Origin of the sequence: Paenibacillus alginolyticus DSM 5050 = NBRC 15375, assembly GCF_000422905.1 — a bacterium.
Lineage (GTDB): Bacteria > Bacillota > Bacilli > Paenibacillales > NBRC-103111 > Paenibacillus_E > Paenibacillus_E alginolyticus.
In genome coordinates this window covers 1-56,812 of sequence record NZ_AUGY01000046.1, presented here as the reverse complement: position 1 = coordinate 56,812, position 56,812 = coordinate 1, and the positions used below count along the sequence as shown (strand labels likewise).

The 56,812-nt window shown below is 48.5% G+C and carries 50 protein-coding genes and 1 pseudogene; 35 read left to right on the top strand and 16 right to left on the bottom strand.

What is annotated here, in order from left to right; translation table 11 throughout:
• Positions 1–182: hypothetical protein (locus tag G519_RS53910; protein WP_208860897.1), on the top strand; the 182-nt coding region annotated here is incomplete at its 5' end.
• 97 nt (positions 183–279) lie between these two features.
• Here the strand turns inward: G519_RS53910 and G519_RS0120685 are convergent.
• The 7 genes from G519_RS0120685 to G519_RS0120655 all read right to left on the bottom strand — a co-directional run bounded on the left by G519_RS0120685 (position 280) and on the right by G519_RS0120655 (position 10,273).
• Positions 280–1,194 carry a pseudouridine-5'-phosphate glycosidase gene (locus G519_RS0120685; RefSeq protein ID WP_036633519.1) on the bottom strand — a complete coding sequence of 305 codons (915 nt, stop codon included), beginning with the start codon at positions 1,192–1,194 and terminating at the stop codon, positions 280–282.
• Between the two features lie 8 nt (positions 1,195–1,202).
• Positions 1,203–2,303 (bottom strand): carbohydrate kinase, encoded by a 1,101-nt coding sequence (locus tag G519_RS0120680; RefSeq protein WP_029196328.1) that lies wholly within the window; start codon positions 2,301–2,303, stop codon positions 1,203–1,205.
• 159 nt (positions 2,304–2,462) lie between these two features.
• The gene (locus G519_RS0120675; protein ID WP_029196327.1) at positions 2,463–2,852 is read right to left on the bottom strand and encodes a hypothetical protein; all 390 of its coding nucleotides are present in this window, start codon (positions 2,850–2,852) and stop codon (positions 2,463–2,465) included.
• Positions 2,853–2,996: 144 nt separating this feature from the next.
• Positions 2,997–5,594, bottom strand: a complete 2,598-nt coding sequence (locus tag G519_RS0120670; protein ID WP_029196326.1) for an Ig-like domain-containing protein — start codon at positions 5,592–5,594, stop codon at positions 2,997–2,999.
• Positions 5,595–6,287: 693 nt separating this feature from the next.
• Positions 6,288–7,577 (bottom strand): glycoside hydrolase family 18 protein, encoded by a 1,290-nt coding sequence (locus G519_RS0120665; RefSeq protein ID WP_029196325.1) that lies wholly within the window; start codon positions 7,575–7,577, stop codon positions 6,288–6,290.
• A gap of 178 nt (positions 7,578–7,755) precedes the next feature.
• Complete coding sequence (locus tag G519_RS0120660) at positions 7,756–9,630, bottom strand: alpha/beta fold hydrolase (protein WP_029196324.1); 1,875 nt, start codon at positions 9,628–9,630, stop codon at positions 7,756–7,758.
• Positions 9,631–9,691: 61 nt separating this feature from the next.
• Positions 9,692–10,273, bottom strand: coding sequence for a TetR/AcrR family transcriptional regulator (locus tag G519_RS0120655; RefSeq protein WP_029196323.1), 582 nt, complete (start codon positions 10,271–10,273; stop codon positions 9,692–9,694).
• Between the two features lie 109 nt (positions 10,274–10,382).
• Between G519_RS0120655 and G519_RS51645 the strand changes: the two genes are divergently transcribed.
• Both G519_RS51645 and G519_RS51640 read left to right on the top strand, forming a co-directional pair.
• Positions 10,383–11,156 carry a hypothetical protein gene (locus G519_RS51645; protein ID WP_051253543.1) on the top strand — a complete coding sequence of 258 codons (774 nt, stop codon included), beginning with the start codon at positions 10,383–10,385 and terminating at the stop codon, positions 11,154–11,156.
• 10 nt (positions 11,157–11,166) lie between these two features.
• Positions 11,167–11,628, top strand: a complete 462-nt coding sequence (locus tag G519_RS51640; RefSeq protein WP_029196321.1) for a hypothetical protein — start codon at positions 11,167–11,169, stop codon at positions 11,626–11,628.
• 451 nt (positions 11,629–12,079) lie between these two features.
• Here the strand turns inward: G519_RS51640 and G519_RS43840 are convergent, their stop codons facing one another.
• Genes G519_RS43840 through G519_RS0120630 form a run of 3 tightly spaced genes read right to left on the bottom strand, consistent with a single transcriptional unit; the run spans position 12,080 to position 13,835 of the window.
• On the bottom strand, positions 12,080–12,514 hold the full coding sequence (locus G519_RS43840) for a PfkB family carbohydrate kinase (RefSeq protein ID WP_051253542.1): 435 nt from the start codon (positions 12,512–12,514) through the stop codon (positions 12,080–12,082).
• Positions 12,515–12,546: 32 nt separating this feature from the next.
• On the bottom strand, positions 12,547–13,494 hold the full coding sequence (locus G519_RS0120635; protein ID WP_029196320.1) for an LLM class flavin-dependent oxidoreductase: 948 nt from the start codon (positions 13,492–13,494) through the stop codon (positions 12,547–12,549).
• Positions 13,491–13,835: a hypothetical protein gene (locus tag G519_RS0120630; RefSeq protein WP_029196319.1), complete on the bottom strand. Its 345-nt coding sequence runs from the start codon at positions 13,833–13,835 to the stop codon at positions 13,491–13,493. Before G519_RS0120630 ends, G519_RS0120635 begins: the two co-directional genes overlap by 4 nt.
• A 363-nt stretch (positions 13,836–14,198) precedes the next feature.
• Here G519_RS0120630 and G519_RS0120625 point away from each other — a divergent pair, with 363 nt between their 5' ends.
• The 22 genes and pseudogenes from G519_RS0120625 (at position 14,199) to G519_RS0120515 (ending at position 40,215) form a co-directional block, all read left to right on the top strand.
• Positions 14,199–14,552, top strand: a complete 354-nt coding sequence (locus G519_RS0120625) for a hypothetical protein (RefSeq protein WP_029196318.1) — start codon at positions 14,199–14,201, stop codon at positions 14,550–14,552.
• Positions 14,553–14,791: 239 nt separating this feature from the next.
• Positions 14,792–14,992 (top strand): annotated as a pseudogene (locus G519_RS53050) (YiaA/YiaB family inner membrane protein); the annotation flags it as partial.
• Entirely contained in the window at positions 14,984–15,250 is a 267-nt protein-coding gene (locus G519_RS43835) for a YiaA/YiaB family inner membrane protein (protein ID WP_268618036.1), read from the top strand. The pseudogene G519_RS53050 and the gene G519_RS43835, both read left to right, overlap by 9 nt.
• Before the next feature lie 154 nt (positions 15,251–15,404).
• Positions 15,405–17,207, top strand: a complete 1,803-nt coding sequence (locus G519_RS0120610) for a sensor histidine kinase (RefSeq protein WP_051253541.1) — start codon at positions 15,405–15,407, stop codon at positions 17,205–17,207.
• Complete coding sequence (locus tag G519_RS0120605; RefSeq protein WP_029196316.1) at positions 17,204–18,760, top strand: response regulator transcription factor; 1,557 nt, start codon at positions 17,204–17,206, stop codon at positions 18,758–18,760. Before G519_RS0120610 ends, G519_RS0120605 begins: the two co-directional genes overlap by 4 nt.
• 184 nt (positions 18,761–18,944) lie before the next feature.
• Positions 18,945–20,810, top strand: a complete 1,866-nt coding sequence (gene iolD, locus G519_RS0120600) for a 3D-(3,5/4)-trihydroxycyclohexane-1,2-dione acylhydrolase (decyclizing) (RefSeq protein WP_029196315.1) — start codon at positions 18,945–18,947, stop codon at positions 20,808–20,810.
• A gap of 24 nt (positions 20,811–20,834) precedes the next feature.
• Positions 20,835–21,743 carry a myo-inosose-2 dehydratase gene (gene iolE, locus G519_RS0120595; protein WP_029196314.1) on the top strand — a complete coding sequence of 303 codons (909 nt, stop codon included), beginning with the start codon at positions 20,835–20,837 and terminating at the stop codon, positions 21,741–21,743.
• An 8-nt stretch (positions 21,744–21,751) separates the two neighbouring features.
• The gene (iolC, locus tag G519_RS0120590; RefSeq protein WP_029196313.1) at positions 21,752–22,762 is read left to right on the top strand and encodes a 5-dehydro-2-deoxygluconokinase; all 1,011 of its coding nucleotides are present in this window, start codon (positions 21,752–21,754) and stop codon (positions 22,760–22,762) included.
• Between the two features lie 26 nt (positions 22,763–22,788).
• A complete protein-coding gene (locus G519_RS0120585; RefSeq protein ID WP_029196312.1) occupies positions 22,789–24,234 on the top strand; it encodes a CoA-acylating methylmalonate-semialdehyde dehydrogenase in 1,446 nt (481 codons plus the stop codon).
• 38 nt (positions 24,235–24,272) lie between these two features.
• Positions 24,273–25,148: a class II fructose-1,6-bisphosphate aldolase gene (gene fba / locus G519_RS0120580; protein ID WP_029196311.1), complete on the top strand. Its 876-nt coding sequence runs from the start codon at positions 24,273–24,275 to the stop codon at positions 25,146–25,148.
• Positions 25,148–26,191 (top strand): inositol 2-dehydrogenase, encoded by a 1,044-nt coding sequence (gene iolG / locus G519_RS0120575; protein WP_029196310.1) that lies wholly within the window; start codon positions 25,148–25,150, stop codon positions 26,189–26,191. Before fba ends, iolG begins: the two co-directional genes overlap by 1 nt.
• A gap of 17 nt (positions 26,192–26,208) precedes the next feature.
• On the top strand, positions 26,209–27,033 hold the full coding sequence (gene iolB / locus G519_RS0120570; RefSeq protein ID WP_029196309.1) for a 5-deoxy-glucuronate isomerase: 825 nt from the start codon (positions 26,209–26,211) through the stop codon (positions 27,031–27,033).
• 76 nt (positions 27,034–27,109) lie between these two features.
• Positions 27,110–28,129, top strand: coding sequence for a LacI family DNA-binding transcriptional regulator (locus tag G519_RS0120565; RefSeq protein WP_029196308.1), 1,020 nt, complete (start codon positions 27,110–27,112; stop codon positions 28,127–28,129).
• Positions 28,130–28,668: 539 nt separating this feature from the next.
• Positions 28,669–29,523 carry an ABC transporter permease gene (locus G519_RS0120560; protein WP_084160252.1) on the top strand — a complete coding sequence of 285 codons (855 nt, stop codon included), beginning with the start codon at positions 28,669–28,671 and terminating at the stop codon, positions 29,521–29,523.
• 20 nt (positions 29,524–29,543) lie between these two features.
• Positions 29,544–30,416, top strand: a complete 873-nt coding sequence (locus tag G519_RS0120555; protein WP_029196306.1) for a carbohydrate ABC transporter permease — start codon at positions 29,544–29,546, stop codon at positions 30,414–30,416.
• Between the two features lie 57 nt (positions 30,417–30,473).
• Positions 30,474–32,153, top strand: coding sequence for a type 2 periplasmic-binding domain-containing protein (locus G519_RS0120550; protein WP_051253540.1), 1,680 nt, complete (start codon positions 30,474–30,476; stop codon positions 32,151–32,153).
• 113 nt (positions 32,154–32,266) lie between these two features.
• Positions 32,267–33,346: a Gfo/Idh/MocA family protein gene (locus tag G519_RS0120540; protein ID WP_029196304.1), complete on the top strand. Its 1,080-nt coding sequence runs from the start codon at positions 32,267–32,269 to the stop codon at positions 33,344–33,346.
• A gap of 27 nt (positions 33,347–33,373) precedes the next feature.
• The gene (locus G519_RS0120535; protein WP_029196303.1) at positions 33,374–34,396 is read left to right on the top strand and encodes a Gfo/Idh/MocA family protein; all 1,023 of its coding nucleotides are present in this window, start codon (positions 33,374–33,376) and stop codon (positions 34,394–34,396) included.
• 106 nt (positions 34,397–34,502) lie between these two features.
• A complete protein-coding gene (locus G519_RS0120530; RefSeq protein ID WP_029196302.1) occupies positions 34,503–35,450 on the top strand; it encodes a sugar phosphate isomerase/epimerase family protein in 948 nt (315 codons plus the stop codon).
• Between the two features lie 12 nt (positions 35,451–35,462).
• Positions 35,463–37,199 carry a hypothetical protein gene (locus G519_RS0120525; protein ID WP_029196301.1) on the top strand — a complete coding sequence of 579 codons (1,737 nt, stop codon included), beginning with the start codon at positions 35,463–35,465 and terminating at the stop codon, positions 37,197–37,199.
• A 14-nt stretch (positions 37,200–37,213) separates the two neighbouring features.
• Positions 37,214–39,466 carry a glycoside hydrolase family 88/105 protein gene (locus G519_RS0120520; RefSeq protein WP_029196300.1) on the top strand — a complete coding sequence of 751 codons (2,253 nt, stop codon included), beginning with the start codon at positions 37,214–37,216 and terminating at the stop codon, positions 39,464–39,466.
• The gene (locus G519_RS0120515; protein WP_029196299.1) at positions 39,463–40,215 is read left to right on the top strand and encodes an MgtC/SapB family protein; all 753 of its coding nucleotides are present in this window, start codon (positions 39,463–39,465) and stop codon (positions 40,213–40,215) included. The genes G519_RS0120520 and G519_RS0120515 overlap by 4 nt, the downstream gene beginning before the upstream one ends.
• A 346-nt stretch (positions 40,216–40,561) precedes the next feature.
• On the opposite strand, the gene xylA is transcribed toward G519_RS0120515, so the two are convergent.
• Positions 40,562–41,881 carry a xylose isomerase gene (gene xylA, locus G519_RS0120505; RefSeq protein WP_029196298.1) on the bottom strand — a complete coding sequence of 440 codons (1,320 nt, stop codon included), beginning with the start codon at positions 41,879–41,881 and terminating at the stop codon, positions 40,562–40,564.
• A 160-nt stretch (positions 41,882–42,041) separates the two neighbouring features.
• Between xylA and G519_RS0120500 the strand changes: the two genes are divergently transcribed.
• From G519_RS0120500 to G519_RS0120490, 3 genes are all read left to right on the top strand, one after another.
• A complete protein-coding gene (locus G519_RS0120500; RefSeq protein ID WP_029196297.1) occupies positions 42,042–43,232 on the top strand; it encodes an ROK family transcriptional regulator in 1,191 nt (396 codons plus the stop codon).
• A gap of 100 nt (positions 43,233–43,332) precedes the next feature.
• Complete coding sequence (locus G519_RS43830) at positions 43,333–43,827, top strand: hypothetical protein (RefSeq protein ID WP_127528066.1); 495 nt, start codon at positions 43,333–43,335, stop codon at positions 43,825–43,827.
• An 81-nt stretch (positions 43,828–43,908) separates the two neighbouring features.
• Positions 43,909–44,412, top strand: a complete 504-nt coding sequence (locus G519_RS0120490; RefSeq protein ID WP_029196296.1) for a Crp/Fnr family transcriptional regulator — start codon at positions 43,909–43,911, stop codon at positions 44,410–44,412.
• Positions 44,413–44,433: 21 nt separating this feature from the next.
• Here G519_RS0120490 and hmpA read toward each other — a convergent pair whose 3' ends face one another.
• The gene (gene hmpA / locus G519_RS0120485; RefSeq protein WP_029196295.1) at positions 44,434–45,648 is read right to left on the bottom strand and encodes an NO-inducible flavohemoprotein; all 1,215 of its coding nucleotides are present in this window, start codon (positions 45,646–45,648) and stop codon (positions 44,434–44,436) included.
• Between the two features lie 623 nt (positions 45,649–46,271).
• Between hmpA and G519_RS0120480 the strand changes: the two genes are divergently transcribed.
• Positions 46,272–47,780 (top strand): dihydroorotate dehydrogenase, encoded by a 1,509-nt coding sequence (locus G519_RS0120480; protein WP_244280165.1) that lies wholly within the window; start codon positions 46,272–46,274, stop codon positions 47,778–47,780.
• A gap of 20 nt (positions 47,781–47,800) precedes the next feature.
• Positions 47,801–48,538 carry a metallophosphoesterase family protein gene (locus tag G519_RS0120475; protein ID WP_029196293.1) on the top strand — a complete coding sequence of 246 codons (738 nt, stop codon included), beginning with the start codon at positions 47,801–47,803 and terminating at the stop codon, positions 48,536–48,538.
• A 306-nt stretch (positions 48,539–48,844) separates the two neighbouring features.
• Here G519_RS0120475 and G519_RS0120470 read toward each other — a convergent pair whose 3' ends face one another.
• Positions 48,845–49,480 carry an FMN-dependent NADH-azoreductase gene (locus tag G519_RS0120470; protein ID WP_029196292.1) on the bottom strand — a complete coding sequence of 212 codons (636 nt, stop codon included), beginning with the start codon at positions 49,478–49,480 and terminating at the stop codon, positions 48,845–48,847.
• Positions 49,481–49,711: 231 nt separating this feature from the next.
• Between G519_RS0120470 and G519_RS0120465 the strand changes: the two genes are divergently transcribed.
• The 3 genes from G519_RS0120465 (at position 49,712) to G519_RS0120450 (ending at position 52,444) form a co-directional block, all read left to right on the top strand.
• The gene (locus tag G519_RS0120465; RefSeq protein WP_029196291.1) at positions 49,712–50,746 is read left to right on the top strand and encodes an agmatine deiminase family protein; all 1,035 of its coding nucleotides are present in this window, start codon (positions 49,712–49,714) and stop codon (positions 50,744–50,746) included.
• 5 nt (positions 50,747–50,751) lie between these two features.
• Positions 50,752–51,627, top strand: a complete 876-nt coding sequence (aguB, locus tag G519_RS0120460; protein WP_029196290.1) for an N-carbamoylputrescine amidase — start codon at positions 50,752–50,754, stop codon at positions 51,625–51,627.
• 400 nt (positions 51,628–52,027) lie between these two features.
• Positions 52,028–52,444 carry a YkvA family protein gene (locus G519_RS0120450; protein WP_029196288.1) on the top strand — a complete coding sequence of 139 codons (417 nt, stop codon included), beginning with the start codon at positions 52,028–52,030 and terminating at the stop codon, positions 52,442–52,444.
• A gap of 212 nt (positions 52,445–52,656) precedes the next feature.
• Here G519_RS0120450 and G519_RS0120445 read toward each other — a convergent pair whose 3' ends face one another.
• Positions 52,657–53,727, bottom strand: a complete 1,071-nt coding sequence (locus G519_RS0120445) for a branched-chain amino acid aminotransferase (RefSeq protein ID WP_029196287.1) — start codon at positions 53,725–53,727, stop codon at positions 52,657–52,659.
• A gap of 127 nt (positions 53,728–53,854) precedes the next feature.
• Between G519_RS0120445 and G519_RS0120440 the strand changes: the two genes are divergently transcribed.
• Together G519_RS0120440 and G519_RS0120435 are read left to right on the top strand one after the other, a co-directional pair.
• Entirely contained in the window at positions 53,855–54,730 is an 876-nt protein-coding gene (locus tag G519_RS0120440) for a LysR family transcriptional regulator (RefSeq protein ID WP_029196286.1), read from the top strand.
• Positions 54,731–54,776: 46 nt separating this feature from the next.
• A complete protein-coding gene (locus G519_RS0120435) occupies positions 54,777–55,763 on the top strand; it encodes a TRM11 family SAM-dependent methyltransferase (protein ID WP_029196285.1) in 987 nt (328 codons plus the stop codon).
• Positions 55,764–55,765: 2 nt separating this feature from the next.
• Here the strand turns inward: G519_RS0120435 and G519_RS0120430 are convergent, their stop codons facing one another.
• Both G519_RS0120430 and G519_RS43825 read right to left on the bottom strand, forming a co-directional pair.
• On the bottom strand, positions 55,766–56,374 hold the full coding sequence (locus G519_RS0120430; RefSeq protein WP_029196284.1) for a DUF3298 and DUF4163 domain-containing protein: 609 nt from the start codon (positions 56,372–56,374) through the stop codon (positions 55,766–55,768).
• Between the two features lie 165 nt (positions 56,375–56,539).
• On the bottom strand, positions 56,540–56,812 hold a 273-nt coding region (locus G519_RS43825), incomplete at its 5' end, for a transposase (protein WP_036633511.1).

The following is a 56,812-nucleotide window of genomic DNA, read 5'->3' as shown; positions in this document are numbered from 1 at the left end:
ATGATCATGGAGAAAGCGGATATGGGCGGTTGGAGCCCTATATCCAATTCCCTCCCCAAGCTCAAACATATGGATTAGCACACAAAGGACCTGAGGCAAAGCCTCAGGTCTTTCTTTACCACATAAGAAAGTATAAGTTTTCGGTTCCCGAAAACCGCTTTCTTATTGGCGATAAAACCTAATATAGGGATCTTTGGTTGGAAACCAAAGTCTCTCCTCTGTAAACGCGGTCGCTCATCCTTGAATGGCCTCGATAGAGGTTTTCTCATAAGCGGGGGCTTATTTGTTCTTAAGGGCAACCGCAACCTGCGCGGCCGTTTGCGCATTGTGGTAAACGAGCGCGATGTTCGTCTCCAAGCTGCGACCTTCAGTCAGCTGTTTGATGCGAGCTAGCAGGAAAGGCGTGACCTTCTTGCCGGTCACGTTTTGATCTTTGGCCTCAGCCAGCGCTTGCTGGATGACGCCTTCGATCTCGTTATGGGCCATCGCGGATTCCGCGGGGACCGGATTGGCGATGATGGCGCCGCCGGCTAGGCCCAGCTCCCACTTGGTGCGCAGCATAGCCGCAACCTCGGCTGCCTCATCGAGGCGGAAGTCAACGCCATAGCCGCTTTCGCGGGCGTAGAAGGACGGGAACTCGCTCGTTTTGAAACCAACCACGGGTACGCCGTGGGTTTCCAAATACTCGAGCGTACGGCCAATATCGAGGATCGACTTCACGCCTGCGCAGACGACAGCGACGTTCGTTTGAGCCAGCTCCGTCAAGTCGGCGGAGACGTCCATCGTCACTTCACCTTCGCGGTGAACGCCGCCGATACCGCCGGTAGCGAACACTTCGATGCCGGCAAGCGCCGCGCCTATCATCGTTGCTGCTACGGTCGTTGCGCCGATTTTGCCGGACGATAGGATGTAAGGGAAGTCCCGGCGGCTAACTTTTTCCACATTGGCCGTTGTCGCGAAAGCCTCAAGCTCCTGCTCGTTCAAGCCGATCTTGATTTTGCCATCCATAATGCCAATCGTTGCTGGAACGGCGCCGTTGTCGCGGATGATTTGCTCAACCTTTTTGGCCATTTCAATGTTTTGCGGATAAGGCATCCCGTGGGAAATAATCGTTGTCTCCAAAGCTACGATTGGCTTATTGTTTGCGAGGGCATCTTTCACTTCGTCGGTAAATGTCAGGTAGGATGTGTTCATCATAGGGTTTAGTCTCCTTTAGTTATCGATTGTATAGTTTGTAACAGTCGTTCTTCGGTTAGTTCACTAGCTACAGATTGATTGGTTTGAAGCGTAATATGTGCCGCAGCCAAACCATAGGAGCAGGCGTCCATATAGGTATGTTGATGCATCACACCATAAGCGATACCAGCGACGAGAGCATCGCCTGCGCCGGTTACTTCCACCACTTTGGTATGAATAGGAGGGAAAAGCTGCTCGCCTTCCTCGCCTACATACATCACACCCGCGCTGCCGAGTGTAATGAATACGTGTTTCACGCCACGTGCCTGAATAGCTCTAGCCAGCTTGCCATAGTCTTGGTCTGTTTCTACCGAGGAACCAGCAAGCAGACGGGCCTCTTCAAGGTTAGGGAAGATTGCGGTAACGCCATGAAGCTCCTGCGGGAGCTTTTTCGCTTTTTCGGAAGAGACAGGGTCAATGAATAGCGTGATGCCTTCTTCTTTACAGCGCTTAATTAATTCTTGGAGCGTATCCGCAGGCAAATTCGTATCGACAATGACGAGCTGTGAAGCGGCAATATGGGACCATTTGTCCATCAAAAGCTGGGGTGTACATTTATCGTAAATTTCCATGTTGGCAAAAGCTAAAAACATCTCGCCCGTGGCATCAAGCAGTGCCGTGTAAGTCCCCGTGTTCTCACCCTGCAGGACAATCGTTTGGCTGACGTCAACACCGCGCTTTCGTGTTTCTTCAAGCACCCACTGGCCAGCCTTATCGTCACCGACAACGGTTACGAGTGCAGTCCGGCAGGATAACCCAGCTAATGTATCCGCGATATTGCGCGCCACACCGCCGCAGGACTCGGTGACCGTTACCGGATTCGAGGAGGCCAGTCGAATGGCCTGCTTGCTTGCTGCTTTACTGTCGAGGTTCGCGCCGCCGATACACATGACGGTTTGCTCGTCAGATGTGACATAGGCTCGGCCTCGGATCGTACCTTTCTTGGTCAACGCTGCGATATAGCCGGCAACAGCAGATCGAGAAATGCCTACGGCACTGGCTATTTCAATTTGGGAAATGAATGGGTTTTGACGTATCAGTGCTAAAATTTGCTGTTCACGATCCATGAAAAGCCTCCTTTCAACGAATAACTATCTTTAGTTTAACGCAATCCAAAACAAATGTCTATAGTGTAAACAAATGTCCGCGAACGATGTGGCGAAACAGAAAAAAGCCTTCCCCTAAACCGGGAACAAGGCCTCTTTAACCAACCTTCACATTCCACACTAAGAAGTCGGGGAACGTTTGCCGAGTCCGAGCAGTCCGATTAAACCGAGCAGCCCTAGGTAATTCCACCAAGGCGATGCTTTGTCATTTGCTCCAATTGCTTCTTGGGTATGGATCTTTAAAGTCTTCATCGACGTTGGGGGTGTAAGCCCATAACCAGCTGCATGACTGTTCATGCTGCCCACTTTACGCAAATTAGCATCCGCGCCAGGCATGCCGAACGGATTCGTGTCAAAGAAAGTCGGTGAGCCTTGCTTGGCGGCTTCTCTATTATCGACTTGCGAAATCATTTGCTGGCTAGGGGAATGCATACGATAGTGATGCGCCCCAAGGAGAGCCGAGATTGACAAAAAAGATATCATACCCAGCTTCAGAAATCTGGAAACCATGATCCATACCTCCAAGACTTGTTGAATTGGTTCTGTAAGTGCAGGTATGGATATATTCCCCTAAATGCAAGAACTTATGCTTTTTTCTTTGAAATTGAGAAAAACCGCTGTCCCCCAATGCGGGAAACAACGGTTTCTTTGGTATTACTTCGTGACTGTCACCTGTACAGTTGTTCTCATGTTGGAATACGTGACTGTAATTCTAGCTGAACCTTTGCCGGTTGCTCGGATGATACCATCCTTCACATCAGCAATCATGATGTTCGACGATGTCCATAGGGCAGGCTTGGTTACATCTTCTTCGGATCCGTCTGTGTAGGTAGCCAACGCCTCGATCTGCGCCGTTTTGCCTTCTTGCAGCTCGATTTTGACGACGTCGGTTTTCAAATATTTCAGTGAATCGATTTCCACGGGAATAGCGACCATTTTGCCGCCGAAAGACCCGGTGATCGTTGTTTTACCTGAACCCGTAGCGGTGAAAAGCCCATTCGTAACGGTTCCTAGCTTATAGGCCATGACTTTCCAGGTTGCTGTTTCCGTGACATCTTTGGTAGTGCCATCCGCTAAAGTAGCGGTTAATTTCACTTGTACTTGCTCGCCGCTTTTGGTGACGATGAAAGTTTTGTCAGCAACTAGAGTCTGAATCACGCCAATTTCGACTGGAATGGAGACACTTTTACCGCCATAAGTTGCCGTTATGGTTGCTTTACCTCGGGAAACTGGTGTTACAACACCCTTGGATACTGACGCGATGGCGGCGCTGCTTGACTTCCACTCAGCCTCATTAGTTACAGTGCGGGCTGCGCCGCTAGCATCTGTAGCCGTGAGAACGATAGATCTTGTTTCATTCATGTCAAAAACTAAATTGGCGACATTCGCTGATAGATCGCTGGCCATATCGACTTGGACGGTTATGGTCACTGTTTTGCTATCCAACTGCGCGGTCAGGGTCGCTTCTCCTGAAGCTAAAGCTTTGACTTTACCCCCGTCAACAGTGGCTGTTTTGATATTGCTGCTTGTCCAGATGACATCTGCGGCTGCGTTACTGTTTTTTGTATCATCGGTATAGATGGCTTCTGCTGTTAAAGTAACGGAATCGCCTTTTTTCATCACTAGTTTTTCTTGGCTGACTGTTAGACTCTTTAATACGCCAACCGATACTTGAATGCTAGTTGTGCGTGTACCGTATTTCCCTGTAATCGTTGCTGTGCCGGTAGAGATCCCTGTGATTTCACCGCCCCGTACTTCGGCGATATCTTTAGAGCTAGTGGTCCATTCTGCTAAGGATGTAACATCTGGAGCATCTCTATTGTCTTTGAAATAAGCGGTCAACGTGACTTTCTCGGACCCGCCTTTTTGTAAATTAACGATTTTCTTACTTGGTTTGATGAGGGTAGGGATATCGACTTCGATTTTCGTTGTCGTTTTTTTGCCGCCGTATTCAGCGGTTACTGTAGCTTCACCGGATTTATACGCGGTTACTTTTCCTTTGCTTACAAAAGCAATCGTATCATTATCCACGCTCCACACAGCGCTATCTGTGACGGGTCCGCTTGTGCCATCGGCATAAGTAGCAGTCAGAATAAGGGATTGCTCTTGACCTGCTTGCAAGGAGAGAAGGTCCGCACTAACAACTAAACGACGAGGAACTTCAACGTCTACGTTAGCTGTGACCACTTTATCGCCGTACTTGGCATAAATCGTTGCCTCACCGATGGATACGGCGGACAGTTTACCTTTTGTCACTTGTACGATATCTGCATCACTCGAAGCCCATTCGGCCCGGTCTGTAAAATCAGCCGTAGTCCCGTCGGCATAAGTAGCTTCTAGTTTAAGAGTTTCTGTCGCATTTTTCTTTAATAAAATATTTGGTTTATCTAAGGAAAGTTTAACTGTGCTATCCACATCGACTTTAATCGTTGTCGACTTGGTACCATATGTTGCAGTCAGGTTAGCTGTACCGACACTGTAACCGGTAACTGTACCTTTAATCGCATCAGCTACGTTCGCTTTATCTGTTGTCCATACGGCTTTGTCGGAAACATCGTCGATGGTACCGTCTGGGTAGGTTGCCATCAGTTTAATTTTCTCTGTTCCGTTTAACAACAAAGATACATTTGATTTCTGAGCATCAATACGTCTTACAACTTCAACATCGACTGGCAATGTCAGGGATTGATTCATGTATTTAATCGTAATCGAAGCACTGCCGGGATTTTGGCCCTTCACTAAACCGTTCGTTACCGTCACGATGGAGCTCGTATCCACGGTGTAATCAGCCTTGCTCGTTACATCTTCGGACGTGCCGTCATCGTAAAAAGCTGTAATTTTAACTTGATCAGTCGCATTCAGGCGAAGAGCCAAGGACTGTTTATCTTTGGTTAACGATTTTACTTTTTTGCTGACATCAACATTAACAATTACGGTTTTACCCATATACGTGGCAGTTATCACGGCCTTGCCTTCTTTTTTGGCTGTCACCACACCCGCATAGACGGAGGCAACATCAGTCGAACCTGAGTTCCAATCGGTTTTGACGGTTGCATTCTCCGTAGAGCCGCTTACGAAAATAGCGGTTGCCGTCAGATTGGCTGTATCTCCGACTTGCATGGCAAGTTCGTTTTTGTTCAGGACGAGTTTAGAAATCTCATCAGCTGCAAAGGCGGTTCCTGTCACTAAAGATTGCGCAGCTAGAATGAAAATGAATACCAAGGATAACCACTTGCTTTGTCTGGACTTCATGCTCTGTTTCCCTCCGATTAAGTTCCTCAATGATTATGTATATGAAAATTATGGAACCTGACTATTATCGGAATAAACGCCGGGAAATTGAATAGTAGTCACCAAATATACCCGAATTCATCAGCGGCTAATAATGATCAAGCCCCTTAGATTGCAACATAAAAACAATTAAATAAACGAAAAAACAATTTCTTTACGTTCGTTTAATATTTATTTTACAAATCTATTAAATAGTTAGACCAATTGGTAGAATTTACTTTACCTAAGACGGTTGACTTTTGACAAAAGTTGCAATCAATCGACATTTTTCGCGGAAGTGGGTCAGGGTCATGAATTTGATATGGCGGAACAGCTTCAGCAAGCGCTTGTCCGTTTTCGAGTGAATTAAAAAGAACTCTTCTGCACGGGGAACGTCGATTCGTTATTTGGACGAAAAACCCCCGAAATCATGAGGAAGAGGAACGAGGATGTCTTATTTCACTGTTTTTGGCCTCAAGATCGTTCCTTTGATCAAATAGCGTCCATACGTTCCTCTCATTCGATTTTAAGCGCAGAATTCACAAAATAACGCATCTACGTTCCGCAGCCTAGAGGTTTGGTGACTTTTCCTTGCCTCGATAGCAAGCAAAAAATAAGAAGGCAAGAATAACCTGCCTTCTTATTTGAGCCTAATTGCGCTACTTCCAGCGGATGTTAAGATCTTTTCACGACTTTAAAATTTTCCTCAAGCAGCAGCCAGTTTTGCGGAAATTTAAGACCAAGCTTCCAGTAACTAATGCCTCGCAAGCCAAGCTCTTTCAACAAGCGGAATTTCGCTTGAATGGAGCGAGCATCCTCGAACCAGACCGTATGCTCTTTGCCAGCATCGTCCCAGTAGTTGAAGTGCGGGGCTTGCGCCGTGTAATCGTATAGGATCTGCGCATGATACTTGCGGGCCAGATCAATAGCCGCTTGCGGAGAGACAGCCTTTGCAAAGGGACCGCCTTTGACATAGGGCAGCGTCCAATCGTAGCCGTACAGATTTTGGCCCATCATGACTTTGGAAGCGGGCATCTCGCTTATGGCGTACTCCAACACTTTGCGCACGGGACCGATGGGGGAAACGGCCATAGGCGGTCCGCCGCTATAACCCCACTCGTACGTCATGATGACGACGAAATCGGCGATCTGGCCATGCGCTTTGTAATCGTGCGCAGAGTACCAGGCACCGGCTTGAGTGGCGCTCGTTTTTGGCGCGAGCGCCGTTGACATTAAGTAGCCTTCTTGATGGATTTGTTCCGCCGCTTTACGAAGAAAGCGATTGTAGGCATCACGATCATCGGGGAACAGATGCTCAATGTCGAAATGGATATCGCGGAATCCATATTGTTTGGCAGTGCTTTTAATGTTCTGAAGCAGATGATTCTGAACGGTTTCGTCCGTGAGGATGATATGTCCGAGCTCAGCGCTGAATTGGTCCTTTTCGAGATTGGTCACAACCATCATCATGGTGACGCCATTCTGCGAGGCAATCCCGCTAAGATCGTCCAGCTGCGGGGCTTGGAGGGTGCCGTCCCGTTTAATACGGAAGCTGAATGGAGCTAAGTAGGTCAGATGAGGGGCTGCTTCCTTGGCGGATTGAATGAGGACGGGCGAGACGTCAGTCCCGCGAGGTTCTAAATAGGCATTCACTTCTGCCTGTTTACGCGGGGTTGGCGGGATATAAAGGCGAAAGCCAACAGGTAAAGATTGATACATGGTTAGTCCATTGACGGAGGCAAGGGTATGCAGATCGATTCCTAGCTTTCGGGCAATCATATAAAGCCCTTCACCCGGCTGTACCCAGTAGTACGAGCCAGCAATCGGAATGACCAATGCCTGTCCTATGACCAGGGATTGGCTGGGGGTCATCTCATTGGCTGTTGCGATTGTATCTACCGACACGCCATACGTTTGCGCAATGCGGTATAACGTCTGTCCCTTCTGGACAACGTGGATTTGCATAAGGATTCCTCCCTTTCTTCGTAAGCAAAGGCGTTACTTTCGAGCCTACTTTTTTCTTTACCTTATTCGAAGGGAAGGAGATGGGTGTATGTCTACAGGAAAATGACTACAGGAAAAAAGCAAAGAACTCGATTGAGATCCATGCCGTGCAGCGGCAGGGAGAATCGAGTTCTTGCGATTATACACCTTGCTGCCTCAGGATCTGAGCGGTCAGCGCCGGATGCGAGATGGGGAAGTGGTGAGCAGCCGCTATCTCCACCGTGCGCGCGGAGCGAAAGCGCTCCGGTAGGTGAAGCGCCCGATCCTGGGTTCCCCACAGGATCGACGCTTCCTGCAGCAGCTGCGCATCGGGCTGCAGCTGTGTGAAGCTCTCTGCGCGCGTCAGCGCAGAGAGGGTCTCGGCAGTCGTCTTCCGCACACGCGGCGACTGCAGCTCGGCCAGGACATAAGTGACATACGCAGGCGGTATGTCACTTATGTCCGTGAAGCAGCTTTGCGCCAGCAGCTGCTTCCGCAAGCTGGCCGCGCGCAGCATACGCAGCGCGGCTTCGTTGATTCGCGCGCTGCGGTACCTCCGCAGCACGCTGCACAGTGCAGGCTGCAGCAGATGCAGCCTGTGGATCTGTTCCGGTACGCGAGCGTAGGCGTGGGCGGCGAGCAGGCCGCCCAGCGAGTGCCCCACGAGCGTAACCGGGGTCTCGAAAGACCGAATCGCTTGGACAAGCGATTCGATATGCCCTTCTATCACATCGGGACGGTGGTGATAGGGCGAACGGCCGAAGCCTGGGAGATCGACCAGGCAGACGGAAGACTCAGGGAATTGCTCGGCCAGCGGGAGCAAGCAGTCAGCTCCGCTTAGAGTGCCATGAACGAACAAGATCGGAGCCTTCCCTTTGTCGGATCCCACCCGTTCCAGTGTGGCCAAAGGCCCTCTTTTACCCCTTAAATATCCTTCTGCCTGAGGGTGGGAATGAACAAGACGAAAGTCGAGATCCGAGATGGTATGCGGCATAATCGAGGCGTTTACCGCATGTTCCAATCCGTACTTTCTCTGCATGTCTTGTGCCGCAGTTAGGGGATAGGCTTGATTGACATCCACGATGAAATCGAGGGATTCCTTTGGAATTCCGATTTTCCGTCCAAGTGGGCTCCCAAGAACCTTTGACAACAATTTTGGTGAGATGGCTCCCCATGGTTTACTAACACGAAGTTCCTTGGCTATGACCGACACGAGCTCTGTCATCGAGGGGCTATGCTTCTTTTCGTTCAGCAAGTAGTAGGTTTGACTAACAGGATTCGATTCCTTCGCCAGAGCGCTAATGAACTCAGCGGCGTGATTGATATGAAAGAGGGGCAGCCAATGGGAGTTCCCTCCCGGTGTGATACTCATCAACCTACGCGCGGTGGCCCGTACGAGAATACCGAGTCCGCCTGTTTGCTGGGTATCCCCGTGCTCTGAGCTGCCAATCAGAACGCTTGGATGGACGACAGATAGAGGGAAATTTAGCTGCTGCGCTCCTTGGCGAATACGCAAATCAGCTAGAATTTTCATGCGCTCGTAAGGAGAATCCTGTTCTAAACTAGCAATGATAGGTGCTGGATTGTGGAAATTATCAGCTGTAAATGGACTTTTGAAGCCGACAATATGGATGAAATGCTGCAAACCTTTGCTTGTTTGAATTTGCGAAGCCAAGTTTAGCATTTCCTCGGCGGCTTGCAGGAAAACCGCACGGGCCTCGGACTCCCCGATCCGAATATCCATCGGTCCACCCGCGTGAATGATTACATCTGCCTTCAGCACCAACGCCAAGTCAGACGCGCTTAATCCAAGGCAGGGCAAGCTTAAATCTCCGATAACCGGGGAGATTCGCTCATTTCCCACGTTACTTCCCTCCCGACCATTGCTACTGAGCCCATCTAATTGCTTGCGGATCTGCTCCCACCGGGCTTTGGAACGAACGAGCACCGAAACGGTATGATCCTCACGGAATAGCTGCTCTAACGTTTGTGAACCTATGAAACCTGTACCGCCAGTGATGAAAATATGTGTCATCTAAATGACCTGCCTCTCGTTGTTTTTTAGTACTAAATAGTACTAATCATGATTAAAAAAATTACTTTAGCAACAAGGCTAAAGTAGAAAGAGTTTGACTGAGCATGGCTGGATCTTGGCTTGCATGCTGTAGGAACAGTCCGCCTTCAATCGTCGAAACGATCAATTGAGCCGTAGCTTTTGTCGGCAGGGTGGCTGAAAACTCCTTGTTACGAACACCCTCGATGAGCAGGGCTTCCACCGTAAGCATTTGCTCCCGGAAAAAAACGCTCACTTTCTCCCGCAATACATCTGCATCCTGCGGCATCTGTGTGTACAGGGTGAGAAACGGGCATCCGCCTAAGGAAGTCCATTCAAGCCCTGTCAGCACTTGTAGGAGAGCGGTGAAGCGCTCCTGCACACTTAATTCCGAACGTGACACGGTCTTTTGGATCATCTCGTTATAGGTGTGAATAAGTTGTTCGAGAATTGCGGTCAGCAAGTCTTCTTTACTTTTGAAATAATAATAAATGTTCGTTTTGGACACTTTGCTCACGGCAACGATTTCGTCCATGCTGGTTGCTAAGTAGCCTTTTGTCAGGAACAAGTCCGTTGCCGCTTGCATCACGAGATCACGGTTGGTTAATTTTTTTTGTTTTTTCATAAATAGTACTATACGGTACTAAAAATCAATTGTCAAATCCGAAATGTATATCTTACATTTGAAAGAAGATAATAGCATTATTGGAAACTGATTCTTAAGGATGCTGCACATGAGAACCAAGCCACGCCGTCAAATTGCCTATGTCGGTTTATTAGGGATTACCCAATTGCATTTGCGCAATCCACTCATTATTGCATGGTGGGCCGCAGCCTTTCCGGGCTTTGGTCATTTACTGCTATCCAAGTATTTCCGCGGCTTTATCCTCATTGGCTGGGAAATGTTGATTAATTCCCAGATGCATTTGAACGAAGCAATTGTATACACCTTCACTGGTCAATTCGAGAAAGCCAATGAGGTGCTGAATATTCGGTGGATGTCGCTTTATGCGCCTGTTTATTTATTTGCGATCTACGACAGTTATCGAACGTCCGTGGATATGAATCATCAGTTTATTTTGGCCAAGAGGGAAAAGGCCCCCATGGATTGTTTCAAAATGGGCGGTATGGAAATTAACTATCTGGATAAACGCTCGCCATGGCTAGCGATGGTCTGGTCCCTGTTAATGCCGGGAGTGGGACAGCTTTACTCCCATCGGATTATCAATGCTTTTTTTATATTAGTGAACTGGATTATGCTTTGCTATTTCTCTCATTTGCTTGAAGGAATTCACTATTTACTCATGTGGGACTTAACACGGTCAGCTAGTGTGGTGGATATGCATTGGCTCTTATTTTTGCCTTCACTTTACGGTTTTTCCGCCTACGATGCTTATGTAAATACGGTTGAATATAACAAGCTGTTTGATCACGAGCAGGCTTGCATGCTGCAAGAGGGCTATCAGCATCCGCAATTTCCATTTCCTAAATCTTCGCTTCGAAAATGAGGGTGACACCATGCATGTAATAGCATCATTTGAACATTCGATCTATTTGGAGCTGGCGATTACTGCTCTTGAAGAGGCGGGCATTCCAAAGGAACACATTTATGCCGTTTCTTTGCAGGGGAAGCCTAACAAACCGAAGATGTTCGACACGATCCATCGCTCCGATGGCGTAAGTTTATTTGATGCGGGGACTGCCCTCGCGACGGCGCTCACAGTAGTTGGCTCTACCTATGGATTTATTTTAAAAGGAGGGGCCATTCTTTGGGGCCTTATTGGCGCAGCTGTGGGCTTCACGATTGGGGTCTTTATTGATATCGCTCATAAAAAAAAGAAGAAAGCGAAAACGAATCTCCCATCCCGAAACAAAATGACGGAAGTTGTTGTGCTCGTCGCTTGTGATAAAGAGGCAACCAAGCAAATTCAGGATGTCTTCTGGGAGCATCATGCCTTTGGAGTGGCCATATGTGAATGAATTTTTACTGTACAGAAACCAGATAAGCCCTGTGGTGAGTGAACGCTCGAACGGGTTGTTTTTGAGTAGATAAGAAAGTATAAGCTTTATACTTTTGCTTCGCATCTACCTTGACAAACGCGCTCGTCCCTGAAGGACGACGGAGTCGTTTATCCTTGTGTGTTGGGGTTAGAGGGGAGGCGGAAGCTTATCCCTGTTTTGCGTTGTTGCTGAGTTGAGTGAGAATGTGGGGGAATGCGTAAATTTTGGTGAGTGACTATGTTTTCTTGATGTTGTTTGTTTGAGTGAGATAGTAGACATGCATAATCATTCGTAAGCGTCAAATCCTGCACACATAGTAGTGAGACCAATTTCATGAGAGTATGAATGTAGTGATCGTGCGAGGAATAGATAGGGATAACAATGTGAGGTATGGCAAATAGCCCTCTATATATATGGGAGAGCTATCCGGTTACATTATTTCGAGAATAAACGGCAGATCAGGGGCAAGGATGCTGACCAGGGAGCCATCGCGCTGCTCATCCATAAGCTTCTCCAATCCTGCAAGATCAGGCATGTCTGAGATTGACCCGGCCAGATGGCCGTTCTCATCCAGAATGGCCATCCATAGTTCCATCCCTCGCTCCGGAACTTGCACGATATAATCCGTACCAGCACCGCATTTTAGAAGATGTTCCACCACAGCTTGTCCATTACTGTCAGCGTTGACGGTTGATGCCATAACAACATCGATCCCGATTCGGGCCAGGCTTTCCGTCACGTTACGCCCCACACCACCGTGTATAAACCGAACGGAGCCCAAATTTCTTCGTGGTAGATAAGGGGTTGACGCAAAACCTTTACAATCGATGAGGATCGTTCCTATTACGATTACTGAATTACTCATGAGAATTCTCCCTGCTTTAATAATAAAACGAATTAAGCCATTGAGCATGTATGGGCAAGCAGCTCAAAAGAACGCAACCGTTTCCGATAGTCGGGAATCATCGTAACGACAATGAATTCATCAACGCCATACAAGTGAGATAACTGTTCGAGCTTTTTCTTTAGGCTCTCAGGCGTGCCTATCAGCAGCTTACGCTCCGAAAGCGGAGCCCTTTCCCCTGCGGAAGCTTCTTGTTGAAACAAAGCTGTACCCGAGGATGCCAGCCTCTCTGCCTCCTCCTCTGTTTCCGCGCAAACGACACCAACGGCAACGATCGCTCGCGGTACAGGTGAAAGAGCTGACGGAGTAAACGCTTCGCGGTAAGCTCTTAATACTTCCTCCCCGGCTACTTCGCTCATAAACTGGCCAAAAACATAACCTGTTCCAAACTCAGCTGCATAAGCCGCGCTCTTCTTATTTGTCCCTAGCAGCCACAGTTCTGGCGATACGGATGGAGTTGGGCGGGCGGTAATCCGACGTCCTTCGTATTCATAGCTCCCCTGCAATAACTCGGAAACTCCTCGGAGCAATTCTGGCATTTTCCAGACATTTTCAAGAAAGTTGTCACTGAGAGCGAGGCTGACTTCAGCAGAACCACCGGGCGCCCTTCCTAAACCAAGATCTACTCGTCCCGGGTACAAGCTAGCGAGTAAATGAAAGGATTCTGCAACTTTAAGAGGCTTATAATGCGGCAACAGCAATGCCCCGGATCCGATACGAATGCTCTGTGTTTTTGCACCGATATGCGATAGAAGCACATCCGTTGAGGTGCATGCCAGCCCTGGCATATCATGATGTTCCGCCACCCAATAACGGAAATATCCCAGTCTTTCGGCTGCTTGAGCCAGCTCTACAGCTTGTCCCAGTGCGAAGGTTGCATCAACCTCATCAAAAACGGGGACCAAATCCAAAACACTAAGTTTAATCGGTTTCGCTGTCATAGGCGTCCTGTCCGAGGATTTCGGTAAAATTCAATCATATCGATAAACGTAACCCTGTATTCGCTCATTACCTTACCCAAATCATGCATTCGGCCATGACCGTCCTCTTTGGAAGCGAATACGACGTCGTGCCGCACCTTATCCATGATGATTTTGCCAATGAACTGGTGCTCGTACTCTGCATACTTTTGTTTGAATTCCTCATTAAACTCCAATAAATCTTCGTAAGACCGCTCTAGCATCGCATTAACCAAAGTCAGCTCATTACTTTCCTTGTGGACTGCTACGTAATAATTGCCCCGATCATCCTTAATCAAATCCTTAAACAATTCAACATTCAAAGTAATTGACTCCCTTCATAACTCCTATGTAATAACACTATATCTTGCTTTTTATTCCTGTTCAATTGGAACATATACGATTAATTTCCGTTCCTATACCTTCCTGGCTTTCGATTCGAATTGTACCGTGATATGTGTATGGGTGGACGGTGATAATTCAAAAAAAGACCTAAGCCTCGCGCTTAGGCTGATCGTTCCTGTTGTAGCATCGATTGTTATTTCATGTTCTTTACTCAATATGTTTTTAAGCAGAATGGAATCAGTATTCCCCGCTCGTCCAGACAACAAACATACATGTACGTAAACAGACCCCAATGAATAAGAATAATCGGTAAGTAATCTTATCCAGGAAGGATGCTTTCGATGCAACGTACAGTCATAGGGGTATTGACCTATCGTCGAAAACGTACCTTTGACGAGCCGGCCTATTTCCGTCAATTAAGCAAGGAAGGACAGAAGTTGGGCAGCGAGGTGTGCTTCTTCTCCGAGGACGATCTCATCTACAGCAGGAATGAAATACGTGGGTGTGTATTGGGACCGGATGGAAAATGGATGGACAAAACTGTGAAATGGCCAAGGGTAGTGATCGACCGCCGCAGACGTAAATGGGACCAACGTAAGCGTCAAATAGCCCCCACCTGTAAATCAGATGAGGGCCGATTTATAACTTGCAAAATATTGTACAACGTACAACATTACCCCTATGAAACAATTTAATACTTAAACAAATAGGCCTTAGGCGGCATAATGTGTTTAACATCAACCTTTGCAGCACTCGCTTTCTCAACGCGCGAGAATCCTGGGTGCCGTTGTAGCACCGCCGCATTATTATGCCAGGGCTTTTGGGTACTATTGGTAAATAGTACTATCTGGAATGGGAAATTTCTCCTATACTGAGAAACAAGAGCAAGACACTAAAGCGTTGCGACAGCAACCACAGGGGGCTTTTTGAGATGATGGATCAGCGGAGACGGAATACGACAGCATTTACTTTTATGGCATGGGCATCTTTCATTGGGGCATTCCTGGCGATGTTCATCGGGATTTATACGTTGGAAGAATCACTGAGTGTTAAGGGTTATTTCGCCGTATGCGCGTTATTCCTCACGATGTCGGCTTTTGTCTTGCAGAAGGTCATTCGTGATAATTTGGAGGATGGCTACGGTTCACGCAAACGCAATACAGCGGCTTTCACCTTTTTGGCCTGGAGCTCGTTTGCTCTAGCACTTCTGGGTATGTTTATCGGGATTATTAACCTGGAGCAGCTGCTTTCTGTCAAAGGTTATTACGCTGTTACGGCCTTGTTCCTGACGATGTCTTCTTTTGTTCTCCAGAAAACGGTGCGTGACAACAACGATGATGAGCTCCTGCAGCCGGTTGATACTAAATTAGAAAATAAATTCGAAGAGCTGTAGAAACAGCACTTTGCCAAGAAGTTTAGTTCATGATCGATGAACTAAGCTTTTTTCAATTTTTTCCTACAAGTCAAAAAGGATGGCAGGAACACGAATGATGTTGCTATAATGTCGTCAAGGGATTGGTCAATACGAAGATATAGGGGTAAATGAGATGAGATCATGGAGTCGACTTTTACTAAGCATTAACCGGAGCTTCAGGGTAAAACTGATTCTCAGCTTATCCGTCATCATTTTGCTGGCCTTCGGCGTAACGGGCTATTTAACGTATCGCTATAATTTGTCGCTGTTTGAGGAAGAAATCAGTAAGCAGTTTTCGAGTACGAACGAAGAGGCACTGGCGAAGATGGACCTGAAGGTGCAGGAGGTTGTACGGATCTCACAAACGGTCGTATTTAATCCTGAAATTGAAAAGGTCATCACACGGATCAATTCGAGCGAAGATTCCGATCCATTTAATTTGTATTACAACAAAAAGCAAATCGAAGAACAGATTTTCCAGATCAAATCCGATGCGCCATATATTACAGGTATGTACTTGTATGACCTCAAAGGGAATCCTTCTTATTTCAGCTATACCACCTCGGCCATTAATATTCCGAATGAGAGCGTATTCAGCACAATTCGGTCCAAAATCAATGACACCTACGGGGACCTCGTATGGATTAATATGCCATTGTCATCTTCCGTGGAACCAAGCGGGTTCAGAAACACAATTATTGTGGCCCGATGGATGAAAAATAGCGCATTGAACACGTACGGTGTGCTCGTGATGGCTTTTGATGAGTCGTTCTTCTCGGGTTCTCTCAAGGAACTGACGAAGAATGGAGAGGGCGAAGTCTATTTGTTCAACAAAAATAACGAGTTGTTATTTAGCAATACGCCGGAAAGCTCGGTAGATAAACGGGAACGGCTGAAAAATTTGAGTCAAACTCAGATCATGGATCAGCATTTGTTCGTTCAAGGACAGTCCGAGGTGACTTCCTTCAAGCTGGTCAGCGGAACATCGCTTACGGCTATTCAAAGCAAGAATCGAGATTTATTCCAGAAAATCGTAATTTCTGGCCTTATCAGCATTCTTCTCACCAGTGTGTTGATCGTACTCTCCACGGGCAATCTGCTGCGGCCGCTCAAGGATTTGCTGCAGGGTCTGCGCAAGGTAAGGTCGGGCGATTTCGATACGCGTATCGAGATTCGAACCAAGGATGAGCTAGCTTATATTGGTGAGAGCTTCAATGCCATGGCTGAACAAGTCGGAAGGCTGATTAAGGAAGTGTATTTGACGCAGTTAAGTGAGAAGGAAGCGGAGCTTAAAGCGCTGCAGGCCCAATTGAATCCACATTTTCTGCATAATATGTTTAACGAAATTTATTGGAAGCTTTATCTGCAGGACGAGATCGAAACGGCGGCCTTGATCGCGGCTATCTCGGAGATGCTCAAGTATTCGCTGATGCCTGTGCGTACTTTAACCACGGTGCGGGAAGAATTTCAGCAGATCCGTAACTATTTGAAGGTGCAGAAAGAGCTTTTTGAAACGGACCTGGAGACGATTATTCAAGCCGATGATGACGTTCTGAATGGCCAGGTTATGCGGTCTCTTCTCCAGCCATTGGTAGAAAACGTGTTTATGCATGCCTTTCGCAACAAAGTGTCGCATAAAGTGTTGTTGATTAAAGCGAGCAGTCGCGATGGCTTTCTGGAGATAGAAGTAACGGATAATGGCTGCGGTATGGACGAAGTGGCCATTTCGCAAATACTGGGCTTCGAGGGCTCATCCTTGCCACAGCGTTCAGATGGGCGAGAAAGTCTCGGGGTTCGCAGTGTTGTAAGGAGAATCGAGCTGGTGTACGGGACGCCTTATCGTATGGAGATCAATAGCGTGATTGAAAGCGGTACCACTATGCGCCTTGTTTTGCCTTTTGTAAACAATGTCGAGACAGGAGGTTCAGTAGCATGAGAATCGGGAGAGTATTGATTGTGGAAGACCAGCCGAATTTCCGAAAAGGGCTGATGAAGATGTTAGAGGGCAGAGAATTGGGTTGGGAAGTGGTTGGTGAAGCTAGCAACGGGCAGGATGCCTTAGTGCTGCTGGATGAGCTTAAGCCTGACTTGGTGCTGACCGATATCCGAATGCCCATCATGGACGGGATCGAATTCGTAGGGCATTTGAGGCAGAACTATCCCGACATGCTTGTCATCATTTTGACGGGCTACAAAAATTTTGAGTATGCACAAGCGGCCGTTCGACATGGTGCGTTGGACTTTCTGACCAAACCATGCACGGAACAGGACGTTCGTCAGGTGATGAATAAGGCATCCGAGCGGTTCTATGTAAAATATGCGCAGCAGCAGAAGCAGCAAGTGCAGCTGCGGCTCCAGCAAGATCAGGAGCTTCGAGCAGCTTTATTGGACTTGCCTTATGAGAAGAGCGTAGCAGCAAGGCTAACGGAGGGCCTGGCTGGTAGGGAGCTGTGGCTTCTGCAAATGAACAGTGAGGATTTGGCAAATAAAGCGTATGGGAAAAGCGACATGAGTCTGGTGCAATTTGCGTTCTCCAATATCGCCCTAGAGCTGCTGCATGGAGCGGGGCTGGAGGCTCAGCTTCTTTTGGTGGAGCATGACAGCTTTGTATTGGTTTCGGCACATCATGGTGTCGAAGAGAGTTTGCAAGAAGCCATTCAAAGTGCTTCCTTCGAGTATTTGAAAATTCGCTTGCATATGATTTCAATGGGGCTCGCTCCTTCTGCTAATGAGTTAGCGGATTTGTATAATTTGACCAAGGGAATTGTCTACGGACCTGTTGACAGTCTTCCTGAGAGTGGAAGTGAGATAGGATCGGGGATCATGCTATCGCTGAACCAAGCGAGGGTTAGAGAGATGGAAGTTCAACTGATGTCTGCCATCCTGATTGGTCAGGAGGACAGTCTTCAGCTTCTTTTGGACCGGGTGCTGGCGGAGCTGACCCATTCATCGCCAGAGGAAATGCGAATAGGGGCGTTATCACTCTCCATTGCTTTGCTTGGAACGATACAGAAGCAATTTGATCCTGACGATAACAATGCGCTAGCCAGAATCCCTAACGAAATGCCGCAGACGCATTGGACCTCTGAGGAAGTCCTTCATTGGGCGGCCGAGCAAGTGAAGAGCTTCCAGCAGCAATTTAACAACTGGCAGGCGGCCAAAAGTGACAATCTGATCGAGAGAGCCGTCAAATATATTGAGGAGCACTACAATGAAGAATGCCGCTTGACCGATGTGGCGTCGCATATTCATCTAAATCCAAGCTATTTTAGCGTCGTGTTTAAAAAGGCAACAGGTGAAAGCTTTACGCGCTTCGTTACCCGTTTCCGTATGGATAAGGCGGCATTGCTGCTCCGAAATACCGATATGAAAATATTCGAGATCGCTTCTGCCATCGGGTTTGACGAGCCGAACTATTTTACGAATGTCTTCAAACAACAGTTCCAAATGTCACCCAAGGAATACAGGAATGGCCGAGCTATGCCATAAGGTTAAGCGCTAAATCCAAGGGTTAAGTAGGGTGGACAAATCTGTAAGGCACAACATCAATTCTTCGTCCAAGAGTTTTTTTATAAAAGGCATTGCGGTCGAAATCAATATGTTGTACTATCGGATTAAGCGCTTAACCTTGAGAGATTAAGCGCTTAACCTTTATCGTGAAAGGAAGATGGTCATGAGTACGATTCGACTAACGATGGCACAAGCGCTGCTGCGTTTTCTGGACCAACAGTACGTGTCAGTTGATGGACAAGAGACCAAGTTTGTACGTGGTGTCATGGGGATTTTCGGTCATGGCAATGTGACAGGACTTGGAGAAGCCTTGGAACGGAGCGCAGGCGACCTTACTTATATACAAGGCAAGAATGAACAAGGGATGGTACATGCCGCGGCGGCTTACGCCAAGCAGCAAAACCGTCGACAAATCTATGCCTGCACGACTTCGATTGGACCCGGTGCTCTGAACATGGTGACCGCCGCGGCAACAGCGACAGTCAACCGGATTCCAGTGCTGCTGCTGCCAGGTGACAATTTTGCCTCAAGACAGCCGGATCCAGTGCTTCAGCAGCTTGAGGTTGTCAGTGATTATACGGTGTCGGCCACCGATCCTTTCAAATCCGTCAGTAAATATTGGGACCGGATTGTTCGTCCAGAGCAGTTGATGAGCGCGGCTGTACAGGCGATGCGAGTGTTAACAGATCCTGCAGAAACAGGAGCGGTTACTCTGGCTTTACCTCAAGATGTGCAGGCAGAGGCGTACGATTATCCGGAAGCCTTTTTCGATAAGAAAGTTCACTATCTAGATAGACGTCCACCAGCAAGAGAAGCAGTGAATCGTGCTGTGGCCTGCATGGTAGGTAAACAGCGTCCATTGATTATTGCAGGCGGCGGAGTCCTTTATGCAGATGCGACGAAAGAATTAATGGAATTTGCAGCTGCCTTTGGGATTCCTGTAGCAGAAACTCAAGCAGGTAAGAGCTCGTTGCCTTGGAACCACCCGCTGAATGTTGGCGCTATTGGTGTTACGGGCGCACTCGCAGCGAATGTGCTGGCGAAGCAAGCGGACCTGATTATCGGCGTAGGGACGCGGTATTCCGACTTTACAACGGCATCTAAAACGGCTTTTGCGAATCCGAAGGTGCAGTTTATTAATATAAATGTCAGCGGGTTTGATTCTTCGAAATTGAGCGGGATCAGCATTACGGCTGATGCGAAGGAAGCTCTAAGTGCACTGAAAGATGCTTTGACGGCGCAGCGCTATGTTAGCGGTTACGAGACCGGTTACATAGGTTCTTTGAAGGCGGAGTGGGATGGCGAGGTTGACCGTTTGTACAATGCGGAATGTGAAGAGGGCTTTGCCCAAACTCGCGCGCTTGGGGTCATTAATCAAACGATTGATCCTTCAGCTGTCATTGTTTGCGCAGCGGGGAGCCTGCCGGGGGATTTACACCGTTTATGGCGTTCATCGGAGCCTAAAACCTATCACATGGAATACGGTTTCTCCTGTATGGGCTATGAAGTTAGCGGTGCTTTCGGGGCGGCGCTCGCTGAGCCGAATCGCGAGGTCTATGCCGTGGTCGGTGATGGAAGCTACTTGATGCTGCACTCCGAGATGGTCACGAGCCTCCAAGAAGGCCGGAAATTTACCGTGCTGCTGTTCGATAATCATGGCTTTCAATGCATCCATAATCTGCAAAGGGGTCACGGCAGTGACGGCTTCGGGAATGAGTTCCGATATCGTGAAGCCGCTTCGGGCAAGTTGACAGGCGAATATATGCCGATTAATTTCGCAGCACATGCTCGCAGTTTAGGTTTGAAAGCGTACAAAGCGAGTACACCGGAAGAACTCAAAGAAGCGCTGCTTAAAGCGAAGGAAGAGACGGTCACGACGCTGATCGAAATTCCTGTTGTTCCCGGAACCAACACACAGGGTTATGAATCCTGGTGGCAGGTAGGTGTTCCTGAAGTTTCCGAGAGCGAGAAAGTAATTGCAGCGCACGAAGAAATGAAGAAAAACATACAAGCGGCGAGACCCATTTAACGATAACGGGGAGGGAACATTTCTATGATAGATCTGCCATTTAAGCTAGGTATTCATCCCATTAATTGGGTGGGAGAAGACGTCAAAGAACATGGCGCTGATACCACATATGAACAGATTTTAGATGATATTCAGGCGTTAGGGCTGACAGGTACCGAGATGGGTCGCAAATATCCAACCGATATTGAGGTGCTTAAGCAAGAGCTAGATAAGCGGGGGATAGGCCTCGTGTCACAGTGGAAATCCGTGCTATTCTCTGATCCTGCTTACAGGGACGAGGAACTGAAAGCCTATAGGAAGCATGTCCAGTTTCTTAAGGAAATGGGCAGTACGGTAATCAGCACGGCAGAAGTTGGGGGCTCGCTCCACTTCGACCCGCGCCGCTCCCCGAACGAGAAGGAAGTTCTTCGTCTGGATGAAGCCGGCTGGCAAAGCTTAGCGGAAGGACTGAACCTTGCGGGAGCAATTGCTCAGGAGTACGGTCTGAAATTGACGTATCACCATCATGGCGGAACGGTTGTTGAAAGTCCGGAGGAAATCGATAAGCTGATGGAGCTCACGGATCCATCGCTCGTATACCTGCTATTTGATACCGGTCATGCCTATTATGGCGGGGCGGACCCGCTCACAGTGCTGCGCAAGCACGAGAAGCGAATTGCTTATATCCACTTGAAGGATATTCGACAAGCTGTGTTAGACGAAGCTCGCGCCGAGAAGGTCGACTTCGTGACTTGTATCCGCAAAGGGGTGTTCACCGTTCCTGGTGATGGCTGTATCGACTTTGCGCCTATTTTTGAGGAGCTGCTGGCACAAGGATATGCGGGATGGGCGATGCTGGAAGGCGAGCAGGATCCGGCTGCACACAACCCTTATGAATACGCGAAGCAAGCACTTCAACATATAGAATCCCTCATTCCACAAGAAAGAAGGTAACGATTTCTATGACCTATGTTTCCTTTCCGCAGTCGAAGCCGCTGGATTTTGTAGCCATTGGTAGACTATGCATAGATTTGAATGCGAATGAAATTAATCGTCCCATGGAAGAGACCATGACGTTCACCAAATATGTAGGGGGCTCACCCGCTAACATTACGATTGGCATGGCAAGATTGGGCATGAAAACCGCCTTTATTGGCAAAATCGCCAACGATCAAATGGGACGTTTCATTGCTGATTATTTAGAGCGGAACAACATCGAAACAACGAATGTCGTGACAGATCATACTGGCGCAGTTACTGGGCTGGCTTTTACAGAAATCAAAAGCCCAGCGGAATGCAGCATCCTTATGTATCGTGATAATGTGGCTGACCTGCTGCTGACACCTGCTGAAGTGCAAGAATCGCTGATTGCTGAAGCGAAGGTATTGCTTATCTCTGGTACAGCACTTGCGCAAAGCCCGTCCCGCGAAGCTGTCTTTCAGGCGCTGGAATACGCGAAGAAACATGGAGCCGTCATCATTTTTGATCTGGATTACCGTCCATACACATGGAAGACATCTGAAGAGACAGCCGTTTACTACAATCTGGCAGCTGAGAAATGTGACATTATTCTGGGTACCCGTGAAGAATTCGATATGATGGAACGTTTTGAAAATAATCCAGAGAAAAATGACCGTATCACGGCTGCTAAATGGTTCGACTATTCAGCGAAAATTGTCATTATCAAGCATGGCAAGGAAGGTTCTATCGCTTATACGCAAGACGGTGTAGGTCATCGTGCCAAGAGCTTCCCGGCTAAGGTGGTCAAAACGTTTGGTGCAGGCGATTCTTATGCAGCCGGCTTTATTTATGGCATCATGCAAGGTTGGACGATTGAGAAAAGTATGGAATACGGCAGTGCCGCAGCTTGTATCGTGATCTCCAGTCACAGCTGCTCTGATGCGATGCCGACAACGGATCAAGTAAATGACTACATCGAGCGCTGCAACCGCGGTGAAATTACAGCATCTTAATTCGAACTACTAAGGAGAGTCCACATATGACAACAACTTTGAAAAACTGGATCGGCGGCGAATGGATCGCTTCAACATCCACACAAACAGAACCGGTATATAACCCTGCAACAGAAGAAGTTCTAGCTAATATTCCAATTTCGACGAAGGCAGATGTGGATCACGCTGTTCGTACGGCCCAAGAAGCATTCCAAACCTGGAGCCGCACACCTGTACCACGTAGAGCACGTGTATTATTCAAATACCAACAGCTTTTGGTGGAGCATTGGGAAGAGCTGGCTCGAATCGTTACGCAAGAAAACGGCAAAAGCTACAACGAAGCTTATGGAGAAGTGCTTCGCGGCATCGAGTGCGTAGAATTCGCCGCTGGGGCTCCATCGCTAATGATGGGTAAACAGCTTCCAGACATCGCGTCCAATCTTGAATCCGGTATGTACCGTTATCCGATCGGTGTTATCGGCGGTATCACACCTTTCAACTTCCCGATGATGGTGCCTTGCTGGATGTTCCCGCTTGCGATTGCTTGCGGCAATACTTTCGTGCTGAAGCCATCTGAACGCACACCTCATCTGGCAAATCGCCTGGCTGAGCTGTTCCATGAAGCGGGCTTGCCAGCTGGCGTGCTCAATATCGTTCATGGTGCGCATGACGTGGTCAATGGCCTTCTTGAGCATAAAGAGGTTAAAGCTATTTCTTTCGTTGGCTCTCAGCCAGTTGCCGAATATATTTACAAAACAGCTTCTGCCAATGGCAAACGCGTTCAAGCACTCGCAGGAGCTAAAAACCACTCGATCGTTATGCCGGATGCCGATTTGGACATTGCCGTGAAGGAAATCGTTAATGCAGCCTTCGGTTCTGCGGGCGAGCGCTGTATGGCTTGTTCCGTCGTGGTAGCGGTTGGAGAAGTGGGCGATACGCTAGTCGGTAAGCTGCTAGAAGCTGCTGATCGGATTACGATTGGTAATGGATTGGAAGAAGGCATTTTCTTAGGGCCTGTTATCCGCGGTCAGCATAAAGAAAGAACGCTTAAATATATTGAAATCGGTGAAACCGAAGGAGCGCTTCTGGTCCGGGACGGCCGTAAGGACGCTGCTTCTGAGGGGCAAGGTTATTTCGTGGGGCCTACGATCTTTGACCAAGTCGAGTGCGGGATGAAAATTTGGGAGGACGAGATTTTTGCTCCTGTTCTTTCCATCGTGAGAGTGGCTACTCTTGAGGAAGCGATCGAGCTCTCCAATCGCTCCGATTTTGCCAATGGCGCATGTCTTTTCACTAAGGATGGCAGCAATGTACGCCAATTCCGTGAAAATATCGATGCCGGTATGCTCGGCATTAACTTAGGCGTTCCTGCACCGATGGCTTTCTTCCCTTTCTCTGGCTGGAAAAAATCGTTCTACGGCGATTTGCACGCGAATGGGACGGACGGCGTGGAGTTCTATACGCGTAAGAAAATGGTCACTGCTCGCTGGTAACAGCGGGTAAGACCTTATCGACAGGAGAGGTGAACTTCATGACGCTCGTTTCAATGAAAGAGATGCTGCAGCAGGCTTTGGCAGGCAAATATGCGGTCGGGCAGTTTAATTTGAATAACCTAGAATTTACACAAGCGATTTTACAGGCTGCTCAGCAGGAACAAGCGCCTGTCATTCTAGGCGTTAGTGAAGCTTATATCCCTTACATGGGCGGACTGCCCTGTATTGTAGGAATGGTGAAATCGCTGATTGAGCACTATGGGGTAACCGTCCCAGTAGCTCTTCATCTAGACCACGGAACCAGTTATGACCTATGTATTCGTGCCATCCATGCCGGTTTTACCTCTGTCATGATCGATGCTTCTCATCATACACTCGAGCACAATATTGAGGTTACTCGTCAGGTGACACAAGCCGCGCATGTGCTTGGTGTTTCGGTGGAGTCGGAGCTTGGCCGAATTACCGGACGCGAGGATGACTTAGTCGTAGACGAAGCCGAAGGCATGTACGCTGTTGCCGAGGACTGTGTTCGTTTAGTGAGGGAGACAGGGATCGATTGTTTAGCTCCTGCCCTTGGATCGGTTCACGGTCCTTATCGGGGACAGCCAAAGCTTGGTTTCGATAGAATGGCGGAAATTAGAACGCTGACTGGACTGCCGCTTGTGCTTCATGGCGGAAGCGGTCTGCCAGATGAAGAGATCCGTCAGGCTATCGCTTGCGGTACAGCCAAAATCAACGTGAATACAGATAATCAAATCGCTTGTACAGCCGCTATCCGTTCGTTCTTGAATGAGCATCCGGAGGCATACGATCCAAGGAACTATTTAATGCCGGCACGGGAAGCGATCATCGCCTCCGTTAGAGCTAAAATTCAATTATTCGGTTCAACAGGCAAAGCGGGAGGGAACGCATAATGAATAAAATTAAAATCGGTATCATTGGTGCAGGCAGAATTGGTAAAATCCACGCAGACAATCTGCTGAGAATACCTCAAGTTGAAATCATCGCGGTGAGTGATTTGTTTGCCGGTCCTGAGTTAGAGGCATGGGCTGCTTCACGTCAGATTAAGACGGTTACAAAGGATAGCCATGAGCTTATTGATAATCCAGACATTGACGCCATCTTTATTTGCTCATCCACGGATACACATGTCCCGCTCATTCAACTGGCGGCACTGGCGGGTAAACATATTTTCTGCGAAAAACCAATCAGCATGGATATTACCCAAACCGAAGCGGCTATTGCAGCGGTAAATCAGGCAGGTGTGAAGCTGCAAATCGGCTTCAATCGCAGATTTGACCACAACTTCAAGCGGGTTCGCGAGGTTGTTCAAGGAGGAACAATTGGCGATCCGCATATTGTGAAAATCACGTCCCGTGATCCGAATCCACCACACGCTGATTACATCAAGGTGTCGGGCGGCATTTTCATGGATATGATGATCCATGACTTCGACATGGCCCGCTATGTAGCGGGAAGCGAGGTTGAGGAAGTGTATGCGCAGGGCAATGTGCTCATTAACCCGGTTTTCGCCGAGCACGGTGATGTCGATACCGCCATCGTAACGCTGCGGTTCCAGAACGGTGCTCTCGGTGTCATCGATAACAGCCGTCAAGCGGTATACGGCTATGACCAACGGGTTGAAGTGTTCGGCTCCAAAGGCAGTGTAGCTGTTGCCAACGATCACCCTAACACGGCTGTAATTAGTACGGCGGATGCTATTGTTAGCGAAAAGCCGCTGCATTTCTTCCTGGAACGCTATCAAGCTGCCTATATGGAAGAAACACAGATTTTCATCGATTGTCTGTTGAATAATAAGCCTGTGCCTGTGAGCGGCTATGACGGTATGCAGGCTGAGCGGATCGCGTTAGCTGCTAAGCTGTCTTCCCGTTTGGGCCGGCCGGTAAAAGTGAGCGAGGCGTTAGATTTGCTTAAACAGACCTCGGTATCTCAGTAAGGGAAGGAGACGTTAACATGAACAGGTCCAAACTGATCGTAACGCCTTCCTCCTCCCCGAATGAGGAAGGCAGCCTTTTAAAAGTGACTCCAGAATCAGCTGGATGGCAGTATGTTGGTTTCGAAGTTGTACAGCTTGCGGAGGGGCAAATCTTGAGCCGTGAGACAGCTGGGCTGGAAGTTTGTCTGGTCTTGCTCACTGGTAAAGCCGATGTGCTTACCAAGCAAGCAGAGTGGAAAAATATTGGGCAGCGGATGAGCGTATTTGAGAAAGTCCCGCCATATTCCGTCTATGTACCAAATGATGATCGCTACGAAGTCATCGCGCTGACAGCGGTGGAACTTGCTATTTGCTCCGCTCCTGGCGCTGGCAACCATAGTGCACGTCTGATCTCTCCTGATCAGGTAGGGGTAGAAACGCGTGGTTATGGCAATATAGAGCGCCAAATCCATAACATATTGCCAGAGCAGGAACCAGCGGATAGCTTGCTTGTGGTTGAAGTTTTCACACCGAATGGGCACTGGTCAAGCTACCCGCCTCATAAGCATGATCGTGATGCGCTTCCAGACGAATCGTTTCTGGAAGAAACGTATTATTATCGTGTTGATCCGGGGCATGGTTTTGCGGTCCAGCGTGTGTATACGGACGACCGGTCGCTCGATGAGACGCTGATTGTTAAGAATGGTGAAACCGTGCTCGTTCCGCGTGGCTATCACCCTGTTTCGGCGCCTCCAGGCTATGATGTGTATTACCTGAATGTTATGGCGGGACCTACCCGAACATGGAAGTTTCATAATGATCCGGAACATGCTTGGATCATGACGAAGCCACGCGAAGCGTAAACCGGTTTGCAAGTTCCCGTCAGCCCCTTCATAATGGAAGAAAAAAAGTATCCTTCAAGAAAAATGGGGTAGTAGGATGAAGGCAACCATCTATGATGTGGCAAGAGAGGCCGGTGTGTCCATTGCGGCGGTCTCACAGGTCATGAACGGCAAAGGAAAAATAAGCGAAGAACGACGCGGTGAAATCATAAAAATTATGGAGCGGCTCAATTATCAGCCTAGCGTTATCGCGTCAGCACTGACTGGTAAAAAGACCTATACATTAGGTCTGCTTGTGCCTGATATTTCCAATCCTTTTTTTGCTGAAATTGCTCGAGCTGTAGAGGACCAAGGCCATCATATGGGGTATAGTTTGGTCATTTGCAGCAGCGACAATAAAGATGAACGGGTGGAGCGATATCTGAATTTGCTCCAGCAAAAAAGCGTGGATGCCATGATCATCGGTACGGGGATGGATAATAAAGACATGCTGACTCCATTGATGGAGAGAGCGATCCCCATTGCTATGATCGCGAGGGAAATGCCTGATCTCGACGTTCATACTGTCGTGGTGGATGACTTTGTCGGAGGTGCGTTGTCCGCAACGCATCTACTCGATTTGGGCCATCGGCGCATGGCCATTCTGGCTGAGCACTCGAAAGTAAGCAGCAGCCGCGAAAGGGTGCGCGGCTTCAAGAGCAAGCTGGAAGAAGCAGGGATTCAGCTGCCAGCAAACAGCGTACGCAACTGCCACTACGTTGTAGCGGATGGAAAGCGTGAAGCGCTTGAACTGCTGGGACAATCGAGCCTTGATCGGCCGACCGCGCTATTCTGTTGTAACGATTTGCTCGCTATTGGTGCGCTTCAGGCGGCTAAACAGCTTGGCTTGCGCGTGCCAGAGGAGCTGTCCGTGATCGGTTTCGATAACACGATCCTGGCTTCCGTCACAGACCCACCTCTTACGACTGTCGCTCAGCCGATTGAGCCGATGGGGAAAATGGTCGTGGATTTGCTAATCCAGGAATTGAAGAAAGAAGCGAAAGCCAAGCAGCGTGTTGTGATGCCCCCAGAGCTGATTGTTAGGCAATCAACTGCGGCTCCAATGGCTTTTGAGTAATATATTTGCAGCTTATTAGGCTGCTTCCCTTTGCGGGAGGCGGCTTTTTGTGTTTTAAGTTGGGCTGGAGGGGAGGTTAAGCTTCTCTTCTATTAGGCATGCGTGGGTTTGTTGTGGATTTTGCTTAGCTGAGTGAGATGTGGGGACATGCCTACAACAATCGCATGGAAAACGTGGATTTGATCGCCTAAAATTGTAGAAACTACAACTTTACACGGATTAGCAAGCAAATGTTTACACATATACCTCTTAGGTGGAATTTGCGCATCATTAACCTATACAATTCGACTAATGATGGAGTAAGCTGTCTTTTTTTATCTGGACACATACCCAATGAATTTATAGATTTTCCTATAATTTTTTAAGGGTTTTTTGGATCAAAACTTTTATGATAGGTTTATTACATTGAAGTAAGGAGTGAAGCAGCCTTGAACGGAAATATCAATGAAGCTCCTAGACTCCCCCTAACGGCAAGTGAGCAAAAAGCTTGGCAGCTGAGACGAAGAAGAAGATTGAAACAAAATATTCCGCTTTTTATCATGCTTGCCCCTGTCATTGCTTATTACATTTTGTTCAAATATTGGCCTATGGGCGGACTTGTTATCGCTTTTAAAAACTACAATTTTGCTGATGGTATTTTGCACAGTCCATGGGTTGGCCTGAAAAATTTTAAAGTTTTGTTTTCCAGCGCCAGTACGCTCCAGATTATATGGAACACCTTTTGGCTCAGCTTTTTGAATTTGGTTGTCGGGTTCCCGGTTCCCATCTTCCTCGCCATTCTGCTTAATGAAGTGAGGAAGACATGGTTCAAGAAATGGGTTCAAACGATCATCTATCTGCCGCATTTTTTCTCTTGGGTCATCGTCGCAGGTCTCGTGTTATCCTTATTTGCAACCGATTACGGCTCGATCAACAAGGTACTCAAGCTATTCAATATTGAACCTATAACCTTTCTTTATGAGTCAAAATCTTGGGTTGCCGTATTCGTTGGTTCAGGGGTTTGGAAGGAAATGGGGTTTAGCACAATTATTTATTTGGCTGCTCTGACGAACATAGATCCTGCCCTTTACGAATCAGCAGGTATGGACGGCGCTTCGAAGTGGCGGCAAATTTGGCACATTACGATTCCAGGCATTCGTCACACGATCATCCTGCTGCTCATTTTGGCTATGGGTCAATTGATGGAGGTCGGATTTGACCAGATTTATAACCTGCAGAACTCAGCGGTAGCTGACGTGTCGGAAGTCATAAGTACTTATATTTATAAAATAGGTTTGGGAAATGCGCAATTTAGCGTAACTACGGCGATGGGGCTGTTCGAATCCGTCATTGGCTGTACGCTCGTACTGGTAGCTAACAGGATCGCCCGCAAATTCGACCAAGCTTTATTCTGATAACGAGGAGGGGCGTTCACATGAAAGCGACAAAAGGTGAAAAAGTTTTCTACACAGTTAATTATGTTGTACTCGGGGCAATTGCCTTAACCTGTTTACTCCCATTTATTCATATCATAGCGCTATCCATGAGTGAGCGTTCGGCCGTAGATTCGGGACATGTCTTCTTCTGGCCGGTGGGCTTGCAGTTTACAGCATATAAGGTTTTCTTTCTAACAAGCCCGGCTTTCTCTGCTTTTAAAAATAGCATTTTCATTACAATTGTCGGTGTTGCACTTAGTATGGCGGGGACGGTATTGGCAGCCTATCCGTTGTCGAGAAGCTATTTGATAGGACGACGCAAGTTTGTGCTTGCCATGGTGTTTACGATGTTGTTCTCAGGTGGATTGATCCCTACTTATCTCGTCGTAAAGAACATGTCTTTAATCGACTCCTATTGGTCTCTGTGGCTCACCGGGTTTATCAGCACCTATAATATGCTGCTCATGAAAAGCTACTTTGAGAATATTCCTCATGAAGTGGAAGAAGCAGCGCGAATTGATGGATGCAGCGACGTATCGCTCCTCATTCGAATCGTATTGCCGCTATCTCTTCCGATGCTGGCTACTTTAGCCTTGTTCTATGGAATTAACTATTGGAATGCGTTTATGAGCGTTCTGATGTACATCAATAAGAGTGACATGCAGAATTTGACGGTCGTTGTCCAAGCGATGCTGCAAAAGAACGATATCTTAAATTCACCTTCCCTGGTATCAGAGGAGCAGCAAATGGTTGCTACGGAAATGGTCAAATCTGTCGGCGTTGTCGTTATGGTGGTCCCGATGCTGATCGTTTATCCGTTTCTGCAAAGATATTTTGTCAAAGGCGTTATGCTTGGTTCTGTTAAGGGTTAAACCAAATGGGGTTCCACGTTTACCAAAACTTTTCAATATAAACAGGAGGGTTTGCGCATGAAAAGAAAGCTGTGGATGGGAATGACAATAGGGGTTGTAGCATTAGGAGCAACGCTTGTTGGTTGCAGCAGCGACAAGAAAGAAGGAGCGGCAGCCGGTACTACGGCTACGAATGCTCCGAAGGAGTCAGCAGCTGCCAAACGCGGAAATGTTACCGTTTCCATGTATGATCGTGGAGGGGTTCCTGCGTCGGAGGGGAACTATGAAGAAAATCGTTGGACCAAATGGATCAATCAAAACGGTCCTGTGAATGTGAAATACGTTCCTGTCCTCCGAAGCGAGTCTACGAAAAAATTGAATGTTCTATTTGCCTCCGGTTCTGCGCCTGATATTGTGAACGAGTACAGCACGCCGTTTCGGAACAGCCTGTACGATCAAAAGCAGCTTCTTCCTATTGACGACATCTTAAAATACATGCCTGAATACCAGAAGCTGCTGGAACAGTATCCTCAGTTGAAGAAAGCGGGGACGAAACCGGATGGCAAGCTGTATGAAGTCGGTAAAGTAAAAGAAGCAGTCATACAGCACATGTTATTGATTCGTACCGACTGGTTGAAAAAGCTGAATTTGAGCATGCCGACAACAACGGAAGAGCTTATGAAAGTAGCCAAGGCATTTGCTGAACAAGATCCTGACGGCAATGGCAAGAAAGATACGTACGGGATGAATATGAGCACATATTCGGAACAAGCCATCAACGAAATTTTCGGTGAAAATTCGTCAAAAGATTTGATTGCCTGGGGAACTAAAGATGGAAAAGTAATCCCTCTGTGGGACAATCAGCTGGCCTCCCTGACCTTTAAGAAGAAGCTCTATGACGATGGCATTATCGATAAAGATTACATCAATGATAAAGATGGCGCAAAGGCAAAACAAGACTTCCTGAATGGTAAAATCGGCATTTACGTAAAATTTTCCGGCGGCATGTATGACTTGGTTATGAACGACTTTGCTACGCTGAAGAAAAATGTGGCAGGCGCGGAAATTGCTCCGTTAGGCTACCCGCAATCGCCGCTTGGAACATTTACCGGCGGTGTTGATAATCCTGTGCAAATGACGACTGTTGTGAGCGCCAAGGCGAAGGAGCCGGAAGCTGTCGGCCGCTATCTTGACTTCATGATGAAACCGGAAACCGCTTTGAAGGTTATTAACGGAGACGAAGGGACACATTGGAAGAAGAGCGCCAATGGCTGCCGTGAGACCATCGATCCAACGAAATCGAAAAATGAAGTAGGCTACGCTTTAGACTACGAAATGTTCTACTCTTCAGGAACAGATAAGTGCAACTTTACGATAAACGGATTTAATACTGCAGTACCAGAACAGAAAGCCGGTTCGGACATGTATAAAGAACTTCAGAAAATTTATTTCGATTCGCAAAGACAATACCCTGGAATGACGCATGGGGAACATATGCCGGTCTATCCTGCTGATCTCCAAACTCTTAATACAACAATTCTTAAAGAGCAAAACGACATTTTTGTTAAGGCCATCATCAGCGGTGCGAAATACAGCCCGGAACAAGCGATTAAAGACGCACAAGCGGCATGGGATAAAGCCGGCGGCAAGCAGCTTGAAGACTTTATGAACAAATGGTATGCGGAAAATAAAGATAAAGCGTTCCTTGCTAAGGATATTATGACAATTGCTAGACAACAAATGGAGCAAGTGAAGTAACTGATTTAAATGAGGGAGCTGGACATGGATATGCGAGTGCCTGCCCATGCAGACATCGCTAAGATGTCCAGCTTCATTCTTTATATCGATGGTACATCGTGGGGGGAAAAGGAATGAATAAGGTGAAAGTCGCCATCATTGGCTGCGGTGGTATAGCAACAGGTAAGCATTTACCCAGCCTAGCCAAGATAGAGCAGGTCGAAATTGTTGGTTTTGTTGATATCGTGCTTGAACGCGCTCAGCAAGCGTCAGAGAAGTTTGGTGCTCCCGGAGCGAAGGTATTTGAGAACTATTATGAGCTTCTTGCTGATGCTTCGATTGACGTCGTTCATGTCTGTACCCCAAATGATTCGCATGCGGAGATTTCGATCGCAGCTATGGAAGCAGGCAAGCACGTCATGTGTGAAAAGCCGATGGCCAAAACAGCCGCCGATGCTCGGCGTATGGTTGAAGCTGCCAAGCGTACAAGTAAGAAGCTGACCATTGGCTACAATAATCGCTTCCGAGCGGATAGTCAGTATTTGAAAAAAGTGGTTGAAGACGGTGATCTAGGCGACATTTATTTTGCCAAAGCGCATGCCATTCGTAGACGTGGGGTTCCCACTTGGGGTGTATTTCTGGATGAAGACAAACAAGGCGGTGGCCCGCTGATCGACATCGGTACACATGCGCTCGATTTGACGCTGTGGATGATGAATAACTACGAACCTAAGGTGGTGCTTGGCACCGCTTATCATAAGCTTTCCCGGAAAGAAAATGCCGCTAATTCCTGGGGTCCTTGGGATCCTGAGAAATTCAAAGTAGAAGACTCCGCCTTTGCGATGATCGTGATGAAAAATGGCGCGACCGTGATGGTGGAGGCGAGTTGGGCCTTAAATACATTGGATACGAAGGAAGCGAAATGTACGCTTTGCGGTACAGAAGGCGGAGCCGACATGCAGGATGGTTTACGCATAAATGGTGAAAACCACAGTCGTTTATACGTCAATCAACTTCAGTTCGAAGCCAAAGGCGCGGACTTCTACGATGGCAAAAAGGAGAGTATGCAGGATAAGGAAATCCGTACATGGATTGAAGCTGTAATGTACGATAAGGAGCCTATTGTAACGCCAGAACAATCGTGTGTCGTTTCCGAAATTCTTGAAGCCATTTACGAATCCAATAGAACGGGAAAAGCGGTTTATTTTGACTAAAATAACCGGAAATGAGGCCATTCTTTCATGATTAGAGTAGCGATGTTGAGCTTTTGGCATGTACATGCCAAGGATTATGCACGCCTAGCTGCCGAGCACCCGGGTACCGAAATCGTGGCTGTATGGGATGAAGTTCCCGAACGAGGAAGGCAAAAGGCAGAGGAGCTTAGCGTTAGTTTTTATGAGGATCTGCATACGCTTTTGGCCAATCCGGATATCGATGCCGTTATTGTGGATACGCCGACGAATCAGCACCGGGATGTCATCATCGCAGCAGCCAAAGCGGGTAAGCATATCTTCACAGAGAAAGTTATAGCCACCACGACGAAGGAATGTAATGAGATATTGGCTGCGGTTGAGACGGCTGGGGTCAAGCTAACGGTTTCTCTCCCTCGGCTATATACCTGGTTCACACAAGCTGCATATAACTTCATTCGGGGTGGTCAGCTTGGCACTGTAACGACGGTTCGTATACGGCTTGCTCATAACGGCGCTTTGCGTACAGAGAAAAATCCGAATGGTTCACTCCCGTCTCATTTCTTCAACTTAGAGGAGTGCGGTGGAGGGGCATTGATGGACCTTGGCTGCCATCCGATGTACTTGACGCGCCTATTCCTGGGTTTACCGGAAAGTGTTAGCGCAAGCTTCGGTTACCTAACGGATCGAGAGGTAGAGGATAGTGCGGTAGCGACTTTACGTTATCCCAATGGGGCTATAGGCATTGTTGAAGCGGGATTCGTGAATAACTACTCCCAATTTGATATTGAGGTGCAGGGAACGGAAGGCAGCCTCATGTATACGAGAACCGATGACAAGCTGTTAGTCCGAAGCCACAAGTTGGAAGGTGAAGCAGCAAAAGGGTGGCAAGAGGTCACGAATCTGCCTGAGAATCTCCCTTCTCCTTTTGAACAATGGGTGTCACACATTCAAAATGGAACGACAGCATCTGAAAATATACAAATAGCCCTTGATTTGACCCGTTTAATGGAAGCTTCGACTTTATCGGCACGCTCAGGTGCTGTATGTAGGCTGAGTGACCTGGCGGAATAAAGCGGCTTCCTTGAGGAAAGGCCAGATCATTCCCTGCAAAGAAATAGGGGTAATCTGGCTTTTCTTTTTCTAAATGATGATAACAAAGCTCTAAGGAGGAACAGACATGCTGGATAAAGGGGAATACTCATTTTCTACCTGCTGGAATATTAAGAAACATTCGATTGGAAGGAACATGATCGAAGAGATCAAGGAGCTCGGTTTTCGTCAGGTGGAACTGAACTATAACGTGACCGAAGAGATGATGAAGACGATTGAGCCGATGATCGAAAAAGGGGAAATTGGCGTATCCAGTGTCCACAATGTGTTTCCTTTCATCAATGATAAGGATTACGATACGGACTCCGTCATGCTCGGTTTCGACGATGAGGTGAAGCGCAAGCGATCCGTGGAACTGTTGATCCGGTCTATGGAATATGCAAACCGCTATGGAGCGAAGGCCGTTGTCGTACATCCAGGCGAAGTGCCTTTTGAATATAACATTGATTCGGATTTGAAAAAGCTGTACAAGGATCACGGAAAGGATTCACCGGAATATCAAAAGCTGTGGAAGATCATGTCCGAAAGACGGGAGCGGTTGAGTCCGCTCTATACGAAGCGGATTCAAGACAGTCTGGAGGAAGTGAGCGAGCATGCAGCCAAACAAGGATGGTCAGTAGCCATCGGCATCGAAACACGCTCAAGGTCTTATCAGATGCCGACCTTAATGGAGGCGAAGACCATTTGCGATAACCTGAAAGGCAGCCCAGTCTACTTATGGTACGACATTGGCCATGCCATGATGATGGATCGGATGGGCCTGTACGATAATCTTAAGGAGCTGCAGGAAGTGAAACGCTATATTTATGGCGTACACATCCATGAAACACTTGAGCTGTCGGATCACTGGTGTCCTTATGTACACAGTAAAGATCTGCAATACTTTGATCATTTTTTGGAGGCAATTGATTTTGCCAAAGTCAAGGTATATGAACTGAAGGCTGTTTGCCAGACGGATGAAATTGATGAAAGCCACAGGCTTATTACAAGTAAAATTGCAGCTATGAAAGGTTAAAAGGTGATCAGTATGGACGCTACTTATAAACAGTTAGTACACATTTATGACGAACATACAGCAGATACGCTGCAGCGGCAGGTGCTTGATCCTACATCGAAGTATGTTGGCGGGATTATCGATGAGACAGGCATTGCCCGTGTCAATCATCTCAGCACGCCAAACGTTTTGGCTGTATGGGCTTCGGCTATCGTTAATCCAGATTCACGTTACTATCATGATGAGGCACTTTTGGCCGCTTTCGACAAAGCAGCGGATTTTATTTTGAACCGTCAACATGCCGACGGTACGATATCGTTAGGTTCAACCAATTATAATTCCCCTCCAGATACAGCCTTTGTCGTAGGCGGAATTACACAAATTTATCAACTGCTTGAGACGCATGACTGGGCGGCTGTGAAGCCTGCCTCCGCTAAGCTGAGGCTTTTCCTGGAGCGTACGATCCCTGCGATGCTGACAGGCGGATGTCATACACCGAACCATCGATGGGTTATTACTGCGGCACTTTCGCTGCTGTATGAAATTTTCCAAATGCCTGAGTTGGTAGCTAGAGCGGATGAATGGTTGGCAGAGGGTATGGATATCACCCATGACGGCGAGTGGACGGAGCGCAGCAACGGCATCTATAATGCCGTCAGCGATATTGCCTTATACCATACGGGTCGTGTGCTTAACCGCCCAGAATTATTAGAATGCGTGCGCCGCAATCTGCGCATGATGGTGTATTTGATCCATCCATCCGGCGAGGTGGTAACCGATTATTCGGGTCGCCAGGATTTCGGACAGACGTTTGATATGGCGACCTATTTCCTCATTTATCGTCTAATGGCTGCACATGATAAAGATCCATTGTTCGCTGCGATGTCAGACTATGCAGGTACCTTTATTAAGCGTACGGAAGCGGTAAATAATAATGCGCTCTTGGGATTGTTGCTGTATCCCGAGGCGGATATTTCCGATTTGGAGCGCAGTCCGCTGCCTGATCGTTATGTCAAAGTTATCAATGAGCATCATCCGATCAATGAGCATTTGAAGCAAATCGATGGCGTGGGCCACCATATGAAAATCGAGCACAGCAGCATGCACTTAGCCTTCGGCGCTCCGCTTGTACGCATTCGGGAGCTGGATCAGAGCGTGACGATTATGCCGCAGACGCCGTCATTTTTTTCACTTCGCCATGGCAAAGTAAGGCTGCTGGGTATCAAGCTGTCTACATCCTTCTCACCTGGGATTGTGAAGTTCGCACATCTAACAGTTGAGGAAGGCATCTACAAGCTAGGGATCGTATTGGAAAAAGGATATAACGGACCGGTTCCGCGTCAATTTTTGCCGGAGTCAGCGGAGAGATCAATACTCAGTCCTTGGTACTTGCTTCCGCATCAGCATCGGCCGATGACACATCTGCAAACCCTTGAGTATCAAGCAGAAATTACACAAGGAGACACGGAATGGACGATTCGTATCCTATCCGATGAGCGAGAGGATGTTTTCACGCAGTTATCGTTTATTTTTGGAGATGAGGGTACGGTTAGCGGCAGTGGACTCGTCGAAGCTGAGGCAGGAAAATATTTCTTAAAAAGCGGATCTATGAAATACGCAGTGGATCAAGATGCGATTGAGATTTCAACTGGAGCCTACGAGCATTTGCTGCCAGAGCTTCGTGAAGATCACCATCCGACCGGCTGCAAATACGTCCATGTGAACCTGGTGACGCCGTTCGACCGAACATTTACGGTTCGCCTACTGTAGAAAGGAAGGTCGAGATGACGACTTATTTTAATGAACAAGAAAGTATACAGTCTCGCTTAGGAGACGATGATAATCGAACATTGAAGGTGCTTGCGGACCGCTATATAGGGGCCAATCCGCCTGTCCCATTTGCTTTCCGGGCCTTTTACCGATCTGGCGTTTTGCAAAACGAGGATGGAATGTTTGATTTAAATCTGGGACGTAGATTTCCCGAAGCAAGACCCGGCCAATTTTCGTATGCTTATGGTTTAGTTTGGAGCGATGGTGAACGAAACCTGGATGTGGTGTTCCGATGTTTGGGGCCGATTGAGTTCTATTTCAATGATGAGCGTGCCTATCGCTCCAATGTGATCGATGAAATTAAGCCAGACGCCAGCGTTAAGCTTAATCTAAACTTTGTGAAAGGCTGGAATCGGCTTTTTATCAAAGCTAAGCATACGGCGGCGGGATTTGGCTGCTTGTTCGGATCGGATGAAGCCAAGGTACGGATTCTGAATGTGCTTACTCCGTTTGCCGAAAGGCAAGGACAGGCTGGATGGGTGTTTTCCGCTCCGGTCGATACCGATCTATTCGAGGGTAGTCCACTGCCGAATGGTTTGGCGTCAGAGAAAGAGCACGGACTGCGTTGGCTGCCGGCCTGTGAGTGGAGTGGAGATGAGCTTGCGAAGCCTGTCTGCGAGCGCTTATTCGGCTTACAGCCTGGTAAGCAAGCGTACGCGTGGACCAAATTGGACAAGGTGGGCTTAGGTGAAGAACCCTGCCTGTTGAAGGGTCATACGGCAGGTCCGTTAACCGTTTGGCTGGATGGGAAGCAGGTATTGGAGCTAGAGAAAGAAGGCAGCTTTCAGGTGGAAGTGCCGCTTTCTTTTGGCAAACATGATCTGTTGATTCGCAGTATTTGTGGAGATAACGCGTGGGGCTTCACGCTGCATTCTTATGTTAGGGGAGAGGTTGTCCCCTTAAGCGCTCCTCAGAAGGTTCACGGTTCAGCTGATCCGTGGTTCTATGTGGGGCCACTGGACGCGAGTGTTGCGCTTGCGTATGAGGAATTAATAAGAACCGATCGCATTTATGCGAAAGGTTCAGATTCAGTTGCTGCAGGCGATAAGACGTACTGGCAGTTAGACCGTCCAGACGCCTGGCTGCGTCCGTATTACGAGAACGCTATGCTGAGCAATAAATGGACCGTCGGCAACGTCACGAATTATGCCCGCTGGGATTATCCGCTTGGCGTTACCATTTACGGGCTGCTGCAAGCAGGGCGGTTGCTGGAGCGGTCTGATATTATTGGGTATGCCCTCGATCATGTTCAAAGCTGTACAGACATGTTCGAATATTCCTTATGGGATCGAGAGAAGTATGGGTTCCCAGCGATTAATCAACAGTTAGTCATGATGAAAATGCTGGATAATTGCGGCTCCTTCGGCTCCGCGATGCTTGAAGCCTATCAGGAAGACAAGGATCCGGGCTTCTTGCCGATTGCGCAGCGAATCGCCGAATTCATGCTCATGCGGCTGGAGCGTAAGGAAGACGGAGCTTTTTATCGGATATGCCAGGATGAATATTCGGAAAATACGATGTGGGCCGACGACCTCTACATGAGTACCCCGTTCCTGTGCCGCTATGCGGGGATAACCGGCAGCAGCGAAGCACTGGATGAAGCAGCGAAGCAATTTCTGTTATTCCGCAAGTATTTGTACATGCCGGAGCAGCGCATCATGTCGCATGTCTTTGATTTCAAATACGGCATGGCAACCGGTATTCCTTGGGGGCGTGGGAATGGATGGACACTCTTCTCGCTGACAGAAGTGCTGGAGGTTCTGCCCGCAGAGCATGAAGCTCGCCCGGAGTTAGTGCATTTCTTCAACGAGCTGTGCGCGGGATATGCCGATCTGCAAGCTGAAAGCGGGCTGTGGCATCAGGTGTTGAACGATCCCGATGCTTATCAGGAAGCCTCGTGTACCGCGATGTTCGCCTATGCCTTTGCGAGAGGCGTGCGATTCGGCTGGCTGGAGCAGCCTGATCGGTTCATCCATGCCTCGCTGAAGGCATGGGACGGTTTGACCCGGCTGGCCATCGACGCTCAGGGCAACGTGCATGGCGTTTGCAGCGGCTCGCGGTATGCCTTTACCGCTGATTATTATAAAAAGGACCTGCTCACCGTAACCAATGACAACCACGGGGTTGGTATTATGATGCTGGCTGGGACAGAGGTTGTGAAGCTGAAGCGATGGTTGTCCCAGCCGCTTGAAGTGATGCATAAATGACGACTGTAAGCAGCGTGTGGCAAATTAGTTATTTGGATTTGATCGTAAGAATGGTATTGGCGGTCGTTCTGGGTGGGTTGATTGGTCTTGAACGGGAATTAAACAATCATGCAGCTGGCTTTCGTACTCACATTTTAGTTTGTTTAGGCTCCGCTACCATCATGCTGCTGTCGGAGTACGGATTCTCTGACTTTGTAAATGAACCCAACGTTCGTATAGACCCGTCCCGCTTGGCTGCACAGGTTGTCAGCGGCATCGGCTTTCTTGGCGCAGGCGCGATATTGCGAAACGGCAGTGTTATTAAAGGGCTGACTACCGCTGCTTCTGTTTGGTTGGTAGCGGCCATCGGTTTGAGCGTTGGTGCAGGCTTTATTACTGGGGCGCTGGTATGCACCTTTTTAGTACTCATCAGTCTGTATCTCCTGAATAAGTGGGAGAAGCATTTCCTAAGGCATCGCCGAACTCACGAAATAGAGATCATGCTCAATGAACATCCCGGCTTCCTCAGCTTGGTTACCTCTCGTTTTGGGGAACAGGGTATCCAAGTCACCAATTTAAAGATGATGCCAGGAAGCGAAGCTTCCCTCGTATCAGGGAATGCCGCGAATACCCCAATGATGCACTTGATCTTCAGTTTGAGATGTCCGAAGCACGAGAAGCTGCTTGCAGCATACGAACAAATTGCCGCTCTAGACATCGTCGTTAGGATGGAAGCTGCGAACTTTATTTTTCATAAAAAGGTGGCCTAAGAAAAGGTCGGCTTGTGATTCTAGCTTTGTGGGTCTCTGATCTCTTCGATCAGAGATCTTTTCCATTTTTACGAGGGATAATCTGAGGTTAGCGGTTACCAATGTTGTAAATTTTACAACAATTTACGGGCTCGAGGGCTATTTTGCGAGTTGCCTCCTGCCCCGATTGGTCATTCCCCTCGAGTTTAAGCGTGTTTTATATCGTTAAGGAGGTAAATTTCCGCGTTGCCCATCTGTTAGCGATGGAAAACATCGTTACAGAGAGAAGAGGAGTTATCTGCACAAGCCACCAGACAAATAAAAAAATCCCGCTCACGCCGAACGGCTGGAGCGGGATTTTCGACAATTAAGTGTTAATCAGGTACTGGTTAACCGTCGCCTTAATCAATTCCAAACGGCCGGATCGATTCACGATGGTGCTGTTGTTCTCAAGCGCGTAAGCTTCAAGTGTCTTGAAGTTGGCTTTGCCGGACACGATGTCGGCGCCGATGCCGGATTTGAATGAAGCATAGCGCGTGTCGAGGATGTTATCGAATACGCGGTCTTCGATCAATTTGGCAGCGACTTGCAAGCCGCGAGCGAAGGCGTCCATCCCTGCGATGTGGGAGTAGACGACATCGATAGGCTCGAAGGAAGTACGGCGAACCTTGGCGTCGAAGTTCACGCCGCCGCGGCCGATACCGCCTTCGTTCAGCAGGATTTCGTACATCGCGAGTGTCGTCGAGTACAAGTCAGTCGGGAACTCGTCGGTATCCCAGCCGAGCAACAGATCGCCTTGGTTTGCATCGATGGAACCAAGAACGCCATTGATGCGCGCGACGCGAAGCTCGTGCTCAAAGGTATGACCAGCAAGCGTAGCATGGTTCGCTTCCAGGTTTAATTTGAAATACGGCAGCAAGTCGTATTTTTGCAAGAAAGATAGCGTTGTAGCCGCATCGAAGTCGTATTGGTGCTTGGATGGCTCTTTTGGCTTAGGCTCGATCAGGAATTGACCGTCGTAGCCGATTTCTTTGGCATAATCAACCGCCATGTGCAGGAAGCGAGCCAGGTTATCAAGCTCTAGGCCGAGGTCCGTGTTCAGCAGAGTCTCGTAGCCTTCGCGTCCGCCCCAGAAAACGTAGTTTTCAGAGCCAAGCTCTTTGGCATGATCCAAGGCTTTCTTCACTTGGGCAGCAGCGTAAGCAAATACGTCCGCATTATTCGTCGTCGCAGCGCCATGAACAAAGCGCGGGTTAGTGAACATATTAGCTGTATTCCAGAGCAGCTTTTTGCCGCTGGATTTCATGTTATCCTTGATCAGGGCAACGATCTCGTCGAGGTTCTTGTTCGTTTCTTGCAGCGTGCTGCCCTCAGGCGCGATATCGCGGTCATGGAAAGCGAAGTAGTCGACATCCAGAATGTTCAGCAGTTCAAAGCAAGCGTCAACACGAGCTTTGGCCAGCTCAAGGCCGGAATATTGATCCCAAGCGCGGATCGCTGTGCCGCTGCCGAATGGATCGGAGCCATTGGCGGAAAAAGAATGCCAGTAAGCGATTGCAAAACGCAAATGTTCACGCATGGTTTTGCCTAAAATAACTTGATCGGGATTATAAAATTTAAAGGAAAGCGGGTTCGTCGATGTGCGGCCTTCGTACTTAATCGGTTGAATGTTGTCAAAGTAGCTCATGAATTCAGCCTCCATAAATTAAGGAATAAATGCTTATGCAGTCATCATAGCACCAAATGAATAGTTTGTAAATTCATTAAACAAACTTAGTTAATGCATGAAAATCTCTTTCATGTTAAAATCAGTTCATTAGAAAAGAGCGACAAGCCATTAGAGCAATATGGGGGCAAACATGAAGCAAACAGGCGATTTGAATCTTGTGAAAAAAATAAATAAATCTATTGTACTACACCATATTCGCACGAATTCTCCAATATCCCGCGCACGGATTGCAGAAATTACAGGGCTGACCAAGGCGACGGTGTCGAGTCTTGTGAACGAATTGATCGAGAGCAGCGTCGTCGAAGAGATTGGCGTTGGTAAATCAAGCGGCGGGCGCAAGCCGATGATGCTGCTTTTTAATGGGACGGCTGGTTATGCCATCGGGGTAGACCTAGGGGTTACTGATATTCTCGCGGTACTGACGGATTTAAGCGGTAAGATCATCCGCGAGGTAAGAGTGCAGCATGACAATGCTTCCGTCGAAAAGGTCGTCCAGCTGTTGAAAACGATCATCCGCGGACTGATCGAAAGCGCGCCGGAGAGCGTCTACGGGATTATAGGAATCGGCATCGGTGTGCCGGGTATTTGTGATGAGAGCGGCAATCTGCTGTTCGCGCCGAATCTTGGCTGGGAGAACGTGCCTTTGCAGCAGCAAATCGAGGAAACGTTCAACATTCCGGTTGTTATCGATAATGAAGCGAACGCAGGAGCCGTGGGGGAGAAACAGTTCGGAGCTGGTAAAGACACGGCGAATCTGGTGTATGTGTCGATCGGCATCGGGATCGGTGCCGGGATCATCATTAAGGGCGAGCTGTACCGCGGGGCGACCGGTTTCTCTGGTGAGATCGGGCACATCTCGATCCAGCACGACGGGCCAAAGTGCAGCTGCGGCAGCTTAGGCTGTTGGGAGCTGTATGCGTCGGAGCACGCGCTCCTCACGCAGGCGCGCCGCGAGCTTAACGATGACGCTGTGGATTTGGAGGCTTTGCTGAGCAAAGCCGAAGCCGGAGATCTGGCAGTGATCGCGCTTTTTGAGCGCCTTGGTTATTATCTCGGTGTAGGCGTAGTTAATATTATCAACGGGTACAATCCCGAATATATTATTCTTGGCGGCCGCTTAGCAAGTGCCGAGAGATGGCTGATGAAACCGCTGTTGGCCCTGCTCGAGAAGCGCTCCCTGCCGCATCCGCGAAAGCAGCTGAAAGTAGCGTTCAGCGAGCTGAGCGATCGGTCGACGGTGCTTGGGGCGGCATCTTTTGCTGTGGCTACATTTTTCGTGGAGACGACGGTTTCGGTTGATCGGAACTAAGAAATGTGGGAATTCCCGCCATATGATTGACCGGAGGATGGTCACTTTTGTACAATGAGAAAAGTGCCAAAAATTCGAGAACAAAGGACTGGAACCAAAGATGTTTCTACGTTCACTAGTGATGTGCTGCTATCTCATGGGAGCTTACTGGGCTTCCTACCATTTCCCATCCTTGAAGATGGTGTTTTATCCAACGCTTGGGGCATTCAGCTTTCTTTTTATGCACCGTGTGGACCAAATTAAGGACATTGGACGCATCACGATGGGTGCTATCATAGCAGTGACTCTCGGCAGCAGCATGTATGCGATAAGCCACGGCGCCATATCATTTTTCATAACAGCTATACTTACCATCTTTCTCATTCAGTGGTTCAAATGGAACGCGGCACCGATTCTGTCCGTTTCGTTCATTCCCTATTTTGCACATTCCGTCTCATTCTGGGCACTGCCTGCAGCTGTCCTCGTTTCTCTCTTAGGGCTGGTGGGATCGATTTGGCTCATTGGCAAGGTTGAGCAGTTGAATTGGGTTGCCAGATTGTCACTGGCACTTTCGCCGCTTCGCACGAAGCTGGAGCCGTTAAAAAAAGAGCTATAGCTGGTTTGCAGCTAGGAACCATAAACAAAAAGCGATCAGCAGTGAATGCTGTCGCTTTTTTCTATATGAAGGAGAATGAATATGAAACTGCACAAAGGAGAAATCCTATTCCGTCAAGGAGACACGGGACCGCTGTACCAGCTCCAAACCGGACTGTTGAAAATTGTCCGTGCTCATGAGGACGGGAATACGACGCTCGTGAATATCATTGTGCCAGGCGAGACGATTCCACATCATTCGCTCATTAGTCCAAGTCCTTACTATGGTACTGCGATAGCGCTTGTCACTTGTGACATAGATGTGCTTCCTGCTGCGCGGTGGTACGAGGAGCTGGAGCGCAGCCCGGAGCATTTCCGCACGATTGCGCGACAATTACAGGATAAACTGCGCATGATGCAGCAGCGTATTGATCAACTGACAGAAGTGACTCCAGCTGCCAAGCTGATGAAGCTCGAACGCTGGTTCCAGCATTATCTGGGAGACTTGAAGCTGACAGATGTGCTAACGCAGGAGGAAATCGGTCAGTTCATCGGGCTTCGCCGGGAGACCGTGAATCGTCTACTGAGGGAGAACGTAAAACTGTAAAAAAAGGAGACATGCCTCCGTTTACAGAGTGCCCGCAGGACCAAAAAATTCATAGTGGCGGTCCGAGTCGGGAACACCCCATTCACGGAGCATTTGGTTCACTGCTTTCATAAACGGAACGGGTCCGCAGAAATAGAAGCTAGCATCCACAGTCGGTACAATGCTTTGTAGCCAAGGCAAATCGATATATCCTTCTTTATGAAAAGCTTGCTCGGCTGCGTCGGCTTTCGTCGGTTGCTGATAGCACCAAGCAACAGCCACTTGCGGATGCTGCACGGCGAGTTCTTCAACTTCCCTGCGCAGCGCGTGGTGCTGACCGTTCTGAGCCGCATGGATGAAGGTAACCTGACGATTCGGCGACGTGGTTGCAAGGGTATGGAGCATGCTGACCATTGGCGTCAGCCCAACACCGCCGCTGATAAGTACGACAGGCCGAGTATCCTTTTGATCCAGTGTAAAATCGCCAGCAGGCGCGGACAACCACAGTACATCGCCCTCTTGCACCTGGTTGTGCAGATAGACCGAAGCTTTGCCTGCAGGAACATCAGGATTGTGATCCTCGCGTTTTACGGAGATGCGATAGAAAGGCTTCCCGGATGCATGCGAGAGGCTGTACTGCCGAATAAGGGTATGTTCTTCCCCTGGAATCTGAAGTCGGATACTCACATACTGCCCCGGTTCAAATGCTGCGAGTGCGTCTCCATCTTGGGGTGTCAGGTAGAAGGAAGTGATGACGTCGCTTTCTTTGCTTTTGCGTTCGACTCGGAATGGTCTGAAATCTTTCCAACCACCCGTTTGTTGCTCAGACGTATCATACATCTCGGCTTCAATACTGATAAAAGCATCGGCAATGACTCCATAAGCTTCAGCCCAAGCTTGAAGAATTTCGTCGGTTGCAGCATCGCCCAGAACTTCTTTGATGGCTGCAAGCAGATGTTGGCCGACAATAGGATAATGCTCCGCCTTGACGCCCAGGCTGCGATGCTTATGGGCAATTTGTTTCACAGCAGGCAAAATGGCCTCGAGCCGATCAATATGCAGGGCTGCCGCATACACGGCGTTGGCTAGAGCGGTTTGCTGCCTGCCTTGTTTTTGATTCGCATGATTGAATATATTCAGCAGCTCGGGGTGATCTGTGAACAACCTGTCATAGAAACGTTTAGTTATCGTTACACCGTGAACTTCCAGTACGGGGACTGTGGATTTAATAACTCGGATGGTTTGCTCGGTTAACATAAAGGATCGCCTCACTTCACATAGAATAACTTGATGCCCTAAGTATAGCGAACAAGACGAGGGAGCCTGTGTGATTATAATCACAAGGAATAGCAACAATCTGTGTCATAGGCATGATGATGAATCCGAGGTATACTGGATAAAATAAACAAATACAGGAGTACATATCGATGCCTGATTGGTCTTATCATGCGATATTTCGTCCGTTGCTATTTCAACTGCCGGGATGCATTGCCCGGAACTTGACCCTTCATGCCATAGGCGGATTAAGCCGTGTCCCAGGAGGGACATTCGTGATCAAAACGATGGGTCACATGGAGCTGTCGCCAATCCTTGAGGATGAACTGGCGGGGGTGCCGATTCAGTGTCCGATCGGCCTAAGCGGCACGCTTGATCCGCACGGGACCGCGCACAAGGCGCTGGCCCAGTTCGGGTTCGGCTTCATCGAGATCGGACCTGTGACGGTCCGAGCAGTACATGACGCCGCGCCGATTGATCGCGACGTGGTGTGTGAAGCCATCGTGTACCCCGATGGCTATGTCAATGACGGCGCGGACGCGATCGTCCAGCGCCTGCGCAAGGGCACGGGGCATCGCCTGCCGCACTTCGTGCGGCTGCGGCCGATGCCGGGCAGTTCGCCGCGCGAGGCGCTGCTCGAGCAGCAGGAGCTGCTCTCGAAGCTGGCGCCGTACGCGGCGGGGTTCTACATCGATGGCCTCGCCGAAGGCTGGCCACCGGATGAAGCCATAGCGTACCTCCGCGAGGTACGCCTCATAGCTGAAGCAGCGGCCCCGGGGAAGCCGCTGCTGCTCTACCTGCCGCAGCCGATTCCCTTCGGGATGCTGCGTGAACTCACCGACACCGCCGCGAGCTTCAGCGGTGTCGTCGTCGGCGAAGCGCTGCGCGAGCCAGGCACCCGCCGGGAACGCGTCGGCGGCGGTGCGGAGGCGCTCGGGGCGCAGCTGAGCCAGGTCCGGCTGCTCCGCGAATCGCTTGGCGAGCGGAGCACGATTGTTGCGGCCGGCGGCGTTCATCAGCCGCAGGATGCTCTAGAGCTGTTAGCAGCTGGAGCGAATAGCGTCCAACTGCACAGCGGGCTTGTGTACGCGGGGCCAGGGCTGCCCAAGCGAGTCAACGAAGCGATCATTTATGATCGCATCAGGCAAACAGCTGAGCCCCAGCCGCCTTCATTCTGGGCCAATTGGGGCTGGATGAGCCTGCTGGGTATCGGCATGATCATTGGTGGTGTACTCGCATGGCTCATTGCGTCCACAAGTGTCCTCTTGCCTTACGACGAAACTTTTCTTGGCGTGAGCCGAAGTGTCATAAACCATTTTAATGGGCATATTATACATTTCATGTCCCATGACCGTATTACGTTAGCAGGAACGATGATTTCGATAGGTATCTTTTATTATCAATTGGCTCGACATGGCCTGCGAAGCGGGCTTCACTGGGCGCGAACGGCCGTAATGACATCGTGTGCCGTAGGTTTCAGCAGCTTTTTCCTTTACCTCGGCTATGGCTATTTTGATCCTCTTCATGCCGTGGCAGCGGCCGTGCTTCTGCCAATGCTGCTGATGACCTTGCGGGGCTTGAAAGATCACCCCTCCCGGAAGAAGCCAGGCATGTTGAATGATTCTGTTTGGCGCAGAGCGCAGTGGGGGCAATGCTGTTTCGTTGTACTCGGATTTGGTTTAGCCATCGGAGGCTTGACGATATCTTTCGTCGGTATCACTACCGTGTTCGTACCGACAGATTTAGCTTATCTAGGCCTGACTGTCCAGCAGCTTGCTGCTTGGAACGATCACATCATTCCGCTCATTGCCCATGACCGGGCAGGATTTGGCGGAGCGCTCTTTTCACTCGCGGTAGCGATTACAGCCTCCGCTTTATGGGGAATCAACCAAGGCGAAAGCTGGTTGTGGTGGACGTTTCTCTGGGGAGGACTACCCGGATTTGCTGCCGGTTTGCTAGTGCATTTTCACATTGGCTACATAGACTTTGTTCATTTACTTCCTGTTTATATAGCGGCCCTGTTATATGTGGTTGGGTTGTACCTCATGTATCCGTTTTTAGTGGGCAGAGCGAGCGGGAGGGAAATATCTGTTTCACGCAATGAAAACTATTAACATGAGGGGCAGGTGGGTTGGTGGAGAAACTAGCCATTATTTCAGATATCCATGGTAATATGCCTGCATTCGAAGCGGTTATGAAGGATATTCAGCATCGACATGTTACAGAGATCATTTGTCTTGGGGATTTAGTAGGGAAGGGACCGCACTCGGATCTCGTTGTTGATCATGTGCGGGAACTTTGCCAAACGGTTATTATGGGAAATTGGGATGATTTCATCGGTAATCCTACCGAAGATCCGGTTTTACTTTGGACGCAGACTAGGCTTGGGCGCGAACGGTTGACTTATTTGAAAGGGCTGCCTTTTTGCTATGAGTTTTGGATGAGCGGGAAGTTCGTGCGGCTATTCCATGCTTCGCCAAGAAGCGTGTATGAACGTATTCAGCCATGGGACCCGATGGAAAGCCGAATGTCGATGTTCGAGTCCTCGGACCTGTGCGGTGAGCCTTTGCAAGCCGACGTGGCAGGCTATGGTGATGTACACAACGCCTATTTGCAGGTTCTTAGGGGTAAAATGCTTTTCAATACAGGAAGCGTAGGGAATCCGCTGGATTTGACACAAGCTTCTTATGTTCTTTTAGAAGGAAACTACCACAACCAACAGCCCGCAGCGTTCAATATCCAGCATGTGAGAGTGCCATACGACATTGAACTCGCTGTCCAGCAAGCGAAGGATGAGCGGATGCCGGATTCGGATGCTTATATCTTGGAATTGCGGACGGGGCAATATCGCGGCAAAAAAACGAAAGAGTAAAAAAGAAGAGGCTGACTCAAAAGGTTAAAACCTAGCGAGCAGCCTCTTTTTTGTTTCGATACGGAGCGAAATCTAACAGGAATTCCTCCAGTTAATTTGGCGTTAATCGTTCTAAACAGTCATCTAACTGGAAGTTTTCCATGTATTACAACGGTGAAAAGAAGAGGCAGCCCAAAGATGAACACCCTATGGGACAGCCCCTTTTTTCAGTAGATAAGAAAGTATAAGTTTTATTACACTTCGCGTCATCAGTCTTGACAAACGCGCTCGTCCCAGTGGGACGACGGAGTCGTTTATCCTTGTTTGTTAGAACGTTTTAGCTAATGCTTGCGCGCGGCTAATCGCTTCCTCTTTGATTTGCGGAGCCTTGTCGGGTGTCTGAGCCATCCCCTCAACAAAAATTCCTTGGAAATCCGTAATGCCGAAGAATGACATGATGGTACTTATATAACGATGTCCCATTTCCATTGAGGCAGCAGGTCCTTCCGAATAAACGCCGCCGCTTGCTTGGATATGCAGCGCTTTTTTGTCAGGCAGCAAGCCTACAGGACCCGTTTCTGTGTACTTAAACGTTTTGCCGGCGATACAAATCGCATCGATATAGGCTTTCATAAGCGGTGGGAAAGAAAAATTCCACATTGGCGTAACGAATACGTATTTATCCGCTGCTACAAACTGATCCGTTATTTCGCCGAGTCGACCTACTTTTGACTGTTCTTCCTTGCTCAAATCTGAGAATTGTTGACCGCCTCGCAATTTTCCCCACCCGCTGAATACGTCGGCATCAATGTGAGGCAATTGAATGCTGTACAAGTCCAGATGGATGACTTCATCATTAGGATTGGCTTCCCGATAGGTATCAATAAAGGCTTTTCCTACAGCCATACTGAATGATGTTTGGTGGTCATGGGGATGTGCTGTGATGTGTAAAACAGTTGCCAATGTGATCCGCCCTTTCATTTGGTTGCATGTTAAAGCCATATATAATGTTCATTAAAAGCAATCAAAATATGCAGGGCAGAGCAATTTGATTTTTAACGATTGCTAAATTTGTAAACCTATGTACATTGAGCATAAGCTCCTTTTGGTATATGATGAAAGACGGTGCATTTGACTTCAATATTTGCCCTTCATATGGCTGCCAAAAAATTTATATAAAGTGAGATGGATGAGATGAAACCTAAGGATTTACACTATAGAATGCCAGCAGAGTGGACAACACATGAGCGTACATTTATTTCTTGGCCCGTTCAATCTTCGATGGTTTATCCAGAGGATCATGCGGTTGTGTCAAAAGGTTATGCAGATTTGGCCAAGGCTATTGCTGAGTTCGAGCCTGTGACAGTGATCGTGAATCCGGCGGATGCTGAGCAAGTAAAGGCTATGTTCGAAGAGACGAACGTTGATTTTCTGATCATTCCGCATAACGATGCATGGTTCCGAGATAACGGCCCAACGTTCTTGTTAAATGAACAGCAGGAAATCGCAGCTGTGAATTGGAAATTCAACGCGTGGGGCGGCAAATATGCGCCCTGGGATCTTGATGATAACGTGGCTCCGCAAATTTTGGAGCATCACGGTGTGAAGCGTTTTGACGCTCCGCTCGTCATGGAAGGCGGCTCCATTCATGTGGATGGAGAAGGGACGCTTTTGACAACGGAGGAATGTCTCCTGAACACGAACCGCAATCCAGACCTAAGCCGTGAACAAATCGAAGAATATGTGAAAGACTTCGTCAACGTCGAGAAGATCATCTGGCTGAATAAAGGGCTAGACGGCGATGAAACGGACGGTCATGTCGATAATATTGCTTGCTTCGCGGCTCCAGGCAAAATCATTTTGCAGGTCTGCAACGATCCATCGGATGCCAACTATGCGATTACACAAGAGAATTTAGAAATTCTGCGCAATGCGACGGATGCTAAGGGACGCTCTTTTGAAATTATCCAGATTGAGCAGCCTCCTCTGACGTTTTTTGAAGAGCAGCGTCTGACGCTGAGCTATTTGAACTTTTATTTCGTAAACGGCGGCATTATTTTGCCGGTGTTCGGCGGAACTGCACAAGAGACAGATCGTAAGGCGGCAGAGGTGCTAAGCGCAGCTTTCCCAGATCGTAGAATCCGCACCATTAACGGCATGTCCATCATCAAAGAAGGCGGCAACGTTCACTGCACGACGCAGCAAATGCCAGCTAGCAAGAAAGGGTGATTTCATTGAGAAAAGTCACAGTAGCAGCAACGCAAATGAGCTGTTCCGATAATATAGAAGAAAATATTCGCAAAGCAGAGGCCTTGGTTCGCCAAGCAGCCGCGAAGGGCGCTCAAATTATTTTGATCCAAGAGCTGTTTGAGACCCCTTATTTCTGCCAAAAAGAGAAGTCCGACTACTATCATTACGCGACGGAGCTGGAGAACAACAAAGCAATCAAGCATTTCCGTGAAATTGCCAAAGAGCTTCAGGTCGTACTGCCAATAAGCTTTTATGAGAAAAAGAATTACGCGCGCTATAATTCGTTAGCGGTTATCGATGCCGATGGCGAAGTGCTTGGCCTTTATCGCAAAAGTCATATCCCTGACGGACCAGGGTATGAGGAGAAGTTCTATTTCAACCCCGGCGATACCGGGTTCAAGGTTTGGAAAACACGCTATGCCAAAATCGGCGTAGGCGTATGCTGGGATCAATGGTACCCGGAAGCCGCAAGGGTTATGGCTTTGATGGGTGCAGAGCTGCTGTTCTACCCAACTGCTATAGGCTCCGAGCCGCAGGATGGTTCGATCGATTCTAAGGATCACTGGCAAATGTGCATGCGCGGCCACGCCGCGGCGAACTTGATGCCGGTTATCGCATCGAATCGGATCGGTAAGGAAGAAGATGAAGACTCCAGTATTAACTTCTATGGTTCATCTTTCATCGCAGGCCCGCAGGGCAATATGATTGAGGAAGCTGGCCGCGACGAAGAGACTGTTCTTGTTGCAGCATTCGACCTTGATCAGCTGGAAGTTCAGCGTATTGAGTGGGGCATTTTCCGCGACCGTCGTCCGGATCTTTACAAGAAAATTGCCACTTACGATGGTGAGCAGGTACTGTAATCGTGCTTTTGCCATTGTTGAAGGGGATTTTACAAGTGTCTGGCATGATAGCCAGAGTAGGGCTGCTCCTCGGGGAGTAGTCCTTTTTTTGCGTGGATACTTCCAAGTCACTAAAAGCAAAGAACCCCTCTCAGTGAGATGGGGTTTTATTAGTTTAAATCGAACTCTTCCTGGGTTGTTTGTAGTTAACCCGTCGGAAGAATCGAGCGAGAAGAAATGGGGGATTTTGATCAAGTTCGTTATAATTCGATTTATCTGGAAAGTTAGGATATATTCAAAGAAGGAGTTAGTTGAAGTTTAAGTAAGTTGTTTTTAAAGCAGACACTTAAAGCTAGTGAGATTAATGGGCTCAAAGAATAGATTATGGCTTTTATGAAAAAAAGGTGATTGGAGTGACAGGATGATGGACCCTACCAAGTATGAAAAATATTTCTCAACCGACGGCTTCTGGTCAAAGCTGAAAAAGGGCACAAAAAAGGCAGGCAGTAAAGTCATTTACACCGGCCTGCTGCTCTTTTACGCAGTAGAAAGTCCAAGAACGCCTCTTAAAGCCAAAGTTCAAATCTACGGCGCATTAGGCTATCTCATTCTGCCTTTAGATATCATCCCTGATTTGCTGCCTATTGTTGGGTATGTGGATGATTTGAGCGCTTTGGGGCTTGCTTTGGCAGCTGTCGCAAAGAGTATTGATGCCGATGTGAAGCTCAAAGCGAAGAACAAGCTGAGGGATCTACTCGGTGATGACGTGGTGAATAGTAAAGATATTATCGATATCGATGGACAGCTCGTGGAGGAGAAAGAGAAGGAGACAGAATGATGGACAAGGTGTAAAAGGAGGGGGGCTACCCAATCGAGCGTCATTCCTAGCCATTCAGCTCTCGCTTTGTGAACGAGGGTGGATGCCAAAAAGCCGTCCCAAGGTTCAATCCCTTGGAACGGCTTTATTCGATTCATGCTTAAGGCGGGCTTACCTTTATCTGGTAGTTGGCAATCGACGACAAATGGTTTTTTCCATCAACAGCTTGCCGTTCAGCAAGAGATCATCCAGCTGTTTGAATCTTCGATCCGTCCATATTGAATACCCGTAATCGTATCGTAAAGCCGCGCAACCAGCTCGCCGATATTCCCTTGATTAATGCTCATAAGCGTTCCGTTCCATAGCAGACTGCCAATCGGCGAGACGACCGCTGCGGTACCGGTGCCGAAGGCTTCCTCGAGTGTCCCATTTTCAAAAGCCTCGACAATGTCATGGATGGAAATTTTCCGCTCCGAAACCGGAATACCCCACTCTTTTAACAAGTGAATGATACTGTTCCGAGTGATCCCCTCCAGAATACTGCCGCTGAGACTTGGAGTCACAACTTCCCCGTTGATTTTGAAAAAGACATTCATGCTGCCGGCTTCTTCGATATACATCTTCTCGATGGCATCCAACCAGAGCACTTGAGCGCAGTTATATTCTTTGGCGAGGGCTTGTGCTTTGAGCGTTGCAGCGTAATTGCCAGCTGTTTTGACATTGCCTGTACCCCCTCGAACGGCCCTGGCATAATGGCTTTCTACAAGGATGTTAATGGGCTGAAGACCTTCCTCATAATAGGCGCCAACCGGCGACATAATGATAACGAACGAATAGCGCGAAGAGGCGCGCACGCCTAACCCGGCTTCGGTGGCAATCACAAAAGGACGAATATATAAAGAGGAGCCCTTCTTTCGAGGCACCCAATCGGCATCCAAACGAACGAGGGTTCGAATAGCGTCAACGACGAATTCTTCATCCATTTGGGGCATTTGCAGCCGGTCGCAGGAACGGTTTAGCCGCTTTGCATTTTGATCAGGTCGAAATAAAACGATCTCATCCTTTTCCGTACGAAAAGCCTTCAGCCCTTCGAACACAGCTTGCCCATAATGAAAAACCATCGCTGCCGGATCGTGGGATATCGGTCCATAAGGAACAATACGCGGGTCCTGCCAGCCGCTTCCTTCCTCGTAATCCATCATAAACATATGATCGGTAAAATAACGCCCGAACCCAAGGGCTTCCTCCAAGCCAGGCTTTGTTTTCCTGTTCAGATTGTGTTCGATTCGAATTTTTCCATGCATCGCCTTCAACCACCTTTCGTTACGATCATTATTGTTATCCTTTACTATAGAAAAATAACAATCATTGATCAATTGCGAATTTTCAATTACCATCATAGACAGTAGCTATGATCGGGGGCGTATCAAGATGGAGCATCGCTTATTGACCTACTTTTTAGCCGTTTGCGAGGAACTTCACTTCACGAAGGCCGCAGAAAAGCTGGGTATTAGCCAACCTACACTGAGCCAGCAGATTCGTTTGTTAGAGAATCAGGTAGGGGCGCCGCTTTTTCAGCGAATCGGGAAGAAGGTTTACGTAACCGAAGCAGGCGAGATTCTTCACAAACACAGCAGGAACATGTTCCACGAATTGGATCAGGCCAAGGCAGCTATTGATGAAATACAAGGCATGCAGCGGGGACGGCTGCGTATAGGCTGCTCCGGCAATCACTTGCTCACGGAGACCATCATGGCCTTCCATGCGCTATATCCGAAAATTGAGCTATCCGTGATCGAACTCGCCACCGAGGAGACGAAGGAGGGACTGCTGAGCAATCAGCTTGATATCGGTGTTGTTTTTCTGCCTGATGAAGATGAGCAGCTTCGGTGTATTCCTTTGTACAATGAAAAGCTGCATCTCGTGATCTCTTACAAGCATCCGCTTGCCGAGTTGAAGGCGATTTGTTTAGCGGAACTGGCTCAACTGCCGGTCGCCATGCTCCAGAAAAAGTTTTATGTTCGACAGATGATGGATGATGCCTGTGACCAGTCTGGATTTGAATGGAAGCCGGCGCTAGAGCTCTCTACCTTGGAGTCCCTGCTTCAGATGGCTATAAACAATGTGGGAGGCGCTATTTTGCCGGGGTCCTATGTGGACAGTATCCGCAGCAGCGCCATTCGAAGTATTCCCATCATAGCTCCGGTCCCTCAGAAGGATGTTGGGATTGTTTATCGGAAAGATATGTTTCTTTGCAAGACGATGGATACGTTTATGAAGCAGTTGATGCAGGCTTATAAGATATAAAGTGATGGAGCTAAGGTGCTTACTTGTAAAAAATGAGGGATGAACCATGAAGCATATATACGTATACGCCTGCCACGAAGACGAGCAGGCGTTGTGTCAGTTGGAGCTGCGCACCTTACTGGGCGCAGATGTCGTGCTGGGCGCGCGCTACGCCGTAAGCGCGCGAAGGGTAGAGCCGAGCCGCAGCCCGTTCCTGAAGCTGCGGCTGGATGTTTTGTTCGAGGCTGGCAGCTTACCGGAGCTGGCCTCGCAAGTGGCAACGTTGACCGTGCAGGGGTCAACGTTCAAGGTTGCGTTCGCGGAGACGGATGCTGCGGTCAGTACGGACCGCCAGCGCGAGGTCGCTCGCGAAATAGGCCGGCATCTTCGCGGCAAAGCCGAGATGCGACGGCCGGAGCAATGGTTCGCCGTGACGGAGCTGGGAGGCCGATGGTTGTTCGGCCACTGCAGCTACGGCGAAGCTGTGTGGCTTCAGCATCAGCAGAAGCCGCAGAACTACTCCACCGCCCTAGGTACGCGCGTAGCGCGGGCGGTGGTGAACATTGCCGTGCCCGAGGTCGTGGGCACGCGAGTCATTGACCCGTGCTGCGGCATCGGCACGGTGCTGGTGGAGGCGATGTCGATGGGGATCGACATCGTGGGCTGCGACATCAACCCGCTGGCGGTGCGCGGCGCGCGGGTGAATCTCGACCACTTCGGCATGCCGAATGTGGTGAGACTCGCGGACATGCGGACCCTGAGCCCAGCGGGCGAGCAGGAGATGGGGGCGGCGCAGCCAGTGTCCCCGAATAGCCCGCAGGACCAAGCCCGCTATGATGCGCTCATCCTGGACATGCCGTATAATCTCTGCTCCAAACTGCCGGAAGATGAGCAGCTGCAAATGCTGCAATCCGCTCGCAGGTTAGCCCGGCGCGCGGTAATTATTACGACGGAGCAGATCGATTCGCTTCTCGCGGAAGCTGGCTTCCGCATTGCCGAGCGCTGTGCCGTCCATAAAGGCAACTTCAGCAGACAAATTATTGTCTGCATGTAACGTTATGAAAGCATTTTGCCAAGCGGGCCATCTTCGTCAATGATATCTTGAATGGCATATACAGAAATAGGGAAGTACAGGAACCCGTAGACGTAAGCGGCCAATTCATAAACTTGGAAGTAGATGACCAAAGATTTATCGGCGATATAAAAATCCTGATCTGGTTTAATACCATTAAATTCGACCAACAAAGGAATATCCCGCGTTTTAAGCTCAGCTTTAATGATGGCACTAAGCTTAGCAACGTAATCGCTGCCGGGCTTAAACAAATCTTTGAGCGCATAGGCTTTGCCCGTTTCCGTGCTAAAGGTCAATCCTTTTTGGACCGTAAGTCCATGAGCACCTCCCGCAAACGTATAATTCCATAAAGTCAGACTGAGAACGTTCCGTTCATTCGTCTTTAACTCATAGTAAGCCGTGACGTCTGCCAGTGGATTTTGCGGATAGCCTTGCTCGTGAAGCAGCTTATTAACGGCGTAAACAATCGCTGTGTTCATAGCATGCTCCGCCTTGTATGGCGTGTGATGTACAACAGAGGGGTACTTCAGTTTCAACTGATGACGAAGCACTTGATTCGTCTGTATACTAACGGGTTGATCCAATCCGACCATTTCATCATCCATCCCAATGTTTTTGCTACAATTTATTCGGCGCATGGGCGTTTGGTTCTATGTTCTTGGGTATGTTGGAGAATAAGAGCCTCTAAGAGTACGTTTCACAATGTAATTTATTTGAGAATCTGCTTCTCCAATTTGAATCGGTACTTTTCAAAAAAATTAAGCAGAAAGCTGAGGGGTATTCATTGCTTGGTTAATTCGATCAACTGAAAGTTTACAGGATGTATAAAGTAAGCAGGCTAACTCCATATGCATTTTGGCTTTTTTACCTCCACGATGACGAACATTATCAAGTTGGAACTGTCCTTTGAGATAGGCAAATACACGTTCAACAGCTGTTCGTTGATCATACAGTTTCTCATGGGCTTCACTACCCCGTGCTGGAAACGTGTACTTGCGGCGATTATCGGATACTTTAATTTTTATCACTTT

What these genes read in the sequence shown, in the direction of transcription:
- G519_RS0120670 (WP_029196326.1), bottom strand. Translation starts at nt 5,594, where the DNA reads ATGAAGTCCAGACAAAGCAAGTGGTTATCCTTGGTATTCATTTTCATT.
- G519_RS51640 (WP_029196321.1), top strand. Translation starts at nt 11,167, where the DNA reads ATGCATGTAATAGCATCATTTGAACATTCGATCTATTTGGAGCTGGCG.
- G519_RS0120675 (WP_029196327.1), bottom strand. Translation starts at nt 2,852, where the DNA reads ATGGTTTCCAGATTTCTGAAGCTGGGTATGATATCTTTTTTGTCAATC.
- G519_RS0120435 (WP_029196285.1), top strand. Translation starts at nt 54,777, where the DNA reads ATGAAGCATATATACGTATACGCCTGCCACGAAGACGAGCAGGCGTTG.
- xylA (WP_029196298.1), bottom strand. Translation starts at nt 41,881, where the DNA reads ATGAGCTACTTTGACAACATTCAACCGATTAAGTACGAAGGCCGCACA.
- G519_RS0120535 (WP_029196303.1), top strand. Translation starts at nt 33,374, where the DNA reads ATGATTAGAGTAGCGATGTTGAGCTTTTGGCATGTACATGCCAAGGAT.
- iolE (WP_029196314.1), top strand. Translation starts at nt 20,835, where the DNA reads ATGATAGATCTGCCATTTAAGCTAGGTATTCATCCCATTAATTGGGTG.
- G519_RS0120480 (WP_244280165.1), top strand. Translation starts at nt 46,272, where the DNA reads ATGCCGGGCAGTTCGCCGCGCGAGGCGCTGCTCGAGCAGCAGGAGCTG.
- G519_RS0120555 (WP_029196306.1), top strand. Translation starts at nt 29,544, where the DNA reads ATGAAAGCGACAAAAGGTGAAAAAGTTTTCTACACAGTTAATTATGTT.
- G519_RS0120490 (WP_029196296.1), top strand. Translation starts at nt 43,909, where the DNA reads ATGAAACTGCACAAAGGAGAAATCCTATTCCGTCAAGGAGACACGGGA.
- G519_RS0120465 (WP_029196291.1), top strand. Translation starts at nt 49,712, where the DNA reads ATGAAACCTAAGGATTTACACTATAGAATGCCAGCAGAGTGGACAACA.
- G519_RS0120685 (WP_036633519.1), bottom strand. Translation starts at nt 1,194, where the DNA reads ATGAACACATCCTACCTGACATTTACCGACGAAGTGAAAGATGCCCTC.
- G519_RS0120525 (WP_029196301.1), top strand. Translation starts at nt 35,463, where the DNA reads ATGGACGCTACTTATAAACAGTTAGTACACATTTATGACGAACATACA.
- G519_RS0120660 (WP_029196324.1), bottom strand. Translation starts at nt 9,630, where the DNA reads ATGACACATATTTTCATCACTGGCGGTACAGGTTTCATAGGTTCACAA.
- G519_RS0120680 (WP_029196328.1), bottom strand. Translation starts at nt 2,303, where the DNA reads ATGGATCGTGAACAGCAAATTTTAGCACTGATACGTCAAAACCCATTC.
- hmpA (WP_029196295.1), bottom strand. Translation starts at nt 45,648, where the DNA reads ATGTTAACCGAGCAAACCATCCGAGTTATTAAATCCACAGTCCCCGTA.
- G519_RS0120550 (WP_051253540.1), top strand. Translation starts at nt 30,474, where the DNA reads ATGAAAAGAAAGCTGTGGATGGGAATGACAATAGGGGTTGTAGCATTA.
- G519_RS0120530 (WP_029196302.1), top strand. Translation starts at nt 34,503, where the DNA reads ATGCTGGATAAAGGGGAATACTCATTTTCTACCTGCTGGAATATTAAG.
- iolC (WP_029196313.1), top strand. Translation starts at nt 21,752, where the DNA reads ATGACCTATGTTTCCTTTCCGCAGTCGAAGCCGCTGGATTTTGTAGCC.
- G519_RS43840 (WP_051253542.1), bottom strand. Translation starts at nt 12,514, where the DNA reads ATGAGTAATTCAGTAATCGTAATAGGAACGATCCTCATCGATTGTAAA.
- G519_RS0120430 (WP_029196284.1), bottom strand. Translation starts at nt 56,374, where the DNA reads ATGGTCGGATTGGATCAACCCGTTAGTATACAGACGAATCAAGTGCTT.
- G519_RS0120585 (WP_029196312.1), top strand. Translation starts at nt 22,789, where the DNA reads ATGACAACAACTTTGAAAAACTGGATCGGCGGCGAATGGATCGCTTCA.
- iolD (WP_029196315.1), top strand. Translation starts at nt 18,945, where the DNA reads ATGAGTACGATTCGACTAACGATGGCACAAGCGCTGCTGCGTTTTCTG.
- G519_RS0120635 (WP_029196320.1), bottom strand. Translation starts at nt 13,494, where the DNA reads ATGACAGCGAAACCGATTAAACTTAGTGTTTTGGATTTGGTCCCCGTT.
- G519_RS0120445 (WP_029196287.1), bottom strand. Translation starts at nt 53,727, where the DNA reads ATGCATGGAAAAATTCGAATCGAACACAATCTGAACAGGAAAACAAAG.
- iolG (WP_029196310.1), top strand. Translation starts at nt 25,148, where the DNA reads ATGAATAAAATTAAAATCGGTATCATTGGTGCAGGCAGAATTGGTAAA.
- G519_RS0120655 (WP_029196323.1), bottom strand. Translation starts at nt 10,273, where the DNA reads ATGAAAAAACAAAAAAAATTAACCAACCGTGATCTCGTGATGCAAGCG.
- G519_RS0120605 (WP_029196316.1), top strand. Translation starts at nt 17,204, where the DNA reads ATGAGAATCGGGAGAGTATTGATTGTGGAAGACCAGCCGAATTTCCGA.
- G519_RS51645 (WP_051253543.1), top strand. Translation starts at nt 10,383, where the DNA reads ATGAGAACCAAGCCACGCCGTCAAATTGCCTATGTCGGTTTATTAGGG.
- G519_RS0120625 (WP_029196318.1), top strand. Translation starts at nt 14,199, where the DNA reads ATGCAACGTACAGTCATAGGGGTATTGACCTATCGTCGAAAACGTACC.
- G519_RS0120665 (WP_029196325.1), bottom strand. Translation starts at nt 7,577, where the DNA reads ATGCAAATCCACGTTGTCCAGAAGGGACAGACGTTATACCGCATTGCG.
- G519_RS0120540 (WP_029196304.1), top strand. Translation starts at nt 32,267, where the DNA reads ATGAATAAGGTGAAAGTCGCCATCATTGGCTGCGGTGGTATAGCAACA.
- G519_RS0120610 (WP_051253541.1), top strand. Translation starts at nt 15,405, where the DNA reads ATGAGATCATGGAGTCGACTTTTACTAAGCATTAACCGGAGCTTCAGG.
- G519_RS43830 (WP_127528066.1), top strand. Translation starts at nt 43,333, where the DNA reads ATGTTTCTACGTTCACTAGTGATGTGCTGCTATCTCATGGGAGCTTAC.
- G519_RS0120515 (WP_029196299.1), top strand. Translation starts at nt 39,463, where the DNA reads ATGACGACTGTAAGCAGCGTGTGGCAAATTAGTTATTTGGATTTGATC.
- iolB (WP_029196309.1), top strand. Translation starts at nt 26,209, where the DNA reads ATGAACAGGTCCAAACTGATCGTAACGCCTTCCTCCTCCCCGAATGAG.
- G519_RS0120440 (WP_029196286.1), top strand. Translation starts at nt 53,855, where the DNA reads ATGGAGCATCGCTTATTGACCTACTTTTTAGCCGTTTGCGAGGAACTT.
- G519_RS0120560 (WP_084160252.1), top strand. Translation starts at nt 28,669, where the DNA reads ATGCTTGCCCCTGTCATTGCTTATTACATTTTGTTCAAATATTGGCCT.
- G519_RS0120450 (WP_029196288.1), top strand. Translation starts at nt 52,028, where the DNA reads ATGATGGACCCTACCAAGTATGAAAAATATTTCTCAACCGACGGCTTC.
- G519_RS0120565 (WP_029196308.1), top strand. Translation starts at nt 27,110, where the DNA reads ATGAAGGCAACCATCTATGATGTGGCAAGAGAGGCCGGTGTGTCCATT.
- G519_RS0120500 (WP_029196297.1), top strand. Translation starts at nt 42,042, where the DNA reads ATGGGGGCAAACATGAAGCAAACAGGCGATTTGAATCTTGTGAAAAAA.
- G519_RS0120520 (WP_029196300.1), top strand. Translation starts at nt 37,214, where the DNA reads ATGACGACTTATTTTAATGAACAAGAAAGTATACAGTCTCGCTTAGGA.
- fba (WP_029196311.1), top strand. Translation starts at nt 24,273, where the DNA reads ATGACGCTCGTTTCAATGAAAGAGATGCTGCAGCAGGCTTTGGCAGGC.